The following is a 57671-nucleotide window of genomic DNA, read 5'->3' on the forward strand; positions in this document are numbered from 1 at the left end:
AGCGCGCCGACAACTGCTCGGCAATCGCCAGCACATCGTCCAGCGCCGCCAATACAGGCGCAGGCGCTTTGGCCAGGCGCTCACGGGCGGCGGCCAGCACTTCGCGACCACCACACAGATCCACCAGCGCACGCAGCATGCCAGCCAGATCGGCAGGCACACCTTCGGTCAGGGCGATCACTTCGTCGATAGCTTTGCGCTGCAGGGCATCGAACAACTGTTGCTCAACTTCACCGGACAGACCAGCCGCACGGGCCAGGCCACGGTAGATACCGACATGCCCCAGGTCCATGTGCACATCCGGCACGTCAGCCAACTGCAGCATCGCCAGCATCAGGCTGATGACTTCGACGTCGCTGCTCGGGCTTGCATCGCCGTATAACTCGGCGCCCAGCTGGATCGGGCTACGGGAAGACGACAAGGCACGCGGCTGGGCATGTAGCACGCTGCCGGCGTAGCACAGGCGGCTCGGCCCTTCACGGCGCAGGGTATGCGCATCGATGCGCGCCACTTGCGGCGTGATGTCGGCGCGAAAGCCCATTTGCCGGCCCGATTGCGGGTCGATGACCTTGAAGGTGCGCAGATCCAGGTCCTGGCCCGCGCCGGTCAGCAGGGATTCCAGGTACTCGATATGGGGAGTCACGACAAACTCGTAACCCCAGCTCTGGAACAGATCCAACACCTGGCGACGCGCGATTTCAATACGCGCAGCCTCTGGTGGCAGTACTTCTTCGATGCCATCTGGCAGCAGCCAGCGGTCTACCGTTGCCATTACGCCATTCCCCTATGACCCGGCCAGCCCTTGGGCGAGCCTTGAGTGAAGCAGAAAATACCCGGCCCCTGCATAAACCACGCGCAAGAGCGACGTGACGAATGGCCTGTAACGGGCCTCGTCGGGCACTTTCCTCGAAAAACCTGTCACGCCTGCAGCGCACAACAACAATCAAACATGCAGACGCAAAAAAGCCGGGAATTTCCCGGCTGCCGCATCATACACCCGTTTTCCGAAAGGATCACCCCGCCGAGCGTTTTAGCCGCCCGACGGAGTGAAACCAGCCAGTCAGCGGGTTACTTGGACTTTTCCAGGTAGCGGAAGAAATCGCTACTTGGGTCCAGCACCATGACATCGGTTTTGTTCGCGAAGCTTTCACGGTAGGCACGCAGGCTACGATAGAACGCGTAGAACTCCTGGTCCTGGCCGTAAGCCTTGGCGTAGATCGCCGCGGCTTGAGCATCACCATCACCGCGAGCCTCTTCAGACTCACGATAGGCTTCTGCCAACAGTACGCGACGCTGACGGTCGGCATCCGCACGGATACCTTCAGCCAGTTCGTTACCCTTGGCACGGTGCTCACGAGCCTCACGCTCACGCTCGGTGCTCATACGCTCGAACACGCTGCGGTTCACTTCCTTGGGCAGGTCAATGGCCTTGACCCGAACATCGACCACTTCGATGCCCAGCTCTTTTTCGGCCATGGTGTTCAACGAACGCGTGATGTCAGCCATCAGCGCATCACGTTCACCCGATACCACCTCGTGCAGGGTGCGTTTACCAAACTGGTCACGCAGGCCCGATTCCAGACGACGGGACAAACGCTCGTCGGCAATCTGCTTGAGGCCGGAAGTCGCGGTGTAGAAGCGCTCGGCATCCTTGACGCGCCACTTGGCGTAGGCGTCAACCATCACGGCTTTCTTCTCCAGGGTCAGGAAGCGCTGCGTCGGTGCATCCAGGGTCATCAGGCGGGCGTCGAACTTGCGCACCTGGTTGACGTAGGGGACCTTCACATGCAGGCCTGGCTGGACATCCGCCTGGACCACGCGACCGAATTGCAGCAACACCGCACGCTCGGTCTGAGCCACGATGTAGAAGCAGTTCCAGGCAGCGATGACCACGACGACACCCACAATCAGGGCGGTCAGCGATTTATTGCTCATCAACGACTCTCCCTGGAACGTGTTTGCTGTTGCTGCAAGTCAGCGGCCGCACGGGCGCTCGCTTCGTTGGCAGCGGCAGTCGAACTGGCGGAAGACGAAGTGTTACCAGCGCTACGACCACCTTCGATCATCTTGTCCAGCGGCAGGTACAGCAGATTGTTCTGCCCACCCTTGTTGCCGGTCACGAGTACCTTGCTGGTATTGGTGAAGACTTCCTGCATGGTGTCCAGGTACAGACGCTCGCGGGTGACTTCCGGTGCCTTGCGGTACTCGGCCACCAGCTTGGTGAAGCGGTCAGCCTCACCCTTGGCGCGGGACACGACTTCGTCGCGGTAACCGTTGGCATCTTCAAGGATGCGCTGGGCCTGACCACGGGCTTCCGGCACGACGCCGTTGGCGTAGGTTTCAGCCTGGTTGCGCGAACGCTGCTCGTCTTCACGGGCGCGGATCACGTCATCGAAGGCTTCCTGCACTTCACGCGGTGCCGCTGCGCTCTGTACGTTGACCTGGGTAACAGTGATACCGGTGCGATATGTATCGAGGAACCGTTGCAGGCGCTCCTTGATCTCGCTGGCCATCAATTCACGACCTTCGGTCAGCACCTGGTCCATCGCAGTGGAGCCCACTACGTGGCGCAGGGCGCTTTCGGTCGCGTGCTGCAAGCTGATTTCCGGCTGGTCGACGTTAAGCACGAAGTCCTGCAGGTTGCTGATCTTGTACTGCACGGTCAGCGGCACTTCGACGATGTTCTCGTCTTCGGTCAGCATCTGGCCCTGCTTGGTGTAGGCACGCTCACGCGTGACGTTCTCCATGTACTTCTTGTCGATCGGCGGGAAGTAGATGTTCAGGCCTGGACCGACAGTCTCGTAGTACTTGCCGAAGCGCAGCACCACGGCTTGCTCCTGCTCGTCGACTACATAGACCGCGCTGTACAGCCAGACAGCCGCCAGCGCCACGAGACCGAGGCCAAGCAGGCCGTAGCCGCCGCCCTTGCTCGTGCGACCGCCGTCGTCACCACCACGTTTTTTTCCACCACCGAACAACCCATTCAGGCTTTCCTGCAGCTTTCGGAAGGCCTCGTCGAGATCTGGTGGCCCCTTGCGGTCGCCATTATTGCGGCGTTTACCACCCCAAGGATCCTGATTATTCGAGTTGCCACCCGGCTCATTCCAAGCCATAGCGCTCTCCATCTGATAAAGCAAAGACGCACCCACGGCGCGCCGACCAATGCTACAGAATGCCTGCCACAGCGGCACAACCGCTTTCTCAGGCTTTTATTGCAAAGTGTGTTGTTCGAGGAACTCTGTCGGTACAACACCCTCACGACTCACCAGCCGATTGAGCTCCGAACGAGGCAAACGAACAGCCAGCAGGCTGACACCTTCTTCGTCGTGTTCTTCTTTCTGTACGGCGCCCAACTCAAAAAACTGAGCACGCAGTCGAGCAAAACGCTGCGGCAAGCGCAAGGTGCCGACGAACAAATCACCACCGAGCAACTCGGCAATCGCCTGCTCGAGCAGCTTAAGACCGCTACCATCGCGCGCCGAGAGCCAGACCCGTTGGGGCCTGCCGTTTTCGTCACGCTGGATTTGCGGCTCTACACCCTCAAGCAAATCGAGTTTGTTATAGACCTCAAGGATCGGCAAGTCCTGGGCACCAATCTCGCCCAGTACCACCATGACCTGTTCGATCTGCAACATCCGGTCAGGCTCGGCCGCATCGATTACGTGCAGCAGCAGGTCGGAGTTGCTCGACTCTTCGAGCGTAGACCGGAACGCCTCGACCAGCTTGTGGGGCAAGTGGCGAATGAAGCCCACGGTATCGGCCAGCACAATCGGCCCCAGGTCGTCGAGTTCCAGACGGCGCAAGGTCGGGTCGAGGGTGGCGAACAGCTGGTCGGCCGCGTACACGTCCGATTTGGTCACGTTGTTGAACAGCGTGGATTTGCCGGCGTTGGTATAGCCCACCAGGGACACGGTAGGGATATCCGCACGCGTACGCCCACGGCGCGATTGCTCGCGTTGGCTGCGTACTTTTTCCAGACGGCCCTTGATCTGGCGCAGGCGAACCCGCAGCAGACGCCGGTCGGTCTCAAGCTGGGTTTCACCCGGGCCACGCATGCCGATACCGCCACCCTGACGCTCAAGGTGAGTCCAGCCGCGAACCAGGCGGGTGCTCATGTGGTCAAGCTGGGCCAGTTCGACCTGGAGCTTGCCTTCATGGGTACGGGCGCGCTGGGCGAAAATATCGAGAATCAGACCGGTGCGGTCAATCACGCGGCACTCGAACACACGTTCGAGGTTACGTTCCTGACTGGGCGTGAGGATGTGATTGAAGATCACCAGATCGGCTTCTTCGGCATGGACCAGGTCGCGCAGTTCCTCGACCTTGCCGCTGCCAATCAGAAATTTGGCGGTTGGCCGATGACGCGGCACGTTAAAAAACGCGACGGTCTCGGCGCCGGCCGAATTTGCCAGCTCCTGAAACTCCTGCGGATCTTCGCGCGCCTCAGGGTCCTGTCCATCCAAGTGAACGAGGATTACTCGCTCACCACCACCGTGGCGCTCAAAGAACAAAGGAGACTCCTATCAGGCGTTACCTGGCTCAGCGTCACCCTGTTCGGATTCGGTTGCGCTAGGCAGACGAATTGGACGAACCGGCACTACTGTCGAGATAGCGTGTTTGTAGACCATCTGGCTGACGGTGTTTTTCAGCAGGATAACGAACTGGTCGAAAGACTCGATCGTACCTTGCAGCTTGATGCCGTTGACCAGATAGATGGAAACCCCAACTTTCTCTTTACGTAAAGTATTCAAGTAAGGGTCTTGTAGCGAATGCCCTTTTGACATGTGCCGCACTCCTTTAAGGATCAATAATAAAAAATCGGAAAAATAGATAGTTTGTGACCGTCACACCCCCAAGGATAGACGGCAATTGCAAGGACTCAGCTCAATATGGAGACCGTTCCCAAGTATTTCAAGGCGCGTGACAGATTGTCGCAATCCAGACTGTCCAGCCAATGCAAGTCAGTCCAGCTGCGCAGCCAAGTGAACTGGCGCTTTGCCAATTGGCGCGTGGCAATAATGCCGCGCTCCTGCATTTCGGCTGACGTCAGCTTGCCATCCAGATGATCCCAGACTTGGCGGTAGCCTACAGCACGTATCGAAGGCAATCCCGGATGCAGATCACCTCTTGAACGCAGTGCTACGACCTCCTCTACGAACCCCTGTTCCAACATAATTGTGAATCTTTGTGCAATTCGCTCATGCAGCACCTGGCGATTCGCCGGAGCGATAGCCAGATTTGCGACAGTATAGGGCAATTGTCCCGGTCCAGAGGTGCCTGCGTCAGTACTTTGCGCAGATTGTCTGAGGCGGTGGGCTGTCATGGTCTGACCACTGACGCGCCAGACTTCCAGGGCCCGGCTCAGGCGCTGGGGGTCATTGGGGTGAATGCGCGCGGCAGACACCGGGTCAATCGCCGCCAATTGCTCGTGCAGGGCTTGCCAGCCAAGGCGCGCAGCCTCTTCTTCGATTTCGGCGCGCACCTGTGGATCGGCGGGCGGCATGTCTGCCAGGCCTTCCTGCAGCGCCTTGTAATAGAGCATCGTGCCGCCCACCAGCAGCGGGATATTGCCCCGCGCGGTGATTTGCGTCATGGCGGCAAGGGCATCGCTGCGAAAATCCGCCGCCGAGTAGCTTTGCGACGGATCGATAATGTCGATCAGACGATGGGGATGGGCGGCCAACAGCTCTTTGGACGGTTTGGCGGTGCCGATGTCCATGTCCCGGTAAACCAGGGCCGAATCGACGCTGATCAACTCGCACGGCAGGACCTTGGTCAGCTCGATAGCCAGGTCGGTCTTGCCGGCGGCCGTCGGGCCCATCAGGAAGATGGCGGGAGGTAGAGAGCTCATCAACGGCCGCGCAGGAATAGTTTGTCCAGATCATCCAGGCCCATTTGGGTCCAGGTCGGTCGGCCGTGGTTGCATTGGCCGCTGCGCTCGGTGTTTTCCATATCCCGCAGCAAGCCGTTCATTTCCGGCAGGGCCAGGCGCCGGTTGGCGCGGATTGCACCGTGGCAGGCCATGGTGCCGAGCAGTTCGTTGATATGCGCCTGGATCCGGTCACTGGTGCCGTATTCCATCAGGTCCGCCAGCACGTCAGCTACCAGCCGATTGGCCTCGGCCTGCTTGAGCAAAGCCGGAATCTGCCGGATCGCCAGGGTTTCTGGCCCCAGGCGCTGCAACTCAAAGCCCAGCTTCTGGAACACCGCCAGGTGCTCTTCAGCGCAATCGGCCTCGCGCTGGCTGACCGCCAACGACTCCGGCACCAGCAACGGCTGGCCGCTCAGGCCTTCGCTGGCCATGGCGATCTTCAGGCGCTCGTACATGATCCGCTCATGGGCCGCGTGCATGTCCACCAGCACCAGGCCGTGGGCGTTTTCCGCGAGGATATAGATGCCCTTGAGCTGGGCCAGGGCATAACCCAGGGGCGGGATATCACCGCCACCTTCCGGCAAAGCCACTGCGCCCGGCTCGGCACCGGGCAGCGGCGCAAAGAACTCGCGATAGGCCGCCTGGGCCTCGGCCACCGGCACTGCCGATTGCGGTCGCGGGGTGTATTGATATTGATAGCCGGCACCTGCACCGGAACCCGCCGCCGGGTAACTCGGCTGGGCTTGCGGCGATTGCAGCAGGTTGGCCGCCAGGCTCATTTCGCCCTGGGGCCCGAATTCACCGGCCTCCGGCCCTGTCGGGCGGACGACGGCAGTGACAATCGGCGCGCCCAACTGATCATCCGGGCGCACGTCGCCCAACGCTCGGTGCAAGGTACCGTAGAGGAAGTCATGAACCATGCGCCCATCACGGAAGCGCACTTCATGCTTGGTCGGGTGCACATTGACGTCGACGACCGCCGGGTCCACTTCAAAAAACAGCACGAAGGTCGGATGGCGGCCGTTGAACAGCACGTCGCGATAGGCCTGGCGTACCGCATGGGCCACCAGCTTGTCGCGCACCGCACGGCCATTCACAAAGAAGTACTGCAAGTCCGCCTGGCTGCGGGAGAACGTCGGCAGGCCTACCCACCCCCACAAATGCAAGCCATTGCGCTCGATTTCAATCGGCAGCGCCTGCTCCAGGAAGCCCGCGCCACAGATCGCCGATACGCGTCGGGCGCGCGCGGCATCGTCGTTGGCCTCGTGCAGGCTGAGGATGGTCTTGCCGTTGTGGCGCAAATGGAAGGCCACGTCGAAACGGGCCAGGGCCAGGCGCTTGATGACTTCTTGCAGGTGATCGAATTCGGTTTTTTCGGCCTTGAGGAATTTGCGCCGAGCCGGGGTATTAAAGAATAAGTCACGCACTTCCACCGAAGTGCCTACCGGGTGGGCCGCCGGCTGGACCCGGGGGGCCATGTCGCGACCTTCGGTCTCTACCTGCCACGCCTGCTCGGCGCCACGGGTGCGGGAAGTCAGGGTCAGGCGCGCCACCGAGCTGATCGACGCCAGCGCTTCGCCACGGAAACCCAGGCTCATCACCCGCTCAAGGTCTTCCAGGTCACGGATCTTGCTGGTGGCATGTCGCGCCAGCGCCAGCGGCAGGTCATCGGAGGAAATCCCGCTGCCGTCGTCGCGCACCCGCAGCAGTTTGACCCCGCCCTGCTCCACATCCACGTCAATGCGCTTGGCGCCGGAGTCGAGGCTGTTTTCCAGCAGCTCCTTGATCACCGAGGCCGGGCGCTCAACCACTTCACCCGCGGCAATCTGGTTGGCCAGCCGCGGGCTGAGCAATTCGATGCGCGAGGCGCTGTTCAATACCGATTCACTCATTACTGGGCTGCCAATTCAGTGCCAGGGATGGTCAACACCTGGCCGACTTTCAGTTCGTCGGTTTTCAGGCTGTTGGCGCTGCGCAAGGTAGCGGCCGACACCTGGAAGCGCACAGCCAGCATGGCCAGCGTATCGCCAGGCTGCACCCGGTGATCGCGTGGGCCCTGGGCGATTTTCCCGGAATCGCGCAGCCAGGCGATATAGGTGCCCGGTGGCGGGTTCTGCTGGAAGAACTGACGCACGCCAGAGCTGATGGAACGCGCCAGGGCCTGCTGATGGCTGGCACTGGCCAGCTTGTTGGCTTCGTTGGCGTTGGAGATAAAGCCGGTTTCCACCAGGATCGACGGGATGTCCGGCGACTTGAGCACCATAAACCCGGCTTGCTCCACCCGCTGTTTATGCAGCGGCGTGACCCGGCCCATGTTGGTCAGGACTTTCTGCCCGACGTTCAGGCTGGAGGTCAGCGAGGCGGTCATCGACAGGTCAAGCAACACACCAGCGAGCATGCGGTCCTTGTCATCCAGGGACACGTTGCCCGCGCCGCCGATCAAGTCGGAGCGGTTTTCGCTATCGGCCAGCCAGCGTGCAGTCTCAGACGTCGCGCCGCGATCCGACAGGGCAAACACCGAGGCGCCAAAGGCGGCCTTCGACGGTGCGGCGTCGGCGTGGATCGAGACGAACAGGTCGGCGCCCTTCTTGCGGGCGATTTCGGTACGCCCGCGCAATGGGATGAAGTAGTCACCCGTACGGGTCAATTCGGCGCGGTAGCCTTTCATGCCGTTGATCTGGCGCTGCAATTCCCGGGCAATGGCCAGGACCACGTCTTTTTCGTGTTGGCCACGGGAACCGGAGGCGCCCGGGTCTTCACCGCCGTGGCCGGCATCGATCACTACGATGACGTCACGCTTGCCGGCCGGTGCGGGCGGCAGCGGTGGCAACTTGACCTGGGGCTGCGCAGGGTTGACCGGCACCGCAGGCGTCGTGGCAACAGCAGGCGTTGGCGCAGGGGCTGGCGCCGCGTCGGCCGGGTTGTCAAACAGGTCGACCACCAGGCGGTTGCCATACTGGGCGTTCGGTGCGAGGGAAAAACTCTTGGGTGTGACGACCTTCTTCAGGTCGATGACCACCCGCAGGTCGGTCGGCGTGCGCTGGGCCGAGCGCATCGCGGTAATCGGCGTGTTGGCCGTGGAAACCTTCAACGGCGCGGCTAGGGTCGCACCATTGATGTCGATGACCAGGCGATCAGGCGCCGTCAGGGTAAAGACACTGTGCTGGACCGGGCCAGACAGGTCGAACACCAGTCGCGTGTTATCCGGCGCTCGCCACAGGCGCACACTTTTTACCTGTGAAGCGGCCAGAGCATTGACAGTCATTGCCGCAAGCAACACCCCCACGACAGCAACCAACGCGCGAAAGCGCATACCTAACCCACCCATTATTAGAATTCCAAAGCCAAAGCGGCGCACCAGGACTCACTGCGCGCGCTCTGGGACAACAATTTCAACTGACGCCCATTGTCATGCGGGGTAATGGTAATGGTCAGGTCAGGCTTTGGCAAAAAGCCTGTGCCCTTGTCCGGCCACTCGATCAGGCATAACGCATCGCCATCGAAGTAATCGCGGATGCCCATGTACTCCAATTCCTCGGGATCCACCAAGCGATAGAGGTCGAAATGGAACGCCCGCACGTCACCGATCTCGTAAGGTTCTACCAAAGTGAACGTCGGACTTTTTACTGCGCCGGTATGGCCAAGCCCACGAATAATGCCGCGCGACAGCGTGGTTTTGCCGGCACCCAGATCGCCCTGCAGAAAAATCAGGCCCGCGCCCTGGGTGATTTCGGCAATGCGTTTGCCAAAAGCCACCATGGCCTCCTCATCCGCAATAAACAGCGTTACTTCAGACACGGTGACTGCTCCTCCAACAACTGACGAATGGCGGGAATCAGGTCGCTGGCAGCCAAGCCGCGACCAAAACTACCCTGACGGTCGCCCGCCGTGGCATGCAACCACACCGCCAGGCTGGCGGCCTCGAACGCCGGCATGCCCTGAGCCAGCAGCGCGCCGGTGAGGCCGGCAAGCACATCGCCCAAACCCGCCGACGCCATGGCGGGATGGCCCTGATCGCAACGTGCCACCCGCCCATCCGGGCTGGCGATCAGGCTGCCAGCGCCCTTGAGTACCGTGACGGCATTGAGTTTCTGGCTCAGCGCGCGCGCCACCTTAAGCCGGTCGGCCTGAACCTCGGCTGTCGAGATCCCCATCAGCCGCGCCGCTTCCCCAGGGTGCGGAGTGATCACACAACCGCCCGGCAGAGCTACATGGCCTGCGGCCAGCAGGTTCAGTGCATCAGCATCCCAGACCTGGGGTTGCCGGGCATTGGCAGCCACCGACAGCAGGCTTTTACCCCACGCCATGTCGCCGAGGCCGGGACCAATAACGATCACCGAGACTTTCTCCAGCAGGGCCATCAACTGATTGGCCGAATGCACGCCCCGCACCATGACTTCCGGCAAACGGGTCAGGGCTGCCGGGACGTGCTCGCTGCGGGTCGCCAGGGATACCAGGCCAGCACCGCTGCGCAGCGCGCTTTCGGCACTCAGCAGCGACGCGCCGCCAAAGCCATGGTCGCCGCCAATGACCAGGACATGGCCAAACTGGCCCTTGTGGGCCGCTGGGGAACGCGCAGCCAGTTGCGGCAAATGGCCAGGCAACAGCGGCTGAACGTCGGTTATTTCGTGTTTTGTCTGCGGCATGCGTCTTCAAGCTCCGATGTCTGGCAGAATTATACGCATCTAACCTGCGGTTTCTCTCGTCTCATGCCTGCTATTACCACCGATCTGCCCGCCCTCGCCCAATCGATCAAAGACTGGGGCCGCGAGTTGGGCTTTCAACAAGTCGGCATCAGCGGCCTGGACCTGGCCGAGCATGAACAGCACCTGCAGCGCTGGCTCGACGCGGGCTACCACGGCGAGATGGACTACATGGGCGCCCATGGCAGCAAGCGCTCGCACCCCGACGAACTGGTACCCGGCACCTTGCGCGTGGTGTCCCTGCGCATGGATTACCTGCCCGGCGACACACAAATGGCGCAACTGCTGGCCCAACCCGAAAAAGCCTACATCTCCCGCTACGCCCTGGGCCGCGACTACCACAAGCTGATCCGCAAGCGCGTGCAGCAACTGGCCGACCGCATCCAGGCCCAGATCGGCCCGTTTGGCTTTCGCGCCTTTGTCGACAGCGCCCCGGTGCTGGAAAAAGCCATCGCTGAAAAGGCCGGCCTGGGCTGGATCGGCAAAAACACCCTGGTCCTCAACCGCAAGGCCGGCAGTTACTTCTTTCTCAGCGAGCTGTTTGTCGACCTGCCGCTGCCTATCGACCCGCCCCACAGCACCGAACACTGCGGCCGCTGCACCGCCTGCCTGGATATCTGCCCGACCAATGCGTTCGTCGGGCCCTATGTGCTGGACGCCCGGCGCTGTATTTCCTACCTGACCATTGAGTTGAAGAGCGCGATCCCCGAAGACCTGCGGCCGTTGATTGGCAACCGCGTGTTCGGCTGTGATGACTGTCAGATCGTTTGCCCGTGGAATCGTTTCGCCCGACCTTCAGGAGAAAGCGATTTCAAGCCGCGCCACAACCTGGATAACGCTGAACTGGCCGAGTTGTTTATGTGGGATGAGGATAAATTCCTCAGCAGCACCGAAGGCTCGCCACTGCGCCGTGCCGGTTACGAGCGCTGGCTACGCAACCTGGCCGTGGGCCTGGGGAATGCGCCCTCCAGCATTCCGGTGCTCGAAGCGTTGAAGGCGCGCCGGGATTACCCCTCTGAACTGGTCCGCGAACATGTGGAATGGGCACTGAACCAGCACGCAATCCGTCAGTGCTCGTCGTTGTAGACGAACTTGGGCATTTCCCAATGAAAGCGGATCGCCAACAGGCGTAGCAGAAAACCGCTGAACAGGGTCAGCAGGATAGCTTGCTCGCTGGGCAGTTCGAGGTAGATGCACAGCATGTAGCACCAGGCCGCGAGGAACGACACGCTGGCGTACAACTCGCGGCGGAAGATCAGCGGAATGTCGTTGCAGAAGATATCCCGCAGGATGCCGCCGAACACACCGGTAATCACGCCGCTGACCGAAGCCACCAGCATGCCGTGGCCCATTTCCAGGGCCGTCATGCAGCCGATCAGCGTGAAGGCCACCAGGCCCACGGCGTCCAGCGCCAAAAACAGTGAACGCAAATGGCGCATCAGCGGCGCGATAAAGATCGTCACCAAGGCCGCGACTGAGGTCAGCACCAGGTATTCCGGGTGTTTGACCCAGGTCAGCGGGTAGTGGCCGAGCAGCACATCACGCACCGAACCGCCGCCAAGGGCTGTGACGCACGCGATCAGCACCACGCCGAACCAATCCATGCCGCGCCGACCGGCGGACAAGGCACCGGTCATGGCTTCGGCGGTGATGGCGATGAGGTAGAGCATCAACAGCATGATGGCGATCCTTGCAGGAATATTGTGCAGAGCTGGCGTGTGGTGGCGAGCGGGCTTGCCCCGCGCTGGGCTGCGTAGCAGCCCCGATATTGGGCGATGATATCCGACCGAAGGGTTGCAGTGGCTGAATTAGGGCCGCTGCGCGCCCCAGCGCGGGGCAAGCCCGCTCGCCACGACATACCCACAACAAACCTGCCAAACGGTAGGATCAGGCCTTGATGAAATGCTTGCGGTAATGCTGCAACTCGGCAATCGACTCGCGGATATCGTCCAGGGCCAGGTGGGTGCTGCCCTTGTGGAAGCTGTCCTTGACCTCCGGCGCCCAGCGCGCGGCCAGTTCTTTCAAGGTCGACACGTCAAGGTTGCGGTAGTGGAAGTAGCTTTCCAGTGCCTTCATATGGGTATAGAGGAAGCGGCGGTCCTGGCAGATGCTGTTGCCACAGATCGGCGACTTGCCCTTGGGCACCCATTTTTCCAGGAAGGCAATCGTCTCGGCCTCAGCCTCGGCCATGCTGATGCGGCTGTCGCGCACACGCTGGGTCAGGCCCGAGTTGCCGTGGGTGCGGGTGTTCCACTCATCCATAGTGGCCAACACCGCGTCGCTATGGTGGATAGCGATCACCGGACCTTCGGCCAAGGTGTTGAGGTTGCTGTCGGTGACAATGGTCGCCATCTCGATGATGACGTCGGTGTCAGGGTTCAGACCGGTCATTTCCAGATCGATCCAAATCAGGTTCTGTGGGTTTTGCATGTCGTAGTTCCTTGGCACCTTGGCGTAGCTGCGCAGTTTAGCAGGCGGCGGCGTGCTAGACTCGCGACCGTTTTACCCAACCTTTTGCATTATCGACACGGAACACCAATGGCCAAACGCCAGCTCAACCGTCGCCAAAACTGGCGCATCGAAAAGATCCAGGGTGAACGCGCTGCCCGCGCCGCCAAACGTGAGTCCTCTGCCGTGGAAGCGCTGGAGGGCGGCGACCTGGGACCCGAGCAAACGGGCCTGGTAATCGCGCACTTTGGGGTACAGGTCGAAGTCGAGGCGCTGGAAGGCGAACTGGCGGGCCAGGTTTCCCGCTGCCACCTGCGCGCCAACCTGCCGGCGCTGGTAACCGGCGACAAAGTCGTCTGGCGTGCCGGCAACCAGGGCATCGGGGTGATCGTCGCGCAACTGCCGCGCACCACCGAACTGCGTCGCCCCGACAGCCGTGGCCAGCTCAAGCCGGTAGCGGCCAACGTCGACATGATTGTCATCGTCTTCGCCCCGCTGCCCGAGCCCCACGCCAACCTGATCGACCGCTACCTGGTGGCCGCCGAACACGCGGGTATCCGGCCCCTGCTGCTGCTGAACAAATTCGACTTGATCGACGAACAAAACGCTCCGGCGCTGAATGCGCTGCTCGCGGTTTATCGGCAGTTAGGTTACCCGGTGCTGGAAGTCTCCGCGCACCATGGCAATGGCATGGAACAACTGCAACAGCAGTTGGACGGGCGCATCAGCGTGTTCGTCGGCCAGTCGGGCGTGGGCAAGTCGTCGCTGGTCAACAGCCTGCTACCGGAAGTCGAGACCCGCGTCGGTCCGCTGTCGGAACTGTCCGGCCAGGGCACGCACACCACCACCACCGCACGCCTGTTTCACTTCCCGGGCGGGGGCGAGTTGATCGACTCACCGGGCATCCGTGAATTCGGCCTGGGGCACGTCAGCCGCAGCGACGTGGAAGCCAGCTTTATCGAGTTCAACGACTTGATCGGCACCTGCCGCTTCCGCGACTGCAAGCATGACCGCGAGCCGGGCTGCGCCTTGCTCAAGGCGCTGGAAGATGGGCGCGTGCAGCAGCAGCGGATGAACAGCTATCGCTCGATCATCGCCAGCTTGCCAGAGAGCAGCTATTAAGTTGTAGGCACACGCTTATGTGGGAGCGAGCTTGTGTGGGAGCGGGCTTGCCCGCGAAAGCGGTGGGTCAGCCAACCTCAATGTTTACTGGGCCGACGTCTTCGCGAGCAAGCCCGCTCCCACACAAGCCCGCTCCTACACAAAGCGCATCAGCTCCCGGCCGGGGCTTCTCCGGGAGCCTTCACCCCACCCTCATCAAACAGATTGAGCTTCTGGCGCAACTCATGCGCCGGCAACGGCTGCTGCTCTGGCGGCAGGGCGTTCGGGTCCACCGGCACTTCACCTGGTGCGCCGTCGCCTTGGGTCGGCACTGGCGGCGTGGGTACCTGATCACCTTCAATCGCACGCTGGGCCTTTTTGGTCAGCACGACGATATCAATGCGCCGGTTGACCGGGTTGAACGGGTCCTGGACATCAAACAGCTGCGATGAAGCAAAACCCACCACGCGCGCTACCTGGGTATCCGGATAACTGCCGGCCACCAGGGCACGACGCGCAGCGTTGGCACGGTTGGCCGACAGCTCCCAGTTGCCGAAATCACCCAGGCCCGAATAAGGCTTGGCATCGGTGTGGCCGCTGACGCTGATCTTGTTCGGCACCGCCTTGATGGTGTCGGCCATGGCCAGCAGGATGTCTTCGAAGTAAGGCTTCAAGCGCGCACTGCCAGAATCGAACATCGGGCGGTTAGCCGCATCCATGATCTGGATACGCAGGCCATCCGGGGTGATCTGGAAGTGGATCTGGTCCTTGAATTTTTGCAGTTGCGGGTTCTCATCCACCTTGTTCTGCAACTCTTGCAGCAACAACTCCAGGCGCTCCTGCTCGACCTGTTCAGCCATGCTTTCGACGGTCTGGCGTTCGATCGGGATGTTTTCCTGGGGCGCTTCGGTTTGCACTTCCGGGTTGATGGTGCGCTCGGGAGCCAACTCAGGCGAACCACCCAGGTCGATCACAAACGGCGTACCACTCTCGGAGAAGCCGATGGGATCCTTGAAATAACCGGCAATGGCGATCTTCTGTTCAGGGGTGGCAGTGGACATCAGCCACAGCACCAGGAAGAACGCCATCATCGCCGTCGCAAAGTCGGCGAACGCGATTTTCCAGGCACCGCCGTGGTGCCCGGCAGCGAAGCGCTTGACGCGCTTGATGATGATTGGCTGGTTGTTTTCCATGGCTTAGCGACCGCGAACTGCTTGTTCCAGCTCGGCAAAGCTCGGACGGTGCTTCGGATACAACACCTTGCGCCCGAATTCCACGGCCAGGGACGGCGGCATGCCCGAAGCAGACGCCACCAGCGACGCCTTGATGGCTTCGTAGATATTGAGCTCTTCCTTGGCATCGTGGGCCAGGGAGGTGGCCAGCGGACCAAAGAAACCATAAGCGGCGAGAATACCAAAGAAGGTCCCCACCAACGCCGCACCAACGTGCATGCCGATCGCGGCCTGGTCGCCTTCGCCCAGGGACGCCATGGTCACCACGATACCCAGTACCGCCGCGACAATACCGAAGCCGGGCATGCCGTCGGCGATGCCGGTCACGGCGTGGGATGGGTGTTCGAGTTCTTCCTTGAGGCTGAACAGTTCCATGTCGAACAAGCCTTCCAGCTCGTGCGGGGCCATGTTGCCGGAGGACATGATGCGCAGGTAGTCGCAGATGTAGGCCGTCATGCGGTCGTCTTTGAGCACGGCCGGGTACTTGGCGAAGATCGGGCTCGCCGCGGCGTCCTCGATATCAGCCTCGATAGCCATCATGCCTTCACGGCGGCTCTTGTTGAGGATCTCGTAGACCAGGCCCAGCACTTCCAGGTAGAACGTGTGGGAAAAGCGCGAGCTGAACATACCCAGCGACTTTTTGACCACGTGCATGGTCATGTAGCCTGGGTTAGCCTGCAGGAAAGCGCCAAACGCCGCACCGCCGATGATCAGCACTTCGAAGGGCTGGATCAGCGCAGCAATTTTACCGTGGGACAGAACGTATCCGCCGAGCACGCTTGCGATGACGACGATGATGCCGATAATTTTAGCCATAGGGGATGAGTACTTGCGCCGTCGGGTTCATGGACATATTCGGAAGATCTAAAAACTCTTCTTCTACTTATCGGCAAAACTGCGCCAGACTATAGCCCGTTAAGGCGAAAAGCCAGTTCGGCCCGCTCCGGGCGTGTTGACCGCAAGTGATGATCGCGCCCCAATCATGGCAAACGAAACGACAGTCCCAACTACAAAACCCAACTCTCTGGCCGGCTGGATAAAGCGCCTGGACGAAATTCACCTGCCCGTCCCGCAAGCGAGCCACATGGCCGTGTGCAAGGCCATCGGCGACAGCCGCCGTTCGTTGCGAGATATTGCAGAGCTGATGCAAGACAGCCCGGCACTGGTCCTGAGCGTCATGCGCGAAGCCAATAACCAGGCCCACGGCAGCCTGGCGGAACCCGCAGAAAACCTTGAAGTGGCGATCAACCGCCTCGGCCTCAAGCGCACCGAAGAATTGCTCGCACGCCTGCCGTCAGTGCCACTCAATGAAATCCCCGTGGCCCTGCGCCAACTGCAACTGATCAGCCAACATGCCTCGCAGCAAGCCAGCGGCCTGTTCGCCAGCCGCCTGGCGCGCCTTTGGCAGGATATCCATTGGGGCAGCCTGCTGTTTCTCTCGCCGCTGTGGCCGATGGCCGTGGCCTACCCCAAGCTCCTGGAAGAATGGGAACTGCGGGTGATCCACAAGGGCCAGTCGGCACGCAAGGTCGAGCAGGAGCTGTTTGGTGTGCGCCTGCTGGAGCTGTGCCTTGGGCTGACCGAGGCCTGGCGCCTGCCGATCTGGGTGTCCCAGGGCTACCAACTGCTGCTCAAGGAACAACGTTTGCTGGTCAAGGCCCTGCACATCGCCCGCGATGAAGTGCCGCTGAGCCAGCAGCAAAAACTCGATGACGACCCCGCGTTGCGCCGCTGGCTGAACCAGCCGGCCAACACCGTGCTCCTGGCCAATGGCATGGCACTGGCGGCGCAAGAGTCCTGGACCTGCCCGCACACCCAGCGCTGGCAGTACCTCACGGCGCTGTACCTGCAACAACCGCTGGCCGATGTGCAGCAGCAAGTGCACCAACAGGCCGCCATCAGCGCCCGCCATACCCTGACCCCAGGCCTCTGGCATCCTGCGCTGGCGCTGATCTGGCCATGGCATGTGCAGCGTGTGCATCGCGGCCTGCTGCCAGCACCACCACCCACAGCCGAAGCCCTGGCGATCTGGCGCAAGCGGTGCAGCGAGTTGCTGGTAGAGCCGAGCCGCTTCGCCAACGCCATGCACTTGACCACCTGCGCCAAGGAGGCCCTGGTGGCCAGCGGCATGCAGCGCGTCATGCTGCTGATGGCCGACAAGGCCCTGACCATGTTGCGCGTGCATCAGGTCGACGGCCTGCCCAAGGACGCCGCCAACCTGAGCCTTGAGACCGCACAAAGCACGCTGCTGCAACGCTTGCTGGAGAAATCTGCACAGGTGCGCCTGACCCCGGACAATCACGCACAATTCGCGGCGCTGCTGCCTGCCTCCGTGCGCCGCCTGTTCGTGGGCGAGCACCTGCTGTTGCGCTCCCTGAGCTGTAACGGCCGGGTGGTGATGTTGATGATTGCCGACCAGGGCGGCGGGCCGTTCTCCGAAACCACCGTGCAGGCCTTCGGCAAAACCGCCCAATGCATCGAGAAAGCCCTGCACTGCTTTACCAACCGCACCACCTGATGCTTGCGATACAATCGCCCTCTTTTATCGCCCAAACCTAGTGCCCGGGAGACCTCACATGCCTGACTTTTCTGGCTTGCCGCTGGTGATCGAGCCCAGCGATCTGCTGGGTCGCCTCGCCGCCGAGCAGTTGATTCTGGTGGACCTCACCAGCGCCGCCCGTTATGCCCAAGGGCATATCCCCGGCGCGCACTTCGTTGATCCCAAGCGCACCCAACTGGGCCAGCCACCCGCGCCGGGGCTGTTGCCGGCCAAGGCCGACCTGGAAAAGCTGTTCGGCGAACTGGGCCACACCCCGGACGCCACCTACGTGGTGTACGACGACGAGGGCGGCGGCTGGGCCGGGCGGTTCATCTGGTTGCTCGACGTGATCGGCCACAAGAAGTATCACTACCTCGATGGCGGCCTGCTGGCGTGGCTGGATGAACAGCATCCTGTGTCCACCGAGGCCGTTGCCGCCGTCGCCGGGCCGGTCAGCCTGACCCTGCACGACGAGCCCACCGCCACCCGCGAGTACCTGCAAAGCCGCCTCGGCGCTGCCGACCTGGGGATCTGGGATGCACGCGGGCCGCTGGAGTACTCGGGGGAGAAAGTCCTTGCGGCCAAGGGCGGGCATATTCCCGGCGCAGTGAACTTCGAATGGACTGCGGGCATGGACACGGCGCGCAACCTGCGAATCCGCCGCGACATGCCGCAGATCCTCGAAAGCCTGGGCCTGACCAAAGACAAAGAAATCATTACCCACTGCCAGACTCACCACCGTTCTGGCTTCACCTACCTGGTGGCCAAGGCGCTCGGTTATCCGCGAGTCAAAGGTTATGCCGGTTCCTGGGGCGAATGGGGCAACCACCCCGACACCCCCGTCGAGATTTAAGGTTTAAGGACAGTTCATGAAAAAGCGTTTGTTTATCCTCAGCCAGTACCTGCTGCCCCATCACCTGCTGTCGCGCCTGGCCGGCTGCATTGCCGAGTGCCGCGTGCGCTGGTTCAAGAATGCCTTCACCACCTGGTTCGCCAAACGTTACCAAGTGGATATGTCCCAGGCACTGGTGGAGGACGTGACCGCTTACGAGCACTTCAACGCCTTCTTCACCCGTGCCCTGAAAGACGGCGCGCGCCCATTGGACCCGACCCCGGGCGCGGTGTTGAGCCCGGCAGACGGCGCAGTCAGCCAACTCGGCCCGATTGAACACGGGCGCGTGTTCCAGGCCAAGGGCCACAGTTTCAGCGTGCTGGAATTGCTCGGTGGCGACGCGGCCGTTGCTGCGCCCTTCATGGGCGGTGACTTTGCCACCATCTACCTGTCGCCGAAGGACTACCACCGCGTGCACATGCCATTGGCCGGCACCCTGCGGGAAATGGTCTACGTGCCTGGGCGGATTTTCTCGGTCAACCAGACCACCGCCGAAAACGTGCCGGAGTTGTTTGCGCGTAATGAGCGAGTTGTCTGCCTGTTCGATACCGAACGCGGCCCGATGGCCGTGGTATTGGTGGGCGCGATGATTGTGGCGTCGATCGAGACCGTATGGGCTGGGTTGGTAACACCACCCAAGCGCGAGTTGAAAACCTTCCGTTACGACGAAGCCGCCCGTGCGCCGATCCACCTGGAAAAAGGTGCGGAACTGGGGCGCTTCAAGCTTGGCTCCACGGCGATCGTGCTGTTTGGCCCGGACCAGGTGCAGTGGGCGCAAGAGCTGGCGGCAGGCACGCCGGTGCAGATGGGCCAGGGTATCGCGCTGCCGAAAGCCTGATCCCCCAGCAGATTTGAAGCTGCAACCCAATCAATGTGGGAGCTGGCTTGCCTGCGATGACGATGGTAAATCCAACACCGCTATCGCAGGCAAGCCAGCTCCCACATTTTCGATCCCATTCCTACAAGGGGATCGGGTGCTTATAGTTGGCCGTCGCGGTCGCGAAAGCCCAACAGATACAGCACACCGTCCAACCCCAACGTCGAAATCGCCTGCTTGGCCGACTGCTTGACCAACGGCTTGGCACGGAACGCGACGCCCAACCCGGCGATAGCCAGCATCGGCAAGTCGTTGGCACCGTCGCCGACCGCAATGGTCTGCTCCAGACGCAAACCTTCCTTGTGCGCCAACTCCCGTAGCAGATCAGCCTTGCGCTGCGCGTCGACAATCGGCTCGACCGCCACGCCCGTCACCTTGCCATCCACCACTTCCAACTCGTTGGCGAACACATAGTCGATGCCCAGCTTGGCCTGCAATTGCTTGGCGAAGTAGGTAAAGCCGCCCGACAGAATCGCCGTCTTGTAGCCCAGGCGCTTGAGCTCGGCGAACAGGGTCTCGGCACCTTCGGTCAAGCGCAGGGATGCACCGATGGAGTCCAGCACGCTGACGTCCAGGCCCTTGAGCAGCGCTAGGCGCTCCTTGAAGCTGGCGCGGAAATCCAACTCACCCGCCATGGCGCGCTCGGTGATCGCAGAGACTTGCTCGCCAACGCCCGCCGCCTTGGCCAACTCGTCGATGACTTCGGCTTCGATCAAGGTCGAGTCCATGTCGAATACCGCCAGGCGGCGATTGCGCCGGAACAGCGAGTCTTCCTGGAAGGCGATATCGACGTTCAACTCCTGGGCGACGCTGAGAAACTCGGCGCGCAGGGCCTGCGGATCGGCCGGTTCGCCACGCACAGAGAACTCGATACAGCCCTTGCCCTGGTCCGCCGGCATATCCAGCGGCATACGGCCCGACAAACGGTCGATATGATCGATATTCAGGCCATATTGCGCGGTGATCGAACTGACCCGCTGCAATTGTTCGGCGGTCACCCGGCGCGTCAACAGCGTGACGATATGGCGTTTTTTACCCTGGCCAGCGACCCAATGCTGGTAATCCTCCTCGGAGACCGGGGTGAAACGTACCTGCTGATCCAGCTTATAGGCCGTAAACAGGATGTCCTTGAGCACGGACGAGGCTTGCTCAGTGCTCGGGATCTCGACCAGGATGCCGAACGACAGGGTGTCGTGGATCACGGCCTGGCCGATATCGAGAATGGTCACACCACCCTGGGCGAGGACACCAGTAATGGCTGCGGTAAGACCCGGACGGTCCTCACCTGTGATGTTAATCAGGACAATTTCGCGCAAAGCGCACCCCCGGGCTGGAAAAAAACCGCATTCTACCCACTTTCAGTGACCATCGGGCACAGCCAGCGCTTTGCCGGTCTTGGGCCTGTCGCTATACTGCGCGTCAACTTCACGGACCAAGAGCCGAGCGCAAGTGAACCGGCCCACGCCAGTAAAAACCGATAACTTCTTCCTGCTGATCTTCCGGGCACTGCGCCACCGCCGTGTACCGATCGCATTACGCATCGCCAGCCATAACGTGATCCTGGTCGCCTTGGCCCTGGTGATCTATGCGTGCGTGATGGGTTTGCAGTTCAAACAGGCCATGCACGAGCAAGCCGACGCCCTGGGCGAGAGCTTGACGACCCAGACCGCCACCTCGGCGACTGAGTTGCTGGTGTCCAACGACATCCTCAGCCTCAACGTGCTGCTCAACAACCTGACCAAGAACCCGCTGGTGGCCCACGCGGCCATCTACAGCGTGGACAACCGGATCATGGCCGAAGCCGGGCAACGCCCGAAGAACGGCCTGCTGGGTGAAGCCGAAGGCCTGTACCAGAGCAATATCACGTTTCAGGATGTGAAAGCCGGCCAACTGCGCATCAGCCTGGACATGCAACAGTTCCAGCAGCCGATGACCATCAGCCTGCAAAGCATGGGCATCCTCAGCGCGATCCTGCTGGCCTTGGCCCTGGCCTTGAGCCTGCGCCTGGGCCGGCATATCTCCACGCCCCTGATGCAGTTGCGCATCTGGCTGCGCGATATCGACGAGCACACCCCGGCCACTGACCGCCAGGATGAAATCGGCGACCTTGCCCGCCAGTTGCACACCAGCTTCGCTCCAGAGCCGGTGGTACAGGAGGTCGAGCCTGAACCGGAGTTTGACGACGCCGATTACGACGACGAACCCGAGTTTGAAGTGCGCAACCTGCGTGACCCGAGCTTCGACGAGTCGGCGCCGGTGGCCGGCCTCAAGCCAGTACCGCGCACAGTCATCAAGGCCGACGAAGACAGCCTGGACGATGACGACCCGTTTGCCGACCTGCGTGACGACTCAACGCCTGCAACGTTGCCGACCCCGACACCTGCCGTCTCCCAGAACACCCAGCCACAGCACAGCGCCGTACTGGCCGTACAACTGGGCGCCCAGGACCAACTGCGCCGCCTGCCCCGTGCACGCCTGACCGAACTGCTGGAACGCTACCGCGACTGCCTCGACCAGGCTGCCTCGCTGTACCAGAGCGAGTTGCACACCCTGAACGACGGCAGCACCTTGATGCTGTTCCACAGCGAAGACAGCGGCGAAGACTACCTGACCAATGCCATCTGCTGCGGCGAGCTGCTGCGGGCCCTGGGCCATGCGTTGCAAATTGAAGTCGCTGACAGCGGCATCACCCTGCAACTGCAACTGGGCCTGACCCTGGGCGACGACCTGTATGGCATGAGCCAGATCGACCTGCTGCTGACCGAAAACGCCCAGGACGCCCTGGCCTTGTCGCAACACAGCCGCAACCTGCTGCTGGTGGAGCGCAAGATCAGCGACGACGCGCTGATCCGCCAACGCGCGCGCATCCGCCCGATTGCCAGCCCGGAAGGCGCGTGCTGTGTAGAGCGGTTGATGGAGCCTTATCCGTCGATGCTGGAGCGCCAGTTGGCGCGGATGCATGAGACCCGCAACAAGCCCTAAAGAACACTGCAAAACAATGTGGGAGCGGGCTTGCCCGCGATAGCGGTGGGTCAGCCAGCACATGTATGGACTGGCACACCGTCATCGCGGGCAAGCCCACTCCCACATTTGATATTCACCGTGGCTTAATCCCGGACACGCAAAAAGGCCCGCTTACTCAGCGGGCCTTTTATTTGGCTGCGCTTGCGGTCAGAAGCGGAACACTTCCATGTCGGTGCGAATCGGCGAAGCCATTGGGATCTTCGGCTTTTCCGGGGCTGCCGGCTTGGCGGGTGCCGGGGCCTGTTTGCGCGGGGCTTCGGCAATCGGTGGCTGGTTGGCCAATGGCTTGAGGGCTACCGACAGCTGTTCTGCCAAACGCTGCAACAACACGCCTTGGGCCTGGACCTGGGAGGCCGTGCTGCCAGCATGCTGTTCCTGCAGATGCACGATGCGGTTGTCCCGCACCTGGCCGCGGCGGTCGATCAGGCGCCATTGCGCGTCAAGGATGGCCGGCTGCGACGCACCGGAATCCAGGCGCGTGATGGTCAGCAAGACCTGCACATCAGGCGAGAAGCTGGTGGGCGCCGGCGACAGCACCACACGCTGGCTATCCAGGTGGCCAGCCACCTGGCGCAGCATCAACTGGTTGATATCCGACGACAGGCTACCGGCCCAACGGCCGTCGATGGAGCCTTGCAGGCTGCCATCGTCCTGGCGTTGCAGCAGGGTTTCACGTTGCAGGTAATCGGCAACCACGACCGGCCCGAGCAACACCGCCATGCCAGCACTTTGCGCTGGTTGCGCAGGATTTCCGCTATCCAGCTGGTACAGCGACACCGGCTGGTGCGTGGTGCAGCCCGCCAACCCCAAAAGGCCAGCGAGCATCAAAAATAAAGGAAGGCGTGGAGCAGTCATCATCCCATCCAGGTGGCTGCCACAAGGCAAACCACAATGTAATACTAAAAATAACCTATACGCGCTCAGCCACGCCGGCGCTGGAAAGGCCATATCATCCGTGAATATGCGCCATGACTCCAGCGCGAAAGCGCCGATCTACGCGTTAAATCGTAGATCGGGCGCTCTATATCGCTTTAAGCGGGCGTTTCTACCAGCAATGCATCTACCCGCTGGAAGCCACGGGGCAATTTATTCCCACGGCGTCCACGTTCGCCCTTGTAGTGCTCCAGGTCGTCGGGACGCAGGGACAACGTGCGCTTGCCGGCCTGCAGCACCAGGGTCGAGCCTTCCGGGATCACTGCGATGTCGGTCACGTACTCTTCGCGACTGGCCACCCGCTCCCCTGGGATACCAATGATCTTGTTGCCCTTGCCCTTGCCCAACTGCGGCAGGTCGCTGATCTTGAACACCAGCAAGCGCCCTTCGGTGGTCACCGATGCCAGCCAATTGCCTTCGCGGTCCTCGACCGGACGCGGCAAGATCACCTTGGCGTTGTTCGGCAGGCTCAACAGGGCCTTGCCCGCCTTGTTCTTGGCCTGCAAGTCCTCGCCCTTGACCACGAAACCGTAGCCAGCGTCGGAGGCGATGACGTACAGCGAGTCATCATCAGGCAGCAATACACATTCAAAACTTGCCCCTGGCGGTGGCGCCAGGCGACCGGTCAAGGGTTCGCCCTGGCCTCGTGCAGACGGCAGGGTATGAGCCGGCACCGAATAACTGCGCCCGGTGGAGTCGATAAACACCGCAAACTGGTTGGAGCGCCCGGCCGCAGCAGTCTTGAATCCATCACCGGCCTTGTACGACAGGCCAGTGGCGTCAATATCATGCCCCTTGGCGGAGCGAACCCAACCCTTTTCCGACAGAACGACGGTAATTTTCTCGTTGGGCAACAGCTCGGTTTCGGTCAGGGCCTTGGCCTCGGCGCGCTCGACAATCGGCGAGCGGCGGTCGTCGCCATAGGTTTCTGCATCTTTGATCAATTCGCTGCGCACCAGCTTCTTGAGCTTGGCTTCGCTACCCAGCAGCGCTTGCAGCTTGGCTTGCTCCTTGAGCAAGGCGTCCTGCTCGTCGCGCAACTTCATCTCTTCCAGGCGCGCCAACTGACGCAAACGGGTATCGAGGATGTAGTCGGCCTGGATCTCGCTCAGCTCGAAACGCGCGATCAACTCGGCTTTCGGGTGCTCGGCGGTACGGATGATATGGATCACTTCATCCAGGTTGAGGTAAGCGATCAGCAAGCCGTCCAACAGGTGCAGGCGACGCTCGACCTTGTCCAACCGGAACTGCAAGCGGCGGCGTACGGTATTGACCCGGAACTCCAGCCACTCCACCAGCAGGTTGCGCAGGTTTTTCAGTTGCGGCTTGCCGTCCAGGCCAATGATGTTGACGTTGACCCGGTAACTGGATTCCAGCTCGGTGCTGGCAAACAGGTGCTGCATCAGCACTTCATGATCGACCCGGCTGTTGGTCGGAATGATCACGATGCGGCACGGGTTTTCGTGGTCGGATTCGTCACGCAGGTCAGCGACTTGCGGCAGCTTCGACGGCTTGGCCTGCATCAGCGCGGCAATCTGTTCCAGCACTTTGGCGCCGGAGACCTGGTGCGGCAAGGCGGTGACGATGATGTCGCCATCTTCGATGTGGTACACGGCACGCATACGCACCGAGCCCTTGCCGGTCTCGTACATTTTCAGCAGATCGGCGCGTGGCGTGATGATTTCCGCTTCGGTCGGGTAATCCGGGCCCTGGATATGCTCGCACAGCTGCTCGACCGTGGCCTTGGGCTCATCGAGCAGACGCACGCAGGCGGTGGCGACTTCGCGCAGGTTATGCGGCGGTACGTCGGTGGCCATGCCCACGGCGATACCGGTGGTGCCGTTGAGCAGGATATTGGGCAGGCGCGCCGGCAAGACCAGCGGCTCGTCGAGGGTGCCGTCGAAGTTCGGACCCCAGTCTGCGGTGCCCTGGCCCAGCTCGCTGAGCAGTACTTCGGAGTAGCGCGACAGCCGCGCCTCGGTGTAACGCATGGCGGCGAAGGACTTGGGATCGTCCGGCGCACCCCAGTTGCCCTGGCCATCGACCAGGGTGTAGCGGTAGCTGAACGGCTGGGCCATCAGCACCATGGCTTCGTAGCACGCCGAGTCGCCGTGGGGGTGGAACTTGCCGAGCACGTCACCGACGGTACGCGCCGACTTCTTGTGCTTGGAGTCCGCGTCCAGGCCCAACTCACTCATGGCGTAGATAATGCGCCGCTGTACCGGCTTCAAGCCGTCGCCGATATGCGGCAAGGCACGGTCCATGATCACGTACATGGAGTAGTTGAGGTAGGCATTTTCGGTGAAGTCAGCCAGCGACCGGCGTTCTACGCCGTCTAAGCTGTCTGCAAGGATGTCACTCATGCGGGCCTCATCATTGTCTGGTCTGGCGCAGCAGCATGGTGCCGCCGCGCTGGGTAAATTCAAGTTGTTTCAATGCGCTCATGCCCAACAGCACTTGCTCGCCACCCAGGCCAGGCGCCACCAGGGCGCGTACGTCCTGCAGGACGATATCGCCCAGTTGCAGGCGCTCCAGGTGGGTGCGATAGCCCTGGCTGCGGCCGTTGGCGGTGCTCAAGGTCACCGGCAAACCGCGCTTGAGCCCCAGGCGTTCGGCCAACTCGGCCGGTACCGCCACGTCGGTGGCGCCGGTATCGAGCATGAAATCCACCGGCTGGCCGTTGATCTGGCCAGTGGCGACAAAATGACCCTGGCCGTTGCCGACCAGTTTCACTTCTATATAACCCGCGTGTTGCTGCGAGGTGACCACGGCGTTGGGGTTTTCCTGACGCGCTTCCCATTGCCCAAAAAACCGTGTTGCCAGAAACAGCCCGGCGCCCCACGCCACGAACATCAATATGCGTCCGGCGCGCTTGCCAGGCGGCTGCGTACTCATGGCTGGGCACTCCAACCACCGGCCGGGGCAGCAAAACGATAGACCATCGGGCGTTTTTCACCGTCGGCCCGGGTGCCGAAGTTATTGTCGATGCCAATCCAGGCTCCGTCGCCGTCAATCAGCAAGGCTTCTGCCAGGCCGTAGCTCTGGGCGTAACGTCGGTTGGGCTGCAGCGCCTCGTCGGCGTACGACCAGCACAACTCGACCTTGGCCGTCACGCGGTCGCGCCGGCAGACCTGGAACGCATTGCGCTCCAAGGTAAACAACTTGCCATTGAACAGCGCCAGGTCGGCAAAGTCCTTGGACACCGCCTTGGCGCCCGGAAACTGCGCCGGCTGCATTTCCTGGCCGGCTTCGCTCAACAGTACGCAGGGGCCGTCGCAATCCCAAACGCTCTGCCCCCGCTTGATCGAAATCAGCCCGCGCCGCTCACGCTCGGCCGCCAGCCAGATCTGATTGCCCTCGGGGTTGACCGCCAGCCCTTCAAACAACGCATTGAAGTGCAGCAGCAAGCCACTGGCCCGCGCCTCGCGAACCATGCCAGGGGCAATCTTCAGCCACTCCGGATCGCCGCTTGCCGGCACTTGCAGCACCGCCGCGTGGGCTTCGCTGACGATATAACGATTACCGACGGCGTCACAGCTGATGCCTTCAAAATCCAGGTCGCCACCACGAATCACCGAAGCCGCCGTGGTGCGCGCGCGCAAGCCCCAGGGCAGGCCCGATTCAGGCACCGGCGGCACGTCGATCTTTACCGTCTCGGCCTGCCAGGTCTCGGCGCGGGTATCGAGGCGGTAGATCTGGTCGTCGTCGCGGTCAGAGACCGTCCACAACTCCTTGCCACACAAGGCCAGGCCCGACAGGTTACCGCCGCGCATGCCGTCTACCGGGTGTTCGGACAGCAGCTTGAGCTCGACCGCAGGCTGGGCCACGACCTGGGTCGCTGCCAACCCGCTCAACAACAGTATCGCCAGGGCGAAACCGCTGCGCATCAGCCCAATACCTCGGCCAGGTTGCCTTTGGACTCCAGCCAGGCCTTACGGTCGCCGGCGCGCTTCTTGGCCAGCAACATGTCCATCATTTCCGAGGTCGCGGCGTAGTCTTCCAGGGTCAACTGCACCAGGCGCCGGGTGTTCGGGTCCATGGTGGTTTCCCGCAGTTGCGGTGGGTTCATTTCACCCAGGCCCTTGAATCGAGTGACTTGCGGCTTGCCACGCTTCTTCTCGGCCACCAGGCGATCGAGGATGCCGTCGCGCTCGGCTTCGTCCAGGGCGTAGTAGATTTCTTTGCCCAGGTCGATACGGTACAGCGGCGGCATCGCCACGTAGACGTGCCCGGCATCCACCAGCGGGCGGAAATGCTGGACGAACAGGGCGCAGAGCAAGGTAGCAATGTGCAAGCCGTCGGAGTCGGCGTCGGCGAGGATGCAGATCTTGCCGTAGCGCAACTGGCTCATGTCCTCGGCGCCGGGATCCACGCCAATGGCCACGGCGATGTTGTGCACTTCCTGGCTGGCGAGCACTTCGCTGCCGTCGACTTCCCAGGTATTGAGGATCTTGCCGCGCAGCGGCAGGATCGCCTGGAACTCCTTGTCCCGTGCCTGCTTGGCCGAACCGCCGGCGGAATCACCTTCCACCAGGAACAGCTCGGAGCGCATCGGGTCCTGCCCGGCGCAGTCCGCCAGCTTGCCGGGCAATGCCGGGCCCTGGGTGATGCGCTTGCGCTCGACCTTTTTGCTGGCCTTGAGGCGACGCCCGGCGTTGTTGATCGCCAGCTCGGCCAGGGCCAGGCCCAGTTCCGGATGCTCGTTGAGCCACAGGCTGAAAGCATCCTTGACCACACCCGAGACAAACGCCGCCGCCTCACGGGACGACAGGCGCTCCTTGGTCTGGCCGGAGAATTGTGGCTCCTGCATTTTCATCGACAGAACGAAGGCGATGCGCTCCCAGACGTCTTCCGGCGCCAGCTTCACGCCGCGCGGCAACAGGCTGCGGTACTCGCAGAATTCGCGCATGGCATCCAGCAGGCCCTGGCGCAGACCGTTGACGTGAGTACCGCCTTGGGCTGTGGGGATCAGGTTGACGTAGCTTTCCTGGACACTGTCGCCACCCTCGGGCAACCACAGCAAGGCCCAGTCCACGGCCTCCTTGTTACCGGCCAGGCTGCCGCAGAAGGGCTCGTTGGGCAGGCGCTCGAAGTCGCTGACCGAGTCTTCCAGATAGGAGCGCAGGCCGTCTTCGTAGTGCCACTCGACCTTTTCGCCGGTGCCTTTGTCTTCAAAGCTGACCAGCAAGCCCGGGCACAACACGGCCTTGGCCTTGAGTACGTGCTTGAGGCGGCTGATGGAGAATTTCGGGGAATCGAAGTATTTCGGATCCGGCGCGAAGTACACGCTGGTCCCGGTATTGCGCTTGCCGACAGTGCCGACGACTTCCAGCTCGGTAGCCTTGTAGCCATCGGCGAAGGTCATCTGGTATTCGTTGCCGTCGCGCTTGACCTTGACCCGCACTTGCGTGGACAGGGCGTTGACCACGGAAATACCCACACCGTGCAAGCCGCCGGAGAATTGGTAGTTCTTGTTGGAAAACTTGCCGCCGGCGTGGAGCTTGGTGAGGATCAGCTCGACACCCGACACGCCCTCTTCGGGGTGGATATCCACCGGCATGCCGCGCCCGTCGTCGGACACTTCCAGGGAATGGTCGGCGTGCAGAATGACCTGGACCGACTTGGCGTGCCCGGCCAAGGCTTCGTCGACGCTGTTGTCGATGACTTCCTGGGCAAGGTGGTTCGGCCGACTGGTGTCGGTGTACATGCCGGGGCGTTTGCGCACCGGGTCGAGGCCCGAGAGGACTTCGATGGCGTCGGCGTTATAAGAGCTAGCGCTGGGAGTGGCCATGGGGTCTCGTCGTGAGTCGTTCGATTAAAAAGTAACCTGCGGTTTCACAATGCGGTGAAATCGAAGGATTGGTACTGATCTGCGCCAATGCCGGCAAAACTCAACAGGGCCGGTAACTGTCGGCCAAAGCCCTGGTAACCGTGGTCGCCGCCAGCCTGGATACGCAAGGCACAGGCCCGGTAATACTGCTCGGCGAGGCGATAATCCAGTGTTTCGTCCCCGGTCTGCAACCACACCTGATAGCGCTGGGCATCCTGGGGCGCTGCAACCTCAAGCTCAGCCAGGGCCGCGACGTGATCGTGGGTCAATTCCCAGGTCTCATCGGTGTAAAGGTTCTTCTGGGTGCCCAGGTAACCGTCGAACATGCGATGGGGGCTGACCGCCGGGTTGACCAGCAGGGCCTTGAGGCCATGGCGTTCGGCAAGATGGGTTGCATAGTAGCCGCCGAGTGAGCTGCCGACCAGCAGCGGCCGCCCCAGCTCGCCGATCGCCTGCTCCAACTGGGCAATCGCCTGGCGTGGATGGTGATGCAGGGCCGGCACCCGCAGTTGGTCGGCCAGCCCGAGACTGTCCATCACGCCCATCAGGTAGCTGGCCTTGGTCGAGGCCGGCGCGCTGTTGAAACCGTGGATATACAAGATCGAAGCGGACATGCCGGGCTCTCCGTGCGTTATCGGCCAAAGGGGCGCAGTTTACAGGGAATGACGCGGTGTGAGCAGGGTTACTGCCGAACGCGGCCTGCCAGGGGTGTGGGAGCGGGCTTGCCTGCGATAGAGGTATATCCGTCATGGATGGGTTGGCTGACACTCCCCTATCGCGGCATCGGTATCTACACAACTTTCAGAAACTGACGATCTTCCCTGTGGCGAGCGGGCTTGTCGGAACGCCGCATCGCCCGCGCTGGGCTGCGAAGCAGCCCCAAAAAGCCCCCCGCGTTTCTTCAGATAAACCGCGATGGCCTGCTTTAGGGCTGCTTCGCAGCCCAGCGCGGGCGATGCGGCGTTCCGACAAGCCCGCTCGCCACAACAGCCCTATCTGCCTGGGGTTATGCGATGCAGCAAAGTTGTGTAGAAACCTATGCCTATCGCGGGCAAGCCCGCTCCTACATTTTGATGTGTGTTTGCAGGTTTAGTAGCCGTTGCTGCCGTAATCCACGGTAAAGCTGAAACCTTCGACCCGTTCTACCCCAGTTTCCAGCCGCCCGTCCGGGTGCAGACGCAGCCAACGATAGCCAGGCGCCTGTTCGCTGACCTTGAAATCCTCACTGCCGGGGGCGAACTGGATGCAGGTGGACGGCGACGCCAGCAAGCGCACGCCATTACGCTGGCGGTCGATCTCCTGGTGCACATGCCCCCACAACACCGCCCGCACCTGGGGAAAACGGTCGAGCACGGCAAACAGCGCCTCGGGGTTGCGCAAACCGATGGGCTCCATCCAGGCACAGCCGATGGGCACGGGGTGATGATGGAAGCACACCAGATGATGGCGACCCGGTGCTTCACTCAAGGCTTGCGCCAGCAATTGCAGTTGCGGCTCGGCCAGATAGCCCGGCACCGAGCCCGGCACGGCGGAGTCCAGCAAGGTAATGCGCCAGTTGCCCACATCCACCACCGACTCCAGCAACGCGCTGCCCATGGTCGCCTGGGCCATGACCTGCGGCTCATCGTGATTGCCCGGAATCCAGCGCGCCGGGGCGCCAATCTGCTGGCTCAGGTCGCGAAACAGCTGGTAGGACTCAAGCGTACCGTCCTGGGACAAGTCGCCGGTGGCCAGCAGCAAATCAATCTGCGGTTGCCGGGCCCGCACCAGCTCGATCACCCGTTGCAGGCTGTCGCGGGTATTCATGCCCAGCAGCGTGCCGTCGGCCTCGGCAAACAGGTGGCTGTCAGACAGTTGCACCAGCAACGCCGGCGCATCGGGGTTCACGGTGGATACGCTCGGCAAGGCGTTCTCCCAGGGCAATCACATAAATGGACAATGGGTGCAATTATGCTGGGGCAGGACACAAAGAGGAAAGCCGTCAAACGCACGCCGTCGAACGCTATCGGACGACTTCAAACTCATGGCCCAGGGCCAGACAATGACTCAACCATTCACCGAGGAACACATTGAGCTGTGCTTTCTCATCGGGCTGGTGCATGAACACATTGGGGTAAGGATAGATGCTGCGAAAGCGCCGTGCATGTTCGGCGCTGACCACTTCGGCCATTCGCGCATCGTGATACACCTGCACTTCCAGCTGCGGCACCGGCAGCCACGGCAGGCTGTGCTCCTGGCGCACGCGCAGGGTGCTGGTGTACGGGCAAGTGAGGATGACTTCCAGGGTCAGCACGCCGAGCATCTGGTCACCGTGGGTCACGGCGATCCGTCGTGCTTCGGGCGTATGGCGCATGTCCGGCAACAGGCGCATCAGCCGCGCATAGTTGGCCTCGCAAGCGGCTTGCAAGCCGATCAGGTCGACCCGGTAGCGTTCCCGTGCCTTTACTGCCATAACCCCCTCACTTCCGCGCGATTAAGCGCAAGCCATTGCAGGGCGATAATGCTGGCTGCGTTGGAAATTTTACCGTCGCGTACCGCTTGCAGGGCATCTTCAAAGGCCCACACGGTAACGCGGATATCTTCTGCTTCTTCGGCCAGGCCATGGATACCGCCAGCACCGCTACTGTCGCAACGTCCCAAAAACAGGTGGACGAATTCGGTGCTGCCCCCCGGCGACGGGAAATACTTGGTGATCGGCCATAGCGCAGAGAAGGTCAGCCCAGCTTCCTCCTCGGCTTCGCGGTGCGCAACCTCCTCCGGTTGCTCGTCTTTTTCGATCAGACCGGCAACCATCTCCACCAACCATGGATTGTCGGTGCGGCCCATGGCGCCAACCCGGAACTGCTCGATCAACACCACTTCATCGCGTTGCGCATCGTAGGGCAGGACACAGACGGCATCGTGGCGGACAAAAATCTCGCGGTTGATCACCGGGCTCATGCCGCCGTCGAACAGCTCGTGGCGCAGCTGTACACGATCAAGCTTGTAGAAGCCCTGGTAGGCATTGTCGCGCTGAACCACTTCAAATCTGTTCGGCGTCGATTTCGCACTGTCGGTCATATCAACCCTCGTTTATTGCGGTGTGTGTCTCGGCATCGCGCCATCCTACAGCGCCCGCGCCCGTCGGTGCAGCCCCTTTCCTGTTGCCGGGACAGGCGGCGGCGGTCAAACTCACTGTAATCAGCTTAGTGGCGAACTGACTGGGATGCCGACAGTCGAAGCCCCATATCTTTCGCTCTTCTCCGCTTTATGAAGGACGCCCATGTCGCTGTTAAAAGTCGCCTCCGTGGCCTGTATTGCCTTGACGCTCGGCGCTTGCCAGAGCCTGTTCCAACCCAGCTACCGCGCGCCGCTGGAAGCCACCCGCGATGCATCCGAAGTGGTGCAACCGGGCTGCACCACTGCCGATTGCCCACTGGTGAACATCGATACGGTGCATTTCGCCAACGAGCCCAAGCTCGACGCCTTGATCGAGCAACGCCTGCTGGAAATGACCCGCACCACCCCCGGCGCGCCACTGCCGGCGTCGCTGAACGCCTATCGGGAAAAATTCCTGCGCGAGTCCGGCCCACGCAACAGCATGTACTTGCAGGCCAAGGTACGGGAGCAGCATGACGGCTTGGTGATCATCGAACTGTCCAGCTACCTGGACACCGGCGGCGCCCATGGCGAACCTGGCCGCGGCTTCATCAACTACTCACGCCAACAGCAAAAAAACCTGACCCTGGCGGACATGCTGCGCCCCGGCAAGGAAGACGCGTTCTGGAAAGCCGCCCAGGTAGCCCACAACAGTTGGCTGATCAGCACCCGCCTGAGCCTGGAGCCGGAGTACGTGAAAAGCTGGCCCTTCCAGAAAACCCCGAACGTGGCGCTGACCTACGGCGCGGTGGTACTCAAGTACCCTACGACCACCATTGCGCCCTACGCCATGGGCCACGTCGAGTTGCAGATTCCTTACACGCGCCTCGACGGCATCATCAAGCCGGAGCTGGTGCCCGTACGCCCCTGAAGGCGCGCCCGAGGATAAATTGCAGCAGCCCTGCCAGCGCCAGTGCCGGTAGGGTCGCGCCAATATCCGGGTACAGATTGGCCAGCAGATGATAGGTGCTGATACCGCCCAGCCAGGCCAGCAGCGCCGGCCAGCGCAGGCTTGCAGGCCGCGCCTGGCCACGTCGGCGCAGGATGAAGTGGTCTACCAGCACCACGCCAAACAGCGGCGCGAATACCGAGCCGATCAACAGCAGGAAATTCTGATACTGGGCCAAGGGCGCGAAGCAGGCGATCAGCGTGCAAACAAGCCCGATCACCAGTGCCAGGTGTTCGACTTTCACCCGTAGCAGCATGCCGCTGGAGACCGCCGCGGAGTGGATATCGGCGAAGGCGTTTTCTGATTCATCCAGCAGAATCAGCAACAGCGGAATCCCCAGGCCAGCCCCGGCCAATGCCAGCAGCAGCGCGTTGACTTCACCACTGGGCGCAAACGCCAGGGTGTAGGCCACGCCCAGGCTCATCAGCCAGAAGTTACCGATAAAAAAGCCCAGGGCCGTGCCGCCGAACACCCGCGTGGCGCGCTTGCCGAAGCGTGAGTAGTCGGCAATCAGCGGCAGCCAGGACAACGGCATGGCAATGGCGATATCAAACCCGACGGCAAACGGCAGCGAACCATCGCCCGCCTGGGCCCACAACGCGGCCAGGTCGGCCTTGGCGAACAGGTTCCAGGTCAGCCACAGGCAGGCCGCCAGCAGCAGCCAGATCCCCCACTTGCGCAGGATCTTTCGCACGAAGGTCAGCGGGCCACTGACCGCCAGCAAGGTGGCGAGGCCGCCGAAGAACAGCGTCCAGAGCAACGGGCTGGCCCACAGACTGCCTTCGTTGAAGGCACGGGTGCCCAGCAGGCTGGCGGCATCGCGCATGACGATGATTTCGAACGAGCCCCAGCCAATCAGTTGCAGCAGGTTCAACAGCGCCGGCAGGCTAGCGCCTTTGGCGCCCAGGCTGAGCTTGAGGGCGGCCATGGACGATAGGCCGGTGTCACTGCCGATCACCCCGACGGCGGCCAACAGCAGCACGCCTACCAGGGTGCCGAGAGAAATCGCCAGCAACGAGCCCGACAGACCCAAGCCAGGCGCCAGCAACGCGCCGGTCTGCAGGACCATCAGACCGATGCCGAGGGAGAACCACAGGGAAAACAGATCGCGGGCGCCAAAAACACGCTTGTCTATGGGGACGGCAATGTCGGGAGAGTAGGTACTCGGTTGAATGCTCAAGGGTGGAATCTCTGAGGAGTATCTGTTGTTTGAGAGATTGCTTTCGCGAGCAAGCCCGCTCCCACACTCGATCGAGTTCCACCTCTGGAATGCGGTCGAGTGTGGGAGCGGGCTTGCTCGCGATGAGGCCCTTACAGGCGCCCGCGATCTCGGATCAGACCTTTTTGTAGAGCTGGCTGCCTTCCTGCTTGAACCGTTCTGCCTGCTCGGCCAAGCCCTTGGCCACATCCACATCCACCGCCTCGATGCGCTGGTTGGCCGCGTACTCACGCACTTCCTGGGTAATCTTCATCGAGCAGAATTTCGGCCCGCACATCGAGCAGAAATGCGCGACCTTGGCCGAATCCTTGGGCAGGGTTTCGTCGTGATAGGAGCGCGCGGTGTCCGGGTCCAGGCCGAGGTTGAACTGGTCTTCCCAGCGGAACTCGAACCGCGCCTTGCTCAAGGCGTTGTCACGGATCTGCGCGCCTGGATGGCCCTTGGCCAAATCCGCGGCGTGGGCCGCAATCTTGTAGGTGATGATGCCGGTCTTCACATCATCCTTGTTCGGCAGGCCCAGGTGTTCCTTGGGCGTGACGTAGCAGAGCATCGCGCAACCGAACCAGCCGATCATCGCCGCGCCGATGCCTGAGGTGATGTGGTCGTAGCCCGGTGCAATGTCAGTGGTCAGCGGGCCGAGGGTGTAGAACGGCGCCTCGTCACAGCACTCCAGTTGCTTGTCCATGTTCTCCTTGATCAACTGCATCGGCACATGGCCCGGGCCTTCGATCATGGTTTGTACGTCGTGCTTCCAGGCGATCTTGGTCAGTTCGCCAAGGGTTTCCAGCTCGCCGAACTGCGCGGCGTCGTTGGCGTCGGCAATCGACCCCGGGCGCAGGCCATCGCCGAGGGAGAAGCTGACGTCGTAGGCCTTCATGATTTCGCAGATTTCATCGAAATGCGTGTAGGTGAAGTTCTCTTTGTGATGCGCCAGGCACCACTTGGCCATGATCGAGCCGCCACGGGAAACGATACCGGTCACCCGCTTGGCGGTCAGCGGTACATAGCGCAGCAGCACGCCGGCATGGATGGTGAAGTAGTCGACGCCCTGCTCGGCCTGTTCGATCAGGGTGTCGCGGAACAGCTCCCAGGTCAGGTCTTCGGCAGCGCCGCCGACTTTTTCCAGGGCCTGGTAGATCGGTACGGTACCGATCGGTACCGGCGAGTTGCGGATGATCCACTCGCGGGTTTCGTGGATGTGCTTGCCGGTGGACAGGTCCATCACGGTGTCAGAACCCCAGCGAATGCCCCAGGTCAGTTTCGCCACTTCTTCTTCGATGGACGAGCCCAGGGCGCTGTTGCCAATGTTGCCGTTGATCTTCACCAGGAAGTTACGGCCGATGATCATCGGTTCCAGTTCGGTGTGGTTGATGTTGGCCGGGATGATGGCGCGGCCACGGGCGATTTCTTCGCGCACAAATTCGGGGGTGATGATTTTCGGCACGCTGGCGCCGAAGCTGTGGCCGGCGTGTTGCTGGGTCAGCAGGCCGGCCGCGCGGGCTTCTTCAAGCTTCATGTTTTCGCGGATGGCGACGTATTCCATCTCGGCGGTAATGATGCCCTGGCGCGCGTAGTGCATCTGCGTGACGTTGGCCCCCGCCTTGGCGCGGCGTGGGTTCTTCACATGGGCAAAACGCAGGGCGGTCAGCTCGGCATCGCTCAGGCGCTGCTGGCCGAAGTGCGAGCTCAGGCCGGACAGGCGCTCGGTGTCGCCACGGGATTCGATCCACGGCGAGCGCACATCGCCCAGGCCTTTGCGCACGTCAATAATCACGTTGGGGTCGGTGTACGGGCCGGAGGTGTCGTAGACCACCACGGGCGCATTGATCTCGCCGCCGAAGTCGGTGGGCGTCACGTCGAGACTGATTTCGCGCATCGGTACGCGGATGTCCGGGCGGGTGCCCTGCACATAGACTTTTTGCGAGCGGGTAAACGGCTGCACGGATCCCGAGTCAACCTTGGCCGACTCACTCAAATGCACGGTGTTTTTTAGTTTTGTACTCATCACGGGCTCTCCAGACACATCCAGGCAGTGGATTTTTGTCGGAGCGAACCTGTGACGGACGGACGCACTGGAACCAGTGCTGTGCTTGGTGCACGAGGGCTGTTCGATGGTCGAACAACATCCCGGACGAAGCACAAGAGGACTCGCCGGGTGACGAGAAATCTTGTTCCCTACGCAGGCGCTAACCTGATCAGGTTCAACGGGATCCGGTATTTACCGATCTCAGCCTCATAGCAAGGCACCCCGACAAGAACGCGGCCAGTCTAGACCATGGAGCAGGCAAATTGCCAATAGCGGTGCATTCAGCGTGATGAATGGCGCAATTACAGGATTGTTGTGCCGCAGTGCGGCCACTACACTCGGCTACTGTCTCAACGCCTTGACGCTATGGATTGCTCGTCGTAGCCTTGGGCGCTAAATTATCGTCGTAATATTTATCTAGGGATCGCCTCATGCTGCGCAAACTTTCACTGGCTCTTGCCGTGTCTTGTGCGACCAATGGAATGGTCTGGGCAGCAGAAGCGCCCTTGTCGACCAAAACCGATCTGGTCAGCGTCTACCAGGAAGCGGTGGACAACAACGCCGACCTGGCCGCCGCCCGTGCCCAATACGGCGCGCAAAAAGAAGTGGTGCCCCAGGCCCGTGCCGGCCTGCTGCCCAACCTCTCGGCCGGCGCCGACGTGAACAACGTGCGCACCCAGATCGACACACCCTCGGCCACTGCCAATCGCGACGCCCACACCTGGCGCGCGACCCTGAGCCAGCCGCTGTTCCGTGCCGATCGCTGGTTCCAGCTGCAGGCTGCCGAAGCCGTGAATGAACAAGCCGCCCTGCAACTCTCGGCCACCGAGCAGGAACTGATCCTGCAAAGCGCCGAAAACTACTTCGCCGTGCTGCGCGCCCAGGACAACCTGGCCTCGACCAAGGCCGAAGAGGCGGCCTTCAAGCGCCAACTGGACCAGTCCAACGAGCGTTTCGACGTGGGCCTGTCGGACAAGACCGACGTGCTGCAATCCCAGGCCAGCTACGACACCGCACGCGCCAACCGGATCCTCGCCCAGCGCCAGGTGGATGACGCGTTTGAAGCGCTGATCACCTTGACCAACCGCCAATACAACGCGATCCAGGGCATTGTCCACACGCTGCCGGTGTTGCCGCCGGCCCCGAACGACGCCAAAGCCTGGGTCGACACCGCCGGGCGACAGAACCTGAACCTGCTGGCCAGCAACTATGCGGTGACGGCTGCCGAAGAGACCCTCAAGCAACGCAAGGCCGGCCACGCGCCGACCCTGGACGCGGTGGCGCAATACGAGAAAGGCGACAACGACGCCCTCGGTTTCAGCAACCCCAACGCCTTCGGCCAGCCCTATCGTGGTGATGTCGAGCAACGTACCATCGGCCTGCGCCTGAATATCCCGCTGTACAGCGGCGGCCTCACCAGCTCACAGGTGCGCGAATCCTATTCGCGCCTGGGCCAGACCGAGCAGCAACGCGAAGGCCTGCGCCGCCAGGTGGTGGAAAACACCCGCAACCTGCACCGCGCGGTGAATACCGATGTGGAGCAAGTACAGGCCCGCCGCCAGTCGATCATCTCCAACCAGAGCGCAGTGGAAGCCACGGAAATCGGTTACCAGGTGGGCACGCGCAATATCGTCGATGTGCTGGACTCGCAGCGCCAGCTCTACTCCTCGGTGCGCAACTACAACAACAGCCGCTATGACTACATCCTCGACAACCTGCGCCTGAAGCAGGCGGCGGGGACGTTGAACCCGGGGGATCTGCAGGATCTGGCGCGGTACCTGAAGGCTGACTACAACCCGGACAAGGACTTCCTGCCGCCGGACCTGGCCAAGGCTGCGGCCGAGCAACTGAAGGCCCGCCCCAGCAACTAAACCCACCGCATAACAAATGTGGGAGCGGGCTTGCTCGCGAAGACGGTGTCTCAGTCAATACATGTGTTGACTGACACACCGTCTTCGCGAGCAAGCCCGCTCCCACAAGGTCAGCGGTTGATCAGGCGGTCGATACCATCGAGCAAGCGCTTCAACGCCCCCTGGTTGCCCTGCATCACCTTGAGCCCCGCCTGCGCCATCTTCTGCGCATCCTGCGGCAGCTCAAACAACTGCCGCACCGCCTCGGCCAAGCCCTCGGCATCCTCCACCTCCCGCAACGCCCCGGCTTCGCGCATCAGCGCGGCGATTTCGAGGAAGTTGAACAGGTGCGGGCCGCTGATCACCGGCTTGGCCAGCGCAGCGGGCTCCAGCAGGTTATGCCCACCATTGGGCACCAGGCTGCCGCCGACAAAAGCGCTGTCGGCCAAGGCATACAAAAACAGCAGCTCGCCCATGGTGTCGCCCAGCAATACCGAGGTCTGGGCGTTGACCGGCGCGCCGCTGGAGCGCCGCACGGTGGCAAAACCCTGCTGCTGGCACAGCTCAAACATCGTGTTGAAACGCTCCGGATGCCGTGGCACCAGAATCAACAGGGCGTTGGGATAGCTGGCGAGCAACTGCCGATGGGCCGCCAGCACCACTTCATCTTCACCCTCGTGGGTACTGGCGGCGATCCACACCGGGCGCTCGCTGGCCTGCCACTGCTCACGCAACGCAGCGGCGCGCGCCAACAGCTGAGGGTCGATGGTCAGGTCAAACTTGATCGAGCCGGTGACTTCGACCGTTTCCGCACGTGCGCCCAGGCTGCGAAAGCGCTCGGCCTCGGTGGCGGTCTGCACGGCGAACAGGCTCATTTCTGCCAGCATCGGCGCAGTCAGTTTGGCGAAACGTGCGTAGCCCTTGGCCGAGCGTGCCGACAGCCGCGCATTGGCCAGTACCACGGGAATCCCGCGCTTGGCGCACTGGTGGATATGATTGGGCCACAACTCGGTTTCCATGATGACCGCCAGCCTGGGCTGGACCCGGTCCAGAAAGCGCTTGGCGGCACATGGCAAATCGTAGGGCAGGTAGCAATGCTGGATGCGCGGCTCATTGGCGAACAATGCCTGGATCCGCTCGGAACCGGTGGGCGTCATGCAGGTGACGGTGATCGGCAACTGTGGATGACGCGCCAGCAAACCACGGATCATCGGTGCGGCGGCGATGCTCTCGCCCACCGACACCGCGTGCACCCAGATCCCACCGGGTTTGAGTAGCGGCAACCCGTAGGAAAAGCGTTCGCTGACGCGCTTGGCGTAGGCCGGCGCCTTGCGTGCCCGCAGCCATAGACGTAAGGCCACCAACGGCAGCGCCAGGTAAAACAGACAGCTGTAGAGAGTTCTATTCATGGCGCCGGAGTTTATCGGCTTTTTCAGCCGATCGCCTGCAAACACTCGGTAAAACGTTCGGCCAGAAAGCGCGCCGCCGGGCCCAAGGGTTCATCCCGACGCCAAACCAGCTCTACCACCAGGGCCGGTGGCGTCCATTCGCTATCCAACTCGACCATCTGCCCCTGATACGTCGGGTATTGCACCACATGTCGCGGTAACCAGGCCCAGCCCAGGCCACGCGCCAGCCACTCGGCCAACACGTAAAAGCTGTCGGCACGCCACACCTGCGGGCTGGCCGCCTCGCTACCGGGGTAGACGCTGGTCTGGGTCGACATCAGCAACTGGCGAAACTGCGCCAGGCGCTGGCAATCGACAAAACCGCCGCTGGCCAGCGGATGCCCGACGCCGCACACCGTGACCATCTCCACGCTGCCAACCACCCGCCGCTCAAGGGCCTCGGGGATCTGGTCGTGGTAGAACAGCAACCCCAGGTCCGCTTTGCGCTCGACTAATTTGCGTGCGACATCACCTTGGGCCGTGCTCGACAATTGCACTTCCAGGCTAGGAAACTTCCCGGCCAGCGCCTCCAGGCTATCGAGTACCGGCTGATACAACATGGCTTCGTCCTGGGCCAGGCGCAGCCGCGCTTCTTCGCCACGCATCAAGGACAGAGCGCGGCCGTTGAGACGCTCGCACTGGCGCAGCACTTCCCGGGCCTCCTCCAGCAGCACCGCGCCGGCCTCGGTCAACCGGGGCTGGCGACCGCTGCTACGATCAAACAGGCTCACCCCAAGGTCAGCCTCCAGCAAGGCAATACCATTGCTTACCGCCGACTGCGCCTTGCGCTGGTCCCGGGCCACCGCCGAAAACGACCGCTGTTCGGCGACGCTGACAAACAGACGCATCTGCTCCAGGTTCCATTGCACGCTCATTGGTCAAACCCATCTTTAATTCGGATAGGTAATGACTTTACCCCATCTGATAACGCACTAAAATGCCAGCCTTTCCAGGAGCGGGCTGGCTCGCGAAAAACCCGAGAACACCACGTTCAGCCAGGTTATGCGCATGACCGTTAACGATTTTCGCGAGCAAGCTCGCTCCTACAGTATTGAGCCCATCCCGAGGATTGCCCCATGAACGTCGCCTACTACTACCTGGCTATCGCCATCTGCTCGGAGGTGATCGCTACCGTTTCCATGAAAGCAATCAAGGGCTGGAGCACGCCGATTCCCCTACTGTTGGTGATCGTGGGTTATGGCGTGGCTTTCTGGATGCTGACTCTGGTGGTGCGCACCGTCCCGGTGGGCGTGGCCTATGCGGTATGGGCCGGGATGGGCATTGTCATGGTCAGCATCGCGGCGCTGTTTATCTATGGGCAGAAGCTCGATCTGCCGGCGATGCTCGGGATGGGCTTGATTGTGCTCGGGGTGGTGGTGATTCAGTTGTTTTCGAAAACGGCAGGCCACTGACCTCCTACAGTTGTTGATCCTGAGCAAAGATCCCGCCGTCGAGTCTGTATACTTGGCCTCTTGTTCTGAACACTGAGGTCGCCCCATGCCATCCGTTATTTCCACCGACGTCCTGATTGTCGGCGCCGGGGTTGCCGGCCTCTGGCTCAATGCGCGCCTGCGTAGCCAGGGGTTTTCCACGATTGTGGTGGAGAACGCGACCCTGGGTGGCGGGCAGAGCGTGAAGTCCCAGGGGATCATTCACGGTGGTGCGAAATACGCCTTGCACGGTGCCCTGACCGGCGCCTCTGAAGCTATTGCCGATATGCCACGACGCTGGCGCGAGGCGCTGGCCGGCACCGGCGAGCTGGACCTGACGGGCGTGCGCCTGTTGTCCCAGGCCCATTACCTGTGGTCGCCAGGCACCCTGGCCGGCAACCTCACCAGCTTCTTCGCCAGCAAGGCGGTGCGCGGCCGCGTCGACCAGGTCAAGGGCGAAGATTTGCCGCTGGCCCTGCAAGACCGCCGCTTCAAGGGCAAGGTCTATCGCCTGGCCGAACTGGTGGTGGATGTGCCGAGCCTGATCGAGCGCCTGGCGCAATTGGCCGGCGACGGCCTGCTCGCCGGGCAACAGATCGAGCCGCTGCTTGAGGGTGGCATCCTGGTTGGGCTGAAAGTCGATGGCCGAGCGATTCGCGCCCAGCGCATCGTGCTGAGCGCCGGCGGCGGCACCGCCGAACTGCTGACCACCCTGGGCCTGAGCCAGCCGGCCATGCAAAAGCGCCCGCTGCATATGATCATCGCCAAGGGCCCCGGCCTCAAACCCCTGTACGCGCACTGCCTGGGCGGCGGCACCAAGCCACGGATCACCATCACCACGCACCCGGCCGCTGATGGCAATTGGGTGTGGTACATGGGCGGCGATATTGCCGAAACCGAAGGCGTGCACCGCACGCCCGCCGAGCAGATCGCCACGGCGCAAAAGGAGCTGGCGCAACTGCTGCCGTGGATCGACATGAGCCAGACCCAGTGGGCGACCCTGCGGGTGGATCGCGCCGAGCCCCTGCAAACGGGCCTGACCCGGCCGGACAACGCATTCCTCGCCGAACAGGGCCGGCTGCTGGTGGGCTGGCCAACCAAGCTGGCCCTGGCGCCGGACTTCGCCGACCGGGTGCTCAACGCCCTGGAACGTGACGGCATCCAGCCGACACCCAGCGAACCATTGCCGCAACTGCCTCGCCCCGCCATCGCCCAACCCGCCTGGGAGCAATTGTTGCCATGAGCCTGCCGACGCTGCATGACCTTCATCGCCCCCTGGGCAGCACCGGCCTGCTGGTGTCGCCACTGGGCCTGGGCACCGTGAAACTGGGGCGCGACCAGGGGGTGAAGTACCCCAATGGTTTCCAGATCCCCAACGATGAGGAGGCGCGGATGTTGCTGCGCCAGGCGCGCGAGCTGGGGATCAACCTGATCGACACCGCCCCCGCCTATGGTCACAGCGAAGAACGCCTGGGCCCGCTGCTGCGTGGTCAGCGCCAGGACTGGGTGATTGTCAGCAAGGTCGGCGAAGAATTTGCCGACGGCGTGTCCCGTCACGACTTCAGCGCGGCCCACACCCGGCTGTCCGTCGAGCGCAGCCTGAAACGCCTGGAAACGGATTTTATCGACCTGGTGCTGGTGCATTCCGACGGCAACGACTTGCATATTCTCAACGACTGCGAGGTCTACCAGACTCTGGCGGACCTCAAGGCCGAGGGCAAGATTCGCGGTTTCGGCTTTTCCGGCAAAACCGTCGAGGGCGGGGTGAAGGCTCTGGAACAAGGTGATTGCGCGATGGTCACCTACAATCTGAACGAGCAAGACGAAAAAGCCGTGATTGATTATGCCGCCGCCCACGGCAAAGGCATCCTGGTGAAAAAGGCCCTGGCCAGTGGGCATGCGTGCCTTGAGCCGGGAGTGGATCCAATTCACGCCAGTTTCATCTTGTTGTTTGCGCAAACGGGCGTGGCCAGTGCTATTGTCGGGACCATCAACCCGCTGCACCTTGCCCATAATGTGGCAACCGCTGCCAAGATCATTCGCCAATCCTGATGCCGCCGACGCGGCCGACCCCGACGCAAGAAGGAGCCGACATGCCGCGAACGCTCATAAGAAAAAACCCCAGTAACTTTAAAACTCTGCCGCTGTACGTCGAAGCCACCCCCGAAGGCCTGAGCTACCAGAGCGTGGGCATGCCGCTCAACTTTGCCCAGACTCTGCAGCGGCGCAAGCCGGTGGAAGTGGCGGATGCCGAGCGCTTCGCCCTGGAACTGGCCAACCTCGGGGTGTCGGTGCGCCTGACACTGCACTGGCAAAACCGCGATTACTGGGTACTGGTGCGCCAGCGTCGCCAGGACCGTGGCGACGTGGTGCTCAAGCTGATTTCCGGCTACGTGCCGGCCCACGAACTGAACTTGCCACTGCACACTGCCATTCAGGAAATCGCCGAGGAGTGCCTACTGGAAACCCCGGAAGGCTGGCTGGGCGGGCGCTTCAACGATACCTGGCTGCCGGCGCCCTACTCCAGCGCGCTGCATTACCGCGAGGCCTTGCCGTTTCGCCTGTCGCCGCTGTCCGGCGCTGCCCGCCCGGTGCGCTGCGCCAACATGCAATTGATCGAACGCCCCCGGGCCTATGTGCACCTGCCCACGGCCTCACTGCAATTGATCTACGACCTGCGCCTGGAAGTGCCCAAGGAGGCCAAGTCCTTGAGCCTGTTCCATGTGGACGAACGCCTGGAGGGCGACCAACTGGTGGCGCGCCTGGACCGCCAGCGCCCGGACTTGTACCTGATGCCCCTGAAGGACGGCCAGCCTTGCGCCGAGCTGTTTACCTTGAAAAAGGATCAACTGGTGCCAGCGAGCACGCGCGGGTTGTACCTGGCCGAAAGTTTTGCCCAGCAGGAAGGTTGGCTGGTGCGCGATGAGCGGATCCGCTGGAAGGACTGGCTCAGGCAACAGGGCCTGAGCACGCCGGAGAAGGAATCGAAGTTGAGCCAGCTGACCGGGCGGGCCAGGCAGATCTTGCGCAAGATGGTGCCGAAAAAAGCAGGACGCTGACGCCTCCCCTGTAGGAGCCGGCTTGCCGGCTCCTACAGAGAATAAGGGCTCAGCCGTGCAGCAGTTTCTCCAGGCCGGTCTTCAGCGGCGTCGCCTCAGGCAATGCGAAGCTCGCCGCCAGGCGCTGGTTATTAGCCCTGGAGTGCCGAATATCCCCTGAACGCGGCTCTGTGTAGCTGACAGCCGGCAACGAGCCGACAATTTCCGACAGCGCCTGCAGCAACTGCTTGAGCGTGGTGGTGCGGTTCCAGCCGACATTGATCGCGCCCAGAGGCGCTTCGGCCATTTCCACCGCTTGCACCAGCACCGCCACCAGATCCCCGACGTACATGAAGTCCCGGGTTTGCTCACCGTCGCCGAATACGGCAATCGGCAGGCCTTTTTGCGCGCGCTCGCTGAAGATGCTGATCACCCCGGAGTACGGCGATGAAGGATCCTGGCGCGGGCCAAAGATGTTGAAGAAGCGGAAAATCACCGGCTCCAGGCCATGCTGGCGACGGTAGAAGTCAAAGTAGTGCTCGCTCGCCAGCTTGTCCGATGCATAAGGCGTCAACGGTGCCTTGGCGGTTTGCTCGTCGATAGAGTCGCCTTCGCCGTTGTTGCCATACACCGCGGCACTGGAGGCAAACACCACGCGCTTGACCCCGGCCTGGCGCATGGCCTCGCAGACATTCAGGCTACCCACGAAGTTGCTCTGGTGTGTACTGACCGGATCATCCACCGACGCCTGCACCGACGCGACTGCCGCCAGGTGCACTACGGCTGTCGCCCCCACCGCCGCACGAGCGACCAGCGCAGCGTCGGCCACGTCGCCTTCCAGCAGTTGCAGGCGCGGGTTGTCCAGCGCCAGGTTGCTGCGTTTGCCGGTGGACAGGTTATCCAGCACGCGCACTGCATAGCCCTTGGCAAGCAGTGCATCGACCAGATTGGAACCGATAAAGCCGGCACCGCCAGTAATCAGTACGAGAGCATCAGACATAGCGATAAAACCTATTGAGCGGCATCGTTGGTTTGGCGGATTTTTTCGACAATCGCGGTCGTCGAGCTGTTTTCCACCAACCCCAGGACTTTGACCTTGCCACCATAGGCGTTGACGATATCGGCACCGACCACCTGGTCGACCGAGTAGTCACCACCCTTGACCAACACATCTGGCTTGACCTGGGCCAGGAGGTTTTCCGGAGTGCCCTCGGAGAAGCTGATCACCCAATCCACCGCGCCCAACCCAGCCAGGACCGCCATGCGCCGGTCCACGCTGTTGATCGGTCGGCCAGGGCCTTTCAGGCGGCTGACCGAAGCATCATCGTTGATCGCCACGATCAGGCGATCACCCTGGGCGCGAGCCTGCTCCAGGTAGGTCACATGGCCGGCGTGCAGGATATCGAAGCAGCCGTTGGTGAAGACAATGCTCTCGTTATGGGCACGGGCATCGTCAATCGCCAGCAGCAATTGCTCCAGGCTCAACACACCACGCTCCGAGCCTTCCTCGCGCTGGATCGCGCGACGCAGTTCCGGGGCACTGATGGACGCCGTACCCAGCTTGCCCACCACGATGCTCGCTGCCAGGTTGGCCAGGGCTACCGCATGGGGCAACTCCTCCCCTGCCGCAATCGCTGCCGCCAGGGTGGAGATCACGGTGTCGCCGGCGCCCGTGACGTCGAACACTTCCCGCGCACGCGCCGGCAAGTGCATGGCCGGGTGACCGGGACGCAGTAGGGTCATGCCGTGTTCGCCACGGGTCACCAGCAAGGCGCCGAGGTCGAGGTCGGCCATCAGGCTTGCGCCTTTGCTCACCAAGTCGTGCTCATCGACGCAACCGCCGACGATGGTTTCAAATTCGCTGAGGTTCGGCGTGATCAGGCTGGCGCCTCGGTAGACCGAGAAATCCTTGCCCTTGGGATCGGCCAGCACCGGGATGCCACGGGCCTTGGCGGCCTGGATCAGCATCTGGTGGTTTTTCAATGCGCCTTTGCCGTAGTCCGACAGCACCAGCACCTTGATGCCTTCGAGCAGCTCGTCGACCTGCTCACTGAGGGCCAGGGCGTCGGTGGCGAAGGGTTCTTCAAAGTCGATACGCAGCAACTGCTGGTGACGGCTCATGACCCGCAGCTTGACGATGGTCGGCTGATGGGCGATGCGCTGGAACAGGGCACGCACGCCAGCGCCGCGCAGGCTGTTGGTCAGGCTGTCGGCGGCTTCATCGTCGCCGGTCACGCCGACCAGGGAGGCCGGGGCGCCGAGGGCGGCGATGTTAAGGGCAACGTTGGCAGCGCCGCCTGGGCGGTCTTCGATTTGCTCGACCTTGACTACCGGTACCGGTGCCTCAGGGGAAATCCGTGAGGTACCGCCATGCCAGTAACGGTCGAGCATGACATCGCCGACCACCAAGACAGGGGCTTGATCGAATCGCGGCATGGACAACTTCATGGAGCAACCCACATACAAAATGAACAGGGGCGCGATATTAGCACAGGGAAAAGCATCGACCGATTCAATCCTGGCGGTCGATCCCAGCCCGGCGCCCCTGGCGCCTCAATAGGCATCCGTCACATGGGAGGGCGCCACTGGGTCGCCTTCTTCGAACTCCTTGGCGTGCAGGCGGGCGTAGTAGCCATTCTTCGCCAGCAACTCGACATGGGTCCCGCGCTCGACAATCTGGCCGTCATCCATTACCAGGATCAGGTCGGCTTTCTCGATGGTGCTCAAGCGGTGGGCAATCACCAGGGTGGTGCGGTTCTTCACCACATGGTCCAGGGCCGCCTGGATATGGCGTTCGGACTCGGTATCCAGGGCCGAGGTCGCTTCGTCGAGAATCAGCAGCGGCGCGTCCTTGAGCAAGGCCCGGGCAATTGCAATGCGCTGGCGCTGGCCGCCGGACAGCAGTACGCCGTTCTCGCCTACCAGGGTTTCATAGCCCTGGGGCATCTTCACGATGAACTCATCGGCATACGCTTCGCGAGCGGCATGATGCACCGCGTCGGTGGGCGCGCCAGCCAGGTCGCCATAGGCGATGTTGTTGGTCACGGTGTCGTTGAACAGGGTGACCTGCTGGGTCACCAAGGCGATTTGCCGGCGCAGGTTGCGCAGGGTGAAATCCTGCACGCGTACGCCATCGAGCAGAATCTGCCCCTGCTCATGCTGGTAGAAGCGAGGGATCAAGCCGGCCAGGGTCGACTTGCCGCTGCCCGAACGCCCCACCAGCGCGACCATTTGCCCAGGCTCGACGATAAAGCTGATGTCGTTGAGCACCTTCTTGTCGCTTTCCGGGTATTGGAAGCTGAGGTTGCGCACTTCAATGCGCCCAGCCAGGCGTTCATGCTCGATCATGCCCTGGTCGACTTCTACCGGCTCATCCAACTGCTCGAAAATACTCTCGGCACCCGCCACACCCTTCTGGATGGTCGAGCTGACCTCGGAAAGCTGGCGAATCGGCTTGGGCAGCAGGCCAGCCATGGTGATATAGGCCACCAGGTCGCCAGGCGAGGCATCGCCGCGCAAATACAGGACCAGGAACATGACCACGGCCATCGCACTGTAGGTCACCAATTGCAGCATCGGCGTGTACACCGCGCCGGTCTTGGTCATCGCCAGTTGTTTCTCGGTATTGCTCAGGCTCGCCTGCTCGAAGCGCACCTTTTCATATTGCTCGCCGCCAAAGCTGCGGACCACACGGTAGCCGTGGATCGTCTCGGAGGCCACATGGGTCACGTCGCCCATGGACACCTGGATTTTCTTGCTCTGCTTGCGGAATTTACGGCTGGTGCTGTTCACCATCATGCCGATCACCGGCAGGATCGCCAGCATCACCAGGGTCAGTTTCCAGTTCATCCAGACCAGGGTGCAAAACAGGAAAATCACGGTCATGCCTTCACGGATAACCACCTTGATCGCATCGGTGGCAGCCCCGGTGACCATGGTGACGTTGAAGGTAATGCGGGAAATCAGGTGGCCGGAGTTGTTCTTGTCAAAAAAGCGGTTGGGCAACTCCAACAGCTTGTTGAACAGCACCACGCGCAGGTCGTGGACCAACCCGAGGGAAACCCGGGCCAGGAAGAAGTTACCGAGGAACGAGCCCACGCCCTGCCAGGCTGCGATCAGCACGATCATCAGCGGCACGGTTTCCAGCAACTGCAACTTGCCAAGATAGGGGTTGCCGGGGAACAGGCTGGCCTCGGGGTTCGCCAGGCCATCGACGAAATACTTGAGGATGTAAGCGAGCATCGGCTGGGTCGATGCGAAGATCAGGAACCCGACGATACTCAGGATGAACAGACCCACATAAGGCCGTACGTAAGTCAGGAGGCGGAAGTAAATCGCCAGCGTCGACTGGGTTTTAGGTTCAGGACTGCTCATGGGAATCCGCGCAAATCAGTAAGGCGCGGATCATATCACAGGCCTCTTCGCCCCAAAAAACATGAGCATGGGCCAGCTTTGCGCCAAGTCGGTTAAGATGACCGGCTATTGATGGGAGTCAGGCATGCAAGTAATCGATCACAACACCTATGAGGCATTGCGTGCTGGCGCGCAGGTGCTGGAAGCCGATGGTTCTGGCGACAAGGTGCTCCGGTTGACCGATGGTTGCATGCTCAAGCTGTTCCGGCGCAAGCGCCTGCTCAGTTCGGCACTGTTCTACCCGTATGCACAACGCTTCGCCAACAACACCCGTGCACTACAGCAACGGGATATCCCTTGCCCGCGCATCATTGCGGTGTATCGCATACCCAGCATTGCGCGGGATGCGGTGTACTACAGCCCGCTGGCCGGGGAAACCATCCGCCAACTTAAACTCGCCAAGGCCGAGGCCGACGCCCTGCGTGAGCGCCTGGGCGGCTTCATTGCGCAATTGCACGAGAAGGGCGTGTACTTTCGTTCGCTGCACTTTGGCAACGTGGTCCTGACACCGGAAAACACCCTGGGCTTGATCGACATTGCCGACCTGAGCTGCCAGGCCACCCCGCTGAGCCAGAGCAAACGGCGGCGCAACTTCAGCCACCTGCGGCGCTATGCCGAGGATCGGCAATGGCTACTGGGCGATGACGCCGGGCAAGCCTTCTTCAATGGCTATCGCCAGGCCTTGCCGGCGGGCAGTCAACAGGCGCCACTGATTGAGCGCCTGCGGCAACTACTGGACTGATCTCACTGGCCGATGACCAGTACCGTGGCGCCTCGGCGATTGGCGAAGCGCTCGACGATGCGCAGGTTGCGCTCGGCCAGCCAACCGGTGAGCCAGGGTTCGTTGCCGCGGGCTTCGATCAGGAAGTAGCGGAATTTATCCGCATAAGCCGGCGACATGGCCACTTCCCGGGTCAATTGCTGGAGCTGATAACCGCGACCAGCGTAATAGCCGATACGGCCATCATCGAAATACGCCGGGACATCCGGCTCGACATTCGCCGCCATCCAACGCCCCGCCTCGACGTACTGGACCTTGCCGGGCCCGGTGGACACCACATTGGACAACATCACCAACAGGCAGACCGCCACCAGGGCCTTGCCCAGGCGCGGGAACTGCTGGGCAAACATCTGCATTGCCAGCGCCAGCGCCGGTACAAACAGCAGGTTCAAGAAGCTCATGTAACGCACGTTCATGAACTGCTGCTGAATAAAGAACAGCAGCAACACCAACAGGTACAACACCGCAGCCCAGGCAAAAGGCCGGTACTCATGCCAGTAGAGCTTGATTGCCTGCCAGTTGCGCCCCCGTAAAAAAGGCACGGCAAAGGGCCCGCAAATATTCACAAAACTGATGACCATGGCCGCCAGGATGCCAAAAAAGATGATGCGCCCTGTTTCATCCTGGGAGTACTTGTTGATCAGCGATCGGGAGAACTGCTCGCGCAGCAAATCAAACGACGCCAATACACTGTTTGGATTGATCAAGTCCAGATAGTAGGCAACGCGGCCCGATGAAAAACCACCCGTGGCCGAGACCAGCACCATACCCGCCACCACGCCCAGCAGCGGCAACGCGATGAATTGCAGGAGCGCCAGACGCCGCTCGCGAACCCACAGGCCAGGCAACTGCCACAGGCCCAGCGCCGGCAACAGCAATAACGCCTCCAGGCGGAAGGCTGCCGCCGCGACAATCGCCAGATGAATGATTGCCGCCCGCAGCCAGCCACCACGGGCCTGCCAGCGCATGGCCAGCCACAGCGTCAGGATGCAGAAAAACCAGAAGCCGAACTCGCGCAGGATCTCGCCACGAAACTGGTTGAACGCCGGCATCGCCAGCACCACCAGGCAGGCCCAGGGTGCAACCTGCACCGAGCGCTGGCGAACGCAGTCAACCAAGAGCGCACAGGTGCCCGCTGCAAACAGTGAACACCACAGGTAAGCACTCAGTTCTATGGGCAGGGCTGAAACCGAATGGGTACCCGCCAGGAGCAGGGAGAACCAGGGCCAGTTGAATACCGCAAAGGCGGATTTCGGACCATGGTCTAGGACGTCCTGGGCAATGGTCAGGTAGAACGCAGCATCACGCCCTACAGTCGCGGCACCCAGTACCGCGATCAGGGATAGCAGCAGGCTCCCAAAAAATGCCACTCGAACGGGATGCTCGACGACCACGCTCAAAGCCCGAGCCCACAACTTGCTGCTTATACCAACCACACCCCCCCCTTAAAACCTGGCGTCACATCGTGTGCACAAGATTTGAAAACATATGTTCCAGAAAACCACTGCACCGCAAAAAACCGACGCCCAGTGATTGCAATCAAACCGGGCGCTGTACTGGTCATTCTCGGCGTAGCGTAACAGGCTATAAAACGCTTACTTGAACAGCAGCTGAAGCGCCTTGCGTGTGTACGACCAGCGCGTCAGGGCGCGCCAGTCTGTACGCACCGCCTGGCAGTAAAACTGCTTGGCAAGCGTGTACTCCCCGGCACTTAAGCAATTGCGAAACAAAGACAAGCAGCGCTGTGCGAGAAACGCACGGCGCAAGCCTTGCAGCTCTGCCGGCATACGTACCGGCGAGAACACCTCGTCCACCAGGCTCACGCCTGCCGCGACACTGTGATTGATGTCATGGCGCAAGCTGTCCCCATGCTTGTAGATCAGCGCCAGCGGCTGGTCGATGACCGTGCAGGGCACGCGCGCCAGGGCCTGGGCAAACACCGGAATATCCTCGGCGTTGCGCATGCGTTCGGGGTAGTTGCCCACCGCGAAGATGTCCCGGTGCATGGCGCAGGCGCCATTGGAGATCGCGATGGTTTTGTCCAGCAAATACCCCCGCACCCGCTGGTAGGGGGTGGCCGGCAGCGGCTTGACGGCATGCAGGCGACGCTTGCCATCTTCAAATACTGACCAGTGACCACCGATGATCAAGCGACTGTCGGGATGGGTGGCAATATGCTGCGCGACCAGGGCCAGGGCGCCTGGGGCCATTTCATCATCGGCGTCCAGAAACATCAGATACTGGCCCGCAGACTCTTCAATCCCACGATTGCGCACCGAGGCCAGGCCGCCATTGGGCTTGCGCAGGGCGCGGAATCGCCCGGGGTGCTTAGCCAACAGCGCCTCGAGCACCTGCGGCGTCTCATCGGTAGAGCCGTCATCAATCACCAACAACTGCGCATCGGCTTCGTCGAGTTGCGCCAGCACCGACTCAACCGCGCGCCCAAGGGTGCGCGCATAGTTATAGGCAGGGATGACGACGCCAATCAGTGCTTCAGTCAATGACTTGCCCTTCCACACCATCTTTGACGACTAGGATGTCTTCCATGATCAGGTACTGCAGGTCCGAGCCGAAGAACATGTTCAGGGCGTCGGTCGGCGAGCAAATCATCGCTTCGCCACGGCGGTTGAGCGAGGTGTTCAGGGACACACCGTTGCCGGTCAGCACTTCCAGCTCTTTCATCATGTCGTAGTAGCGCGGGTTGTACTCGCGCTTGAGCACCTGGGCGCGGGAGGTGCCATCTTCATGGACCACTTCCGGCACGCGGGTTTTCCATTCTTCCGCCACTTCAAAGGTGAAGGTCATGAACGGGGCCGGGTGATCGACCTTGATCATCTGCGGGGCCACGGTGTCGAGCATCGACGGGCAGAAAGGCCTCCAGCGCTCGCGGAACTTGATCTGGTGGTTGATCCGGTCAGCCACGCCCACGGCGCTCGGGCAACCGATGATCGAACGTCCGCCCAAGGCACGCGGACCGAACTCCATGCGGCCCTGGAACCAGGCCACCGGGTTGCCGTCGACCATGATCTGGGCGATGCGCTTGGGCATGTCCTCGATCTGGCGCCACTTCGGCTTGCTCGGGTGCTTGGCGCACGCGGCAATCACTTCCTCGTTGCTGTAGGACGGGCCGAGATAGACGTGTTCCATCTTCTCTACCGGTACACCACGGGCATGGGACACATAGGCCGCCGCACCTACCGCGGTGCCGGCATCGCCGGACGCTGGCTGCACGAACAGCTCCTTGACGTCGTCGCGGGCAATGATCTTCTGGTTCAATTTGACGTTCAGCGCGCAGCCGCCGGCGAAGGCCAGCTTGCCGGTTTCCTTGAGGATATCGCCCAGGTAATGGTCGATCATCTGCAACGCCAGCTTCTCGAACAGCGCTTGCATGCTGGCTGCGTAGTGGATGTACGGCTCGTCAGCGATGTCGCCTTCGCGCTTGGGACCCAGCCACTCGATCAGTTTTGGCGAGAAGTAGAAGCCCTTGCCTTTCTCTTTATAGCGGCGCAGGCCAATGACGTTGGCGTAGTCGGTATTGATCACCAACTCGCCGTTTTCAAAGGAGGCCAGGCGCGAGAAGTCGTACTTGCTGGCATCGCCATACGGCGCCATGCCCATGACCTTGAACTCGCCATCAAGCATCTCGAAGCCAAGGAACTCAGTGATCGCGCCGTACAGGCCGCCGAGGGAGTCCGGATCGTAGAATTCCTTGATCTTGTGGATCTTGCCATTCTCGCCATAGCCAAAGAAGGTCGTGGCGTACTCGCCCTTACCGTCGATCCCCAGGATCGCGGTCTTCTCCTGGAAGCCCGAACAGTGATAAGCGCTGGAAGCGTGGGCCAGGTGGTGCTCGACCGGTTCGATCTTGATCTTCTTCGGATCAAAGCCCAGTTGCTCAAGGCACCAGACAATCTTGTTGCGGTAGCGCTTGTAGCGACGGTTGCCCATCAGGATCGCATCGAGTGCGCGGTCCGGTGCGTACCAGTAACGCTTGGCATAGTGCCAGCGGGCCTCGCCGAACAAGCTGATCGGGGCAAACGGGATCGCCACCACATCAACGTCGGAAGGTTTGATACCGGCCTGCTCCAGACAGAACTTCGCCGATTCGTAGGGCATGCGGTTCTTTGCATGTTTATCGCGTACGAAGCGCTCTTCTTCGGCGGCCGCGATCAGCTTGCCGTCGATATACAACGCTGCGGAAGGATCATGGCTAAGGGCGCCGGACAGGCCAAGAATCGTCAATGCCACTGGGGTCTAGCCTCTTTTAGTCTGCATGCAGGCGCTGGCGCCTGAAAAATGTGTGCTCCTCGCCTCGGCGAGAAAAGCTAAAGGGCGGGATTATAGCTTAAAAGCGGCAAAACGCCTCTAGCGGCAAATGGCACGGAGAAACAAGCGGTATCAGCGGAAGATCTCGATACTGCCATCAAGGTTCTGTCGATAGACGGTGTAGGGCAGTACCAAAGTATCGAGAACACCTGACAGTACCAAGTCAACGGCAATCCAGGGCAGCGGGCCGATCTGCTGCGCATCCAGGCTTTTTTTGCTGTTGGGTTCGCCATTGAGGGAGCAGAAGTCGTACACCACGCCGCTGTAGATACGGGGCACGCTCTCGCAATGGCTGCGCAGGTTCTTGAGGCGCTGGCTGGCCACCGCATCTTCGCGAAACACCGTATCGAGGGTGCCACAGGCCGTGGTCGAAAGGACAATGGCGGCAAACAGCAGAATGTTTGTAGGATTCACGGGCAACCCTCTTTGGCATGAGGGGGCAGCCTAACCCAAGACTGCGTAAGACGAATATGCCGGTAATGTGCGGGAATATTCTTCGGAAAAGCCTCGCAGAATCGTTAAACTCGCGCCCTTTTTTCCGCGCCTGCGCTGCGCGTCATGGAAGTTGGCTTGCTCATGAAAGTTGTTGTTCCCACCTGTATTGCGATGCTGCTCCCTAGCCTGCTGGGCTTGCCGCAAGCCGCCCAGGCAGAAGATGCCCCACTGATCCTCGACCCCAGTGTGGTGACAGGCTCGCGCAGCGCCAGTCGCAGCTTCGACCTACCCTACTCGGTGGACAGCATCAGCCGTGAGCAGATCAGCGATGGCCAGTTGGGCATCAACGCCTCGGAGGCCCTGTCCCGCGTGCCGGGGCTGGTGGTGCAGAACCGGCAGAACTACGCCCAGGACTTGCAGATTTCGTCCCGTGGCTTTGGCGCGCGCTCGGCGTTTGGCGTACGCGGGATCAAGCTGATTGCCGATGGTATCCCCGCCAGCACCCCGGACGGCCAGGGCCAGGCGGCAACGTTCAACCTCGACACCGCCGAGCGCATAGAAGTACTGCGCGGCCCAGCCGCCACCCTGTATGGCAGCAACGCCGGCGGGGTGATCCAGATGTTCTCGCGCAATGGCGAGGGCGCACCACGTATCGGCGCCGAAACCCTGTTCGGCAGCGACGGCCTGAACAAGAACCACCTCAGCGCCGAAGGCGCGGTACAGGGCGCCGGGTTTGTCCTCGACGCCTCGCGCATGGACACCGACGGCTACCGCGACCACAGCAGCGCTCGCCGCGACCAGACCTTCGCCAAGCTCAACGTCGAACCCGATGACGACAGCAAGCTGGCCCTGATCTACAGCAGCCTGGAGCAGAACGGCACCCAGGATCCGCTGGGGCAGACCTGGCCGGGCTACAAGGCCGACCCACGTTCGGTCAGCAGCAACGCCCTGACGTACAACACGCGCAAGAGTATCGATCACCAGCAGTTGGGGATGAATTACGAGCGGTACATGGGCGATGCGACGTTGCAGGTCAATGCCTATACGGGGCGGCGGAGTGTGATTCAGTATTTGTCGATTCCCAAGGGTGTTCCGAGCAACGAACGCGGCGGCGGCGTGGTGCAATTCGACCGCAAGTTCTACGGCGGTGGCGTGCGCTGGATGCAGCCTATCGACAGCGCACCGGGCGAGCTGATGATCATCGCCGGCCTGGACTTCGACCAGAGCGAGGACAGCCGCCACGGCTACCAGAACTACAGCGGCAACACCCTGGGCGTGAAAGGCGAACTGCGCCGCAACGAAATTGACACCGCCCGCAGCCTCGACCCCTACATCCAGGCCAACTGGGCCATTGACCGCTGGACCCTGCAAGCCGGGCTGCGCCACAGCACGATGGAGATGGACGTCGATGACCAGTTTCTGAGCAATGGCGATGCCAGCGGCAACAAGACCTACCAGAAGAACACGCCCTCGATGAGCGTGATGTACGCCTTCACCCCTGACCTGCACGGCTACGTCAGTGCCGGCAAGGGCTTTGAAACGCCGACCCAGGCAGAAATGGCCTATGCCCCGGGTGCCATCGAAGGTTTCAACTTTGGCCTGAAGCCCTCAGAGAGCACTCAATATGAAGTGGGTTTGAAGGCGCAGGTGAACAACAGCACGCGGCTCAACGCTGCCGTATTCCAGATCACCACCGAGGATGAGTTGGTAGTCGCACAGTCCAATGGCGGGCGCACCAGCTACCAAAACGCCGGCCGCACCCTGCGCCGCGGCTTTGAACTGGGCATCGAAAGCCAACTGAGCGAACAATGGAGCGCCAACCTCGCCTACACCCGCCTGCAAGCTACCTACGACAGTGACTTCAGCAACAACAGCAAAACCATCGACAAAGGCAACTACCTGCCCGGCGTCCCGCAGACCCTGCTGTTTGCCGAGCTGAACTGGAAACCAAGGGATTGGCTAAGCACTGCTGTCGAAGGCATGTACCGCAGCAAGATCTATGTCGAGGACACCAACCAGGAGCGTGCTGCGCCGGGCTACAGCGTCTTCAACTGGCGTGCGCGGTTTGAGCAGAAGGTCGAACACTGGACCTTTCACCAGACCTTGCGCCTGGATAACCTGCTGGATCGCCAATATGTCGGCTCTGTGATTGTTGGCGACAGTAACGGGCGCTATTACGAAGCGGCGCCGGGGCGATCCTGGTATGCCGGAGCCGGCGCCCAGTATCAGTTCTGACCCCACCAGGAGGCGCCGGCTTGCCGGCGCTTACTCGGTCGCTGTAAAACCACGACATATCGTTAAACAAAGACGCAACTGGAAAAAGTGACGCCACATGCCTTGACTGCACTAGACGCCACTCCTCAATTGCAACCAAACAAACGCCGACCAAACTATTTACTTAAGAAACCACCCAACTTACCGAATAGAACTCAAGTGAGTACGATGAGTGCTAGCGGGTTTATCGGTTTCGTTCTTGTCCGGAGTACTACCATAGAGCCCGGTAGGATCATAAGGAATTTCCACATCAATCAATTGACCATCCGGGCTGGTAGATTCATAGCTCTTTCCCGTAGGGTCATAAGGAATCTCCACATCTATCACCTGACCGGCAGCATCGGCCGGCCCGTAGCTTTTGCCGGTAGGGTCATAGGGAATTTCCCTATCGATAGGCTCCTCAGGAGCCCTGCCTCGACCCTCGCCAGCAGCGACCGCCGGCCCCCAGGTGCCGGTGCGGGGATCAAGCACTTGCGCATCCTCTCCAGCGGTAAGATCCAGTTTATTGGGCCGAGCTATCTCTCTTTCCTTATAGCCAACTCCCTCATAAGGTTGAAAGTTATAACCCGAAACACTACCAATATTAGACATGATAAAACTCTCCAAACTTAAAGACATTAACAGGCCACGCAACCTGTTAACGCAAAAGCTACATCCCCAACCCACAACTTTCAACAGCACAAAAAACTCAAATAAAGATCAAACATCACGAGATGTAAAACCACATAACCGAACACATACACACCCAATGAGAAGTATCGGACTAATCCGAGACAGAACTCCCCACATACACTTAAGATCAGTTTTTCATGACATGATTTTGCGCTCTCAAATAATTCGAGCGCACAACGACTCAACAATCATTAATCAATATACAAGATGAAACACTACGC

General features: G+C 61.5%; 50 protein-coding genes and 1 riboswitch (1 of these 51 only partly in view). Of the genes, 14 read left to right on the forward strand and 36 right to left on the reverse strand.

Annotation, left to right across the window (positions count from 1 at the left end):
• The 10 genes from FIV38_RS04585 to FIV38_RS04630 all read right to left on the reverse strand — a co-directional run.
• On the reverse strand, positions 1-772 hold the 5' portion of the coding sequence (locus tag FIV38_RS04585) for an ATP phosphoribosyltransferase regulatory subunit (RefSeq protein WP_029299587.1). The gene continues 416 nt to the left of window position 1, outside the view; the window shows 772 of its 1188 coding nt (coding positions 1-772); its start codon is at positions 770-772; its stop codon lies off the left edge, out of view.
• A gap of 296 nt (positions 773-1068) precedes the next feature.
• Positions 1069-1935: a protease modulator HflC gene (gene hflC, locus FIV38_RS04590; RefSeq protein WP_010213607.1), complete on the reverse strand. Its 867-nt coding sequence runs from the start codon at positions 1933-1935 to the stop codon at positions 1069-1071.
• Positions 1935-3113 (reverse strand): FtsH protease activity modulator HflK, encoded by a 1179-nt coding sequence (hflK, locus tag FIV38_RS04595; protein WP_029299584.1) that lies wholly within the window; start codon positions 3111-3113, stop codon positions 1935-1937. Before hflK ends, hflC begins: the two co-directional genes overlap by 1 nt.
• A gap of 96 nt (positions 3114-3209) precedes the next feature.
• Positions 3210-4511: a ribosome rescue GTPase HflX gene (gene hflX, locus FIV38_RS04600; RefSeq protein WP_092233046.1), complete on the reverse strand. Its 1302-nt coding sequence runs from the start codon at positions 4509-4511 to the stop codon at positions 3210-3212.
• Between the two features lie 12 nt (positions 4512-4523).
• A complete protein-coding gene (gene hfq, locus FIV38_RS04605) occupies positions 4524-4784 on the reverse strand; it encodes an RNA chaperone Hfq (RefSeq protein WP_010221594.1) in 261 nt (86 codons plus the stop codon).
• 95 nt (positions 4785-4879) lie between these two features.
• Positions 4880-5851 (reverse strand): tRNA (adenosine(37)-N6)-dimethylallyltransferase MiaA, encoded by a 972-nt coding sequence (gene miaA, locus FIV38_RS04610; RefSeq protein WP_092233042.1) that lies wholly within the window; start codon positions 5849-5851, stop codon positions 4880-4882.
• Positions 5851-7749: a DNA mismatch repair endonuclease MutL gene (mutL, locus tag FIV38_RS04615; protein ID WP_166647829.1), complete on the reverse strand. Its 1899-nt coding sequence runs from the start codon at positions 7747-7749 to the stop codon at positions 5851-5853. Before mutL ends, miaA begins: the two co-directional genes overlap by 1 nt.
• A gap of 14 nt (positions 7750-7763) precedes the next feature.
• Complete coding sequence (locus FIV38_RS04620; protein WP_029299576.1) at positions 7764-9185, reverse strand: N-acetylmuramoyl-L-alanine amidase; 1422 nt, start codon at positions 9183-9185, stop codon at positions 7764-7766.
• Positions 9186-9202: 17 nt separating this feature from the next.
• On the reverse strand, positions 9203-9670 hold the full coding sequence (gene tsaE, locus FIV38_RS04625; protein ID WP_029299575.1) for a tRNA (adenosine(37)-N6)-threonylcarbamoyltransferase complex ATPase subunit type 1 TsaE: 468 nt from the start codon (positions 9668-9670) through the stop codon (positions 9203-9205).
• Entirely contained in the window at positions 9658-10518 is an 861-nt protein-coding gene (locus tag FIV38_RS04630) for an NAD(P)H-hydrate dehydratase (RefSeq protein WP_029299573.1), read from the reverse strand. The genes tsaE and FIV38_RS04630 overlap by 13 nt, the downstream gene beginning before the upstream one ends.
• Before the next feature lie 63 nt (positions 10519-10581).
• Between FIV38_RS04630 and queG the strand changes: the two genes are divergently transcribed.
• The gene (queG, locus tag FIV38_RS04635) at positions 10582-11661 is read left to right on the forward strand and encodes a tRNA epoxyqueuosine(34) reductase QueG (protein ID WP_029299568.1); all 1080 of its coding nucleotides are present in this window, start codon (positions 10582-10584) and stop codon (positions 11659-11661) included.
• Here queG and FIV38_RS04640 read toward each other — a convergent pair.
• Positions 11643-12257 (reverse strand): trimeric intracellular cation channel family protein, encoded by a 615-nt coding sequence (locus FIV38_RS04640; RefSeq protein WP_169851492.1) that lies wholly within the window; start codon positions 12255-12257, stop codon positions 11643-11645. The two genes, queG and FIV38_RS04640, sit on opposite strands and share 19 nt — an antisense overlap.
• Before the next feature lie 205 nt (positions 12258-12462).
• On the reverse strand, positions 12463-13005 hold the full coding sequence (orn, locus tag FIV38_RS04645; protein ID WP_010213620.1) for an oligoribonuclease: 543 nt from the start codon (positions 13003-13005) through the stop codon (positions 12463-12465).
• A gap of 108 nt (positions 13006-13113) precedes the next feature.
• On the opposite strand from orn, the gene rsgA reads away from it, so the two are divergent.
• A complete protein-coding gene (gene rsgA / locus FIV38_RS04650; RefSeq protein WP_092233040.1) occupies positions 13114-14145 on the forward strand; it encodes a small ribosomal subunit biogenesis GTPase RsgA in 1032 nt (343 codons plus the stop codon).
• 149 nt (positions 14146-14294) lie between these two features.
• Here the strand turns inward: rsgA and motB are convergent, their stop codons facing one another.
• Both motB and motA read right to left on the reverse strand, forming a co-directional pair.
• Complete coding sequence (motB, locus tag FIV38_RS04660) at positions 14295-15317, reverse strand: flagellar motor protein MotB (protein WP_029299134.1); 1023 nt, start codon at positions 15315-15317, stop codon at positions 14295-14297.
• 3 nt (positions 15318-15320) lie between these two features.
• Complete coding sequence (gene motA / locus FIV38_RS04665) at positions 15321-16172, reverse strand: flagellar motor stator protein MotA (RefSeq protein WP_029299136.1); 852 nt, start codon at positions 16170-16172, stop codon at positions 15321-15323.
• 166 nt (positions 16173-16338) lie between these two features.
• On the opposite strand from motA, the gene FIV38_RS04670 reads away from it, so the two are divergent.
• From FIV38_RS04670 to asd, 3 genes are read left to right on the forward strand one after another with little or no spacing between them, the layout of a single operon-like run.
• Positions 16339-17874, forward strand: a complete 1536-nt coding sequence (locus tag FIV38_RS04670) for an HDOD domain-containing protein (protein WP_029299137.1) — start codon at positions 16339-16341, stop codon at positions 17872-17874.
• 58 nt (positions 17875-17932) lie between these two features.
• A complete protein-coding gene (locus tag FIV38_RS04675) occupies positions 17933-18748 on the forward strand; it encodes a rhodanese-like domain-containing protein (RefSeq protein WP_070996439.1) in 816 nt (271 codons plus the stop codon).
• Between the two features lie 16 nt (positions 18749-18764).
• On the forward strand, positions 18765-19625 hold the full coding sequence (gene asd, locus FIV38_RS04680; RefSeq protein WP_070996440.1) for an archaetidylserine decarboxylase: 861 nt from the start codon (positions 18765-18767) through the stop codon (positions 19623-19625).
• Between the two features lie 140 nt (positions 19626-19765).
• Here asd and serB read toward each other — a convergent pair whose 3' ends face one another.
• Positions 19766-20980 (reverse strand): phosphoserine phosphatase SerB, encoded by a 1215-nt coding sequence (gene serB / locus FIV38_RS04685; RefSeq protein WP_092233037.1) that lies wholly within the window; start codon positions 20978-20980, stop codon positions 19766-19768.
• Positions 20981-21113: 133 nt separating this feature from the next.
• On the opposite strand from serB, the gene FIV38_RS04690 reads away from it, so the two are divergent.
• Positions 21114-22646 carry an AhpA/YtjB family protein gene (locus FIV38_RS04690; protein ID WP_092233034.1) on the forward strand — a complete coding sequence of 511 codons (1533 nt, stop codon included), beginning with the start codon at positions 21114-21116 and terminating at the stop codon, positions 22644-22646.
• A gap of 189 nt (positions 22647-22835) precedes the next feature.
• Here FIV38_RS04690 and FIV38_RS04695 read toward each other — a convergent pair whose 3' ends face one another.
• From FIV38_RS04695 to FIV38_RS04735, 9 genes are all read right to left on the reverse strand, one after another.
• Complete coding sequence (locus FIV38_RS04695) at positions 22836-23543, reverse strand: PqiC family protein (protein ID WP_029299146.1); 708 nt, start codon at positions 23541-23543, stop codon at positions 22836-22838.
• 176 nt (positions 23544-23719) lie between these two features.
• Positions 23720-25984: a DNA topoisomerase IV subunit A gene (gene parC / locus FIV38_RS04700; protein WP_057437367.1), complete on the reverse strand. Its 2265-nt coding sequence runs from the start codon at positions 25982-25984 to the stop codon at positions 23720-23722.
• A 10-nt stretch (positions 25985-25994) separates the two neighbouring features.
• Positions 25995-26516, reverse strand: coding sequence for a retropepsin-like aspartic protease family protein (locus FIV38_RS04705; RefSeq protein ID WP_029299149.1), 522 nt, complete (start codon positions 26514-26516; stop codon positions 25995-25997).
• On the reverse strand, positions 26513-27508 hold the full coding sequence (locus tag FIV38_RS04710; RefSeq protein WP_092233031.1) for an esterase-like activity of phytase family protein: 996 nt from the start codon (positions 27506-27508) through the stop codon (positions 26513-26515). The genes FIV38_RS04705 and FIV38_RS04710 overlap by 4 nt, the downstream gene beginning before the upstream one ends.
• Positions 27508-29412, reverse strand: coding sequence for a DNA topoisomerase IV subunit B (parE, locus tag FIV38_RS04715; RefSeq protein WP_032862074.1), 1905 nt, complete (start codon positions 29410-29412; stop codon positions 27508-27510). Before parE ends, FIV38_RS04710 begins: the two co-directional genes overlap by 1 nt.
• Before the next feature lie 44 nt (positions 29413-29456).
• On the reverse strand, positions 29457-30065 hold the full coding sequence (locus FIV38_RS04720) for a YqiA/YcfP family alpha/beta fold hydrolase (RefSeq protein ID WP_029299153.1): 609 nt from the start codon (positions 30063-30065) through the stop codon (positions 29457-29459).
• Positions 30066-30540: 475 nt separating this feature from the next.
• Positions 30541-31356, reverse strand: a complete 816-nt coding sequence (cpdA, locus tag FIV38_RS04725) for a 3',5'-cyclic-AMP phosphodiesterase (protein ID WP_092233029.1) — start codon at positions 31354-31356, stop codon at positions 30541-30543.
• 97 nt (positions 31357-31453) lie between these two features.
• Positions 31454-31903 carry a DUF1249 domain-containing protein gene (locus FIV38_RS04730; RefSeq protein WP_092233027.1) on the reverse strand — a complete coding sequence of 150 codons (450 nt, stop codon included), beginning with the start codon at positions 31901-31903 and terminating at the stop codon, positions 31454-31456.
• Complete coding sequence (locus FIV38_RS04735; RefSeq protein WP_092233025.1) at positions 31894-32511, reverse strand: NUDIX domain-containing protein; 618 nt, start codon at positions 32509-32511, stop codon at positions 31894-31896. The genes FIV38_RS04730 and FIV38_RS04735 overlap by 10 nt, the downstream gene beginning before the upstream one ends.
• Positions 32512-32713: 202 nt before the next feature.
• Here FIV38_RS04735 and FIV38_RS04740 point away from each other — a divergent pair, with 202 nt between their 5' ends.
• Positions 32714-33460, forward strand: coding sequence for an RsiV family protein (locus FIV38_RS04740; RefSeq protein ID WP_029299159.1), 747 nt, complete (start codon positions 32714-32716; stop codon positions 33458-33460).
• On the opposite strand, the gene cytX is transcribed toward FIV38_RS04740, so the two are convergent.
• Both cytX and thiC read right to left on the reverse strand, forming a co-directional pair.
• A complete protein-coding gene (cytX, locus tag FIV38_RS04745; protein ID WP_092233024.1) occupies positions 33429-34718 on the reverse strand; it encodes a putative hydroxymethylpyrimidine transporter CytX in 1290 nt (429 codons plus the stop codon). The genes FIV38_RS04740 and cytX overlap by 32 nt on opposite strands.
• A 154-nt stretch (positions 34719-34872) precedes the next feature.
• Positions 34873-36762, reverse strand: a complete 1890-nt coding sequence (gene thiC / locus FIV38_RS04750; RefSeq protein ID WP_032862087.1) for a phosphomethylpyrimidine synthase ThiC — start codon at positions 36760-36762, stop codon at positions 34873-34875.
• 150 nt (positions 36763-36912) lie between these two features.
• A riboswitch (TPP riboswitch) is annotated at positions 36913-37018 on the reverse strand.
• Between the two features lie 196 nt (positions 37019-37214).
• Here thiC and FIV38_RS04755 point away from each other — a divergent pair.
• The gene (locus FIV38_RS04755) at positions 37215-38654 is read left to right on the forward strand and encodes a TolC family outer membrane protein (protein ID WP_070996444.1); all 1440 of its coding nucleotides are present in this window, start codon (positions 37215-37217) and stop codon (positions 38652-38654) included.
• 110 nt (positions 38655-38764) lie between these two features.
• Here the strand turns inward: FIV38_RS04755 and waaA are convergent, their stop codons facing one another.
• Positions 38765-40042, reverse strand: coding sequence for a lipid IV(A) 3-deoxy-D-manno-octulosonic acid transferase (gene waaA / locus FIV38_RS04765; RefSeq protein ID WP_092233022.1), 1278 nt, complete (start codon positions 40040-40042; stop codon positions 38765-38767).
• Positions 40043-40065: 23 nt separating this feature from the next.
• A complete protein-coding gene (locus tag FIV38_RS04770) occupies positions 40066-40956 on the reverse strand; it encodes a LysR family transcriptional regulator (RefSeq protein WP_092233020.1) in 891 nt (296 codons plus the stop codon).
• A 201-nt stretch (positions 40957-41157) separates the two neighbouring features.
• Between FIV38_RS04770 and FIV38_RS04775 the strand changes: the two genes are divergently transcribed.
• From FIV38_RS04775 to FIV38_RS04790, 4 genes are all read left to right on the forward strand, one after another.
• The gene (locus tag FIV38_RS04775) at positions 41158-41493 is read left to right on the forward strand and encodes a DMT family transporter (RefSeq protein ID WP_029299169.1); all 336 of its coding nucleotides are present in this window, start codon (positions 41158-41160) and stop codon (positions 41491-41493) included.
• A gap of 85 nt (positions 41494-41578) precedes the next feature.
• Complete coding sequence (locus FIV38_RS04780) at positions 41579-42754, forward strand: NAD(P)/FAD-dependent oxidoreductase (protein ID WP_092233017.1); 1176 nt, start codon at positions 41579-41581, stop codon at positions 42752-42754.
• Complete coding sequence (locus tag FIV38_RS04785) at positions 42751-43563, forward strand: aldo/keto reductase (protein ID WP_029299173.1); 813 nt, start codon at positions 42751-42753, stop codon at positions 43561-43563. Before FIV38_RS04780 ends, FIV38_RS04785 begins: the two co-directional genes overlap by 4 nt.
• 41 nt (positions 43564-43604) lie before the next feature.
• On the forward strand, positions 43605-44570 hold the full coding sequence (locus tag FIV38_RS04790; RefSeq protein WP_092233014.1) for a metal ABC transporter ATPase: 966 nt from the start codon (positions 43605-43607) through the stop codon (positions 44568-44570).
• Positions 44571-44619: 49 nt separating this feature from the next.
• Here the strand turns inward: FIV38_RS04790 and FIV38_RS04795 are convergent, their stop codons facing one another.
• The 3 genes from FIV38_RS04795 to msbA all read right to left on the reverse strand — a co-directional run bounded on the left by FIV38_RS04795 (position 44620) and on the right by msbA (position 48923).
• Entirely contained in the window at positions 44620-45549 is a 930-nt protein-coding gene (locus FIV38_RS04795; protein ID WP_092233011.1) for an NAD-dependent epimerase/dehydratase family protein, read from the reverse strand.
• An 11-nt stretch (positions 45550-45560) separates the two neighbouring features.
• On the reverse strand, positions 45561-46997 hold the full coding sequence (gene hldE / locus FIV38_RS04800) for a bifunctional D-glycero-beta-D-manno-heptose-7-phosphate kinase/D-glycero-beta-D-manno-heptose 1-phosphate adenylyltransferase HldE (protein WP_029299178.1): 1437 nt from the start codon (positions 46995-46997) through the stop codon (positions 45561-45563).
• A 105-nt stretch (positions 46998-47102) separates the two neighbouring features.
• Positions 47103-48923 (reverse strand): lipid A export permease/ATP-binding protein MsbA, encoded by a 1821-nt coding sequence (gene msbA / locus FIV38_RS04805; RefSeq protein ID WP_092233009.1) that lies wholly within the window; start codon positions 48921-48923, stop codon positions 47103-47105.
• Positions 48924-49047: 124 nt separating this feature from the next.
• Here msbA and FIV38_RS04810 point away from each other — a divergent pair, with 124 nt between their 5' ends.
• Entirely contained in the window at positions 49048-49704 is a 657-nt protein-coding gene (locus FIV38_RS04810) for a phosphotransferase (protein ID WP_092233006.1), read from the forward strand.
• A gap of 2 nt (positions 49705-49706) precedes the next feature.
• Here FIV38_RS04810 and FIV38_RS04815 read toward each other — a convergent pair whose 3' ends face one another.
• The 4 genes from FIV38_RS04815 to FIV38_RS04830 form a co-directional block, all read right to left on the reverse strand.
• Complete coding sequence (locus FIV38_RS04815; RefSeq protein ID WP_235860975.1) at positions 49707-51113, reverse strand: hypothetical protein; 1407 nt, start codon at positions 51111-51113, stop codon at positions 49707-49709.
• 225 nt (positions 51114-51338) lie between these two features.
• Positions 51339-52244 (reverse strand): glycosyltransferase family 2 protein, encoded by a 906-nt coding sequence (locus FIV38_RS04820; protein ID WP_092233001.1) that lies wholly within the window; start codon positions 52242-52244, stop codon positions 51339-51341.
• On the reverse strand, positions 52237-53991 hold the full coding sequence (locus FIV38_RS04825; protein WP_029299183.1) for a carbamoyltransferase family protein: 1755 nt from the start codon (positions 53989-53991) through the stop codon (positions 52237-52239). Before FIV38_RS04825 ends, FIV38_RS04820 begins: the two co-directional genes overlap by 8 nt.
• Positions 53992-54141: 150 nt before the next feature.
• On the reverse strand, positions 54142-54483 hold the full coding sequence (locus FIV38_RS04830; protein ID WP_092232998.1) for a YceK/YidQ family lipoprotein: 342 nt from the start codon (positions 54481-54483) through the stop codon (positions 54142-54144).
• 162 nt (positions 54484-54645) lie between these two features.
• Between FIV38_RS04830 and FIV38_RS04835 the strand changes: the two genes are divergently transcribed.
• Entirely contained in the window at positions 54646-56739 is a 2094-nt protein-coding gene (locus FIV38_RS04835) for a TonB-dependent receptor family protein (RefSeq protein WP_208602575.1), read from the forward strand.
• Between the two features lie 180 nt (positions 56740-56919).
• On the opposite strand, the gene FIV38_RS04840 is transcribed toward FIV38_RS04835, so the two are convergent.
• Positions 56920-57369, reverse strand: coding sequence for a hypothetical protein (locus FIV38_RS04840; protein WP_139273543.1), 450 nt, complete (start codon positions 57367-57369; stop codon positions 56920-56922).
• Positions 57370-57671: the final 302 nt, after the last annotated feature.

It is taken from the genome of Pseudomonas proteolytica (assembly GCF_007858275.1).
Taxonomy (GTDB): domain Bacteria; phylum Pseudomonadota; class Gammaproteobacteria; order Pseudomonadales; family Pseudomonadaceae; genus Aquipseudomonas; species Aquipseudomonas proteolytica.

Bases quoted from the DNA above. Each gene is read 5' to 3' on its own strand.
- miaA (WP_092233042.1), bottom strand. From the start codon at position 5,851: ATGAGCTCTCTACCTCCCGCCATCTTCCTGATGGGCCCGACGGCCGCC.
- rsgA (WP_092233040.1), top strand. From the start codon at position 13,114: ATGGCCAAACGCCAGCTCAACCGTCGCCAAAACTGGCGCATCGAAAAG.
- queG (WP_029299568.1), top strand. From the start codon at position 10,582: ATGCCTGCTATTACCACCGATCTGCCCGCCCTCGCCCAATCGATCAAA.
- FIV38_RS04785 (WP_029299173.1), top strand. From the start codon at position 42,751: ATGAGCCTGCCGACGCTGCATGACCTTCATCGCCCCCTGGGCAGCACC.
- hflC (WP_010213607.1), bottom strand. From the start codon at position 1,935: ATGAGCAATAAATCGCTGACCGCCCTGATTGTGGGTGTCGTCGTGGTC.
- parE (WP_032862074.1), bottom strand. From the start codon at position 29,412: ATGGCCACTCCCAGCGCTAGCTCTTATAACGCCGACGCCATCGAAGTC.
- hfq (WP_010221594.1), bottom strand. From the start codon at position 4,784: ATGTCAAAAGGGCATTCGCTACAAGACCCTTACTTGAATACTTTACGT.
- FIV38_RS04730 (WP_092233027.1), bottom strand. From the start codon at position 31,903: ATGGCAGTAAAGGCACGGGAACGCTACCGGGTCGACCTGATCGGCTTG.
- orn (WP_010213620.1), bottom strand. From the start codon at position 13,005: ATGCAAAACCCACAGAACCTGATTTGGATCGATCTGGAAATGACCGGT.
- waaA (WP_092233022.1), bottom strand. From the start codon at position 40,042: ATGAATAGAACTCTCTACAGCTGTCTGTTTTACCTGGCGCTGCCGTTG.
- FIV38_RS04695 (WP_029299146.1), bottom strand. From the start codon at position 23,543: ATGACTGCTCCACGCCTTCCTTTATTTTTGATGCTCGCTGGCCTTTTG.
- FIV38_RS04790 (WP_092233014.1), top strand. From the start codon at position 43,605: ATGCCGCGAACGCTCATAAGAAAAAACCCCAGTAACTTTAAAACTCTG.
- FIV38_RS04835 (WP_208602575.1), top strand. From the start codon at position 54,646: ATGAAAGTTGTTGTTCCCACCTGTATTGCGATGCTGCTCCCTAGCCTG.
- FIV38_RS04670 (WP_029299137.1), top strand. From the start codon at position 16,339: ATGGCAAACGAAACGACAGTCCCAACTACAAAACCCAACTCTCTGGCC.
- parC (WP_057437367.1), bottom strand. From the start codon at position 25,984: ATGAGTGACATCCTTGCAGACAGCTTAGACGGCGTAGAACGCCGGTCG.
- FIV38_RS04705 (WP_029299149.1), bottom strand. From the start codon at position 26,516: ATGAGTACGCAGCCGCCTGGCAAGCGCGCCGGACGCATATTGATGTTC.
- FIV38_RS04740 (WP_029299159.1), top strand. From the start codon at position 32,714: ATGTCGCTGTTAAAAGTCGCCTCCGTGGCCTGTATTGCCTTGACGCTC.
- FIV38_RS04720 (WP_029299153.1), bottom strand. From the start codon at position 30,065: ATGTCCGCTTCGATCTTGTATATCCACGGTTTCAACAGCGCGCCGGCC.
- FIV38_RS04775 (WP_029299169.1), top strand. From the start codon at position 41,158: ATGAACGTCGCCTACTACTACCTGGCTATCGCCATCTGCTCGGAGGTG.
- asd (WP_070996440.1), top strand. From the start codon at position 18,765: ATGAAAAAGCGTTTGTTTATCCTCAGCCAGTACCTGCTGCCCCATCAC.
- FIV38_RS04630 (WP_029299573.1), bottom strand. From the start codon at position 10,518: ATGCCGCAGACAAAACACGAAATAACCGACGTTCAGCCGCTGTTGCCT.
- hflK (WP_029299584.1), bottom strand. From the start codon at position 3,113: ATGGCTTGGAATGAGCCGGGTGGCAACTCGAATAATCAGGATCCTTGG.
- motA (WP_029299136.1), bottom strand. From the start codon at position 16,172: ATGGCTAAAATTATCGGCATCATCGTCGTCATCGCAAGCGTGCTCGGC.
- motB (WP_029299134.1), bottom strand. From the start codon at position 15,317: ATGGAAAACAACCAGCCAATCATCATCAAGCGCGTCAAGCGCTTCGCT.
- FIV38_RS04795 (WP_092233011.1), bottom strand. From the start codon at position 45,549: ATGTCTGATGCTCTCGTACTGATTACTGGCGGTGCCGGCTTTATCGGT.
- FIV38_RS04620 (WP_029299576.1), bottom strand. From the start codon at position 9,185: ATGCGCTTTCGCGCGTTGGTTGCTGTCGTGGGGGTGTTGCTTGCGGCA.
- hldE (WP_029299178.1), bottom strand. From the start codon at position 46,997: ATGAAGTTGTCCATGCCGCGATTCGATCAAGCCCCTGTCTTGGTGGTC.
- FIV38_RS04755 (WP_070996444.1), top strand. From the start codon at position 37,215: ATGCTGCGCAAACTTTCACTGGCTCTTGCCGTGTCTTGTGCGACCAAT.
- thiC (WP_032862087.1), bottom strand. From the start codon at position 36,762: ATGAGTACAAAACTAAAAAACACCGTGCATTTGAGTGAGTCGGCCAAG.
- FIV38_RS04780 (WP_092233017.1), top strand. From the start codon at position 41,579: ATGCCATCCGTTATTTCCACCGACGTCCTGATTGTCGGCGCCGGGGTT.
- FIV38_RS04675 (WP_070996439.1), top strand. From the start codon at position 17,933: ATGCCTGACTTTTCTGGCTTGCCGCTGGTGATCGAGCCCAGCGATCTG.
- FIV38_RS04840 (WP_139273543.1), bottom strand. From the start codon at position 57,369: ATGTCTAATATTGGTAGTGTTTCGGGTTATAACTTTCAACCTTATGAG.
- FIV38_RS04770 (WP_092233020.1), bottom strand. From the start codon at position 40,956: ATGAGCGTGCAATGGAACCTGGAGCAGATGCGTCTGTTTGTCAGCGTC.
- FIV38_RS04735 (WP_092233025.1), bottom strand. From the start codon at position 32,511: ATGACCGACAGTGCGAAATCGACGCCGAACAGATTTGAAGTGGTTCAG.
- FIV38_RS04710 (WP_092233031.1), bottom strand. From the start codon at position 27,508: ATGCGCAGCGGTTTCGCCCTGGCGATACTGTTGTTGAGCGGGTTGGCA.
- FIV38_RS04810 (WP_092233006.1), top strand. From the start codon at position 49,048: ATGCAAGTAATCGATCACAACACCTATGAGGCATTGCGTGCTGGCGCG.
- msbA (WP_092233009.1), bottom strand. From the start codon at position 48,923: ATGAGCAGTCCTGAACCTAAAACCCAGTCGACGCTGGCGATTTACTTC.